General features: G+C 52.0%; 46 protein-coding genes and 2 pseudogenes. 30 read left to right on the top strand and 18 right to left on the bottom strand.

Features of this window, described 5'->3' with window-relative positions; all coding sequences use genetic code 11:
• A partial coding sequence (locus RTW80_RS31325; RefSeq protein ID WP_071528444.1) for an IS1 family transposase occupies window positions 1-60 on the top strand: 60 nt, incomplete at its 5' end.
• 122 nt (window positions 61-182) lie between these two features.
• Here RTW80_RS31325 and maeB read toward each other — a convergent pair.
• Entirely contained in the window at window positions 183-2,462 is a 2,280-nt protein-coding gene (gene maeB / locus RTW80_RS11090; RefSeq protein WP_000342644.1) for an NADP-dependent oxaloacetate-decarboxylating malate dehydrogenase, read from the bottom strand.
• A gap of 288 nt (window positions 2,463-2,750) precedes the next feature.
• On the opposite strand from maeB, the gene tal reads away from it, so the two are divergent.
• Together tal and tkt are read left to right on the top strand one after the other, a co-directional pair.
• Window positions 2,751-3,701: a transaldolase gene (tal, locus tag RTW80_RS11085; protein WP_001003709.1), complete on the top strand. Its 951-nt coding sequence runs from the start codon at window positions 2,751-2,753 to the stop codon at window positions 3,699-3,701.
• 19 nt (window positions 3,702-3,720) lie between these two features.
• On the top strand, window positions 3,721-5,724 hold the full coding sequence (gene tkt, locus RTW80_RS11080; RefSeq protein WP_000087286.1) for a transketolase: 2,004 nt from the start codon (window positions 3,721-3,723) through the stop codon (window positions 5,722-5,724).
• A 94-nt stretch (window positions 5,725-5,818) separates the two neighbouring features.
• On the opposite strand, the gene RTW80_RS11075 is transcribed toward tkt, so the two are convergent.
• The 3 genes from RTW80_RS11075 to aegA form a co-directional block, all read right to left on the bottom strand.
• Window positions 5,819-6,862 carry a DUF1176 domain-containing protein gene (locus RTW80_RS11075; protein ID WP_001270542.1) on the bottom strand — a complete coding sequence of 348 codons (1,044 nt, stop codon included), beginning with the start codon at window positions 6,860-6,862 and terminating at the stop codon, window positions 5,819-5,821.
• 125 nt (window positions 6,863-6,987) lie between these two features.
• Window positions 6,988-7,563 (bottom strand): GDP-mannose pyrophosphatase NudK, encoded by a 576-nt coding sequence (gene nudK / locus RTW80_RS11070; protein WP_001300814.1) that lies wholly within the window; start codon window positions 7,561-7,563, stop codon window positions 6,988-6,990.
• 67 nt (window positions 7,564-7,630) lie between these two features.
• The gene (gene aegA / locus RTW80_RS11065) at window positions 7,631-9,610 is read right to left on the bottom strand and encodes a formate-dependent uric acid utilization protein AegA (protein ID WP_001078880.1); all 1,980 of its coding nucleotides are present in this window, start codon (window positions 9,608-9,610) and stop codon (window positions 7,631-7,633) included.
• A 205-nt stretch (window positions 9,611-9,815) separates the two neighbouring features.
• Between aegA and narQ the strand changes: the two genes are divergently transcribed.
• Complete coding sequence (gene narQ, locus RTW80_RS11060; RefSeq protein ID WP_001300881.1) at window positions 9,816-11,516, top strand: nitrate/nitrite two-component system sensor histidine kinase NarQ; 1,701 nt, start codon at window positions 9,816-9,818, stop codon at window positions 11,514-11,516.
• Window positions 11,517-11,679: 163 nt separating this feature from the next.
• Complete coding sequence (gene acrD, locus RTW80_RS11055) at window positions 11,680-14,793, top strand: multidrug efflux RND transporter permease AcrD (RefSeq protein WP_063119214.1); 3,114 nt, start codon at window positions 11,680-11,682, stop codon at window positions 14,791-14,793.
• Window positions 14,794-14,891: 98 nt separating this feature from the next.
• Here the strand turns inward: acrD and ypfM are convergent, their stop codons facing one another.
• Window positions 14,892-14,951, bottom strand: coding sequence for a protein YpfM (gene ypfM, locus RTW80_RS11050; RefSeq protein ID WP_001386977.1), 60 nt, complete (start codon window positions 14,949-14,951; stop codon window positions 14,892-14,894).
• Between the two features lie 380 nt (window positions 14,952-15,331).
• Between ypfM and RTW80_RS11045 the strand changes: the two genes are divergently transcribed.
• The 3 genes from RTW80_RS11045 to RTW80_RS11035 are packed head-to-tail and all read left to right on the top strand — an operon-like array spanning window position 15,332 to window position 17,047.
• Window positions 15,332-15,688, top strand: a complete 357-nt coding sequence (locus tag RTW80_RS11045; RefSeq protein ID WP_000258247.1) for an ArsC family reductase — start codon at window positions 15,332-15,334, stop codon at window positions 15,686-15,688.
• Window positions 15,689-15,691: 3 nt separating this feature from the next.
• Complete coding sequence (gene dapE / locus RTW80_RS11040) at window positions 15,692-16,819, top strand: succinyl-diaminopimelate desuccinylase (RefSeq protein ID WP_001277801.1); 1,128 nt, start codon at window positions 15,692-15,694, stop codon at window positions 16,817-16,819.
• A 27-nt stretch (window positions 16,820-16,846) separates the two neighbouring features.
• On the top strand, window positions 16,847-17,047 hold the full coding sequence (locus RTW80_RS11035; protein ID WP_000383836.1) for a YpfN family protein: 201 nt from the start codon (window positions 16,847-16,849) through the stop codon (window positions 17,045-17,047).
• Window positions 17,048-17,156: 109 nt separating this feature from the next.
• On the opposite strand, the gene ypfH is transcribed toward RTW80_RS11035, so the two are convergent.
• From ypfH to dapA, 6 genes are all read right to left on the bottom strand, one after another.
• On the bottom strand, window positions 17,157-17,855 hold the full coding sequence (gene ypfH / locus RTW80_RS11030; protein WP_032247370.1) for an esterase: 699 nt from the start codon (window positions 17,853-17,855) through the stop codon (window positions 17,157-17,159).
• A 73-nt stretch (window positions 17,856-17,928) separates the two neighbouring features.
• Window positions 17,929-19,944, bottom strand: coding sequence for a tRNA cytosine(34) acetyltransferase TmcA (tmcA, locus tag RTW80_RS11025; RefSeq protein ID WP_000829334.1), 2,016 nt, complete (start codon window positions 19,942-19,944; stop codon window positions 17,929-17,931).
• 14 nt (window positions 19,945-19,958) lie between these two features.
• Window positions 19,959-20,822: a neutral zinc metallopeptidase gene (locus tag RTW80_RS11020; protein WP_001267498.1), complete on the bottom strand. Its 864-nt coding sequence runs from the start codon at window positions 20,820-20,822 to the stop codon at window positions 19,959-19,961.
• A gap of 167 nt (window positions 20,823-20,989) precedes the next feature.
• Window positions 20,990-21,703, bottom strand: a complete 714-nt coding sequence (gene purC, locus RTW80_RS11015; protein WP_001295467.1) for a phosphoribosylaminoimidazolesuccinocarboxamide synthase — start codon at window positions 21,701-21,703, stop codon at window positions 20,990-20,992.
• A gap of 212 nt (window positions 21,704-21,915) precedes the next feature.
• The gene (bamC, locus tag RTW80_RS11010) at window positions 21,916-22,950 is read right to left on the bottom strand and encodes an outer membrane protein assembly factor BamC (RefSeq protein WP_001297320.1); all 1,035 of its coding nucleotides are present in this window, start codon (window positions 22,948-22,950) and stop codon (window positions 21,916-21,918) included.
• A 16-nt stretch (window positions 22,951-22,966) separates the two neighbouring features.
• A complete protein-coding gene (dapA, locus tag RTW80_RS11005; RefSeq protein ID WP_001295469.1) occupies window positions 22,967-23,845 on the bottom strand; it encodes a 4-hydroxy-tetrahydrodipicolinate synthase in 879 nt (292 codons plus the stop codon).
• A 145-nt stretch (window positions 23,846-23,990) separates the two neighbouring features.
• On the opposite strand from dapA, the gene RTW80_RS11000 reads away from it, so the two are divergent.
• The 14 genes and pseudogenes from RTW80_RS11000 (at window position 23,991) to focB (ending at window position 38,859) form a co-directional block, all read left to right on the top strand.
• Window positions 23,991-24,563 (top strand): glycine cleavage system transcriptional repressor, encoded by a 573-nt coding sequence (locus RTW80_RS11000; protein WP_000176187.1) that lies wholly within the window; start codon window positions 23,991-23,993, stop codon window positions 24,561-24,563.
• Window positions 24,563-25,033 (top strand): thioredoxin-dependent thiol peroxidase, encoded by a 471-nt coding sequence (gene bcp / locus RTW80_RS10995; RefSeq protein ID WP_312719099.1) that lies wholly within the window; start codon window positions 24,563-24,565, stop codon window positions 25,031-25,033. The genes RTW80_RS11000 and bcp overlap by 1 nt, the downstream gene beginning before the upstream one ends.
• 252 nt (window positions 25,034-25,285) lie before the next feature.
• Window positions 25,286-25,903 (top strand): hydrogenase 4 subunit HyfA, encoded by a 618-nt coding sequence (gene hyfA, locus RTW80_RS10990; RefSeq protein WP_001295470.1) that lies wholly within the window; start codon window positions 25,286-25,288, stop codon window positions 25,901-25,903.
• Window positions 25,903-27,920, top strand: a pseudogene (gene hyfB, locus RTW80_RS10985) (hydrogenase 4 subunit B). The gene hyfA and the pseudogene hyfB overlap by 1 nt, the downstream one beginning before the upstream one ends.
• Before the next feature lie 10 nt (window positions 27,921-27,930).
• Window positions 27,931-28,878: a hydrogenase 4 subunit HyfC gene (gene hyfC, locus RTW80_RS10980; protein ID WP_001441047.1), complete on the top strand. Its 948-nt coding sequence runs from the start codon at window positions 27,931-27,933 to the stop codon at window positions 28,876-28,878.
• A 16-nt stretch (window positions 28,879-28,894) separates the two neighbouring features.
• Window positions 28,895-30,333, top strand: a pseudogene (hyfD, locus tag RTW80_RS10975) (hydrogenase 4 subunit HyfD).
• An 11-nt stretch (window positions 30,334-30,344) separates the two neighbouring features.
• Window positions 30,345-30,995: a hydrogenase 4 membrane subunit gene (gene hyfE, locus RTW80_RS10970; RefSeq protein ID WP_000147987.1), complete on the top strand. Its 651-nt coding sequence runs from the start codon at window positions 30,345-30,347 to the stop codon at window positions 30,993-30,995.
• A 4-nt stretch (window positions 30,996-30,999) separates the two neighbouring features.
• The gene (hyfF, locus tag RTW80_RS10965; RefSeq protein WP_000122574.1) at window positions 31,000-32,580 is read left to right on the top strand and encodes a hydrogenase 4 subunit F; all 1,581 of its coding nucleotides are present in this window, start codon (window positions 31,000-31,002) and stop codon (window positions 32,578-32,580) included.
• Complete coding sequence (gene hyfG, locus RTW80_RS10960) at window positions 32,570-34,237, top strand: hydrogenase 4 catalytic subunit HyfG (RefSeq protein WP_032247376.1); 1,668 nt, start codon at window positions 32,570-32,572, stop codon at window positions 34,235-34,237. Before hyfF ends, hyfG begins: the two co-directional genes overlap by 11 nt.
• Before the next feature lie 9 nt (window positions 34,238-34,246).
• Window positions 34,247-34,786 (top strand): hydrogenase 4 subunit H, encoded by a 540-nt coding sequence (gene hyfH, locus RTW80_RS10955; RefSeq protein ID WP_312719092.1) that lies wholly within the window; start codon window positions 34,247-34,249, stop codon window positions 34,784-34,786.
• Complete coding sequence (hyfI, locus tag RTW80_RS10950) at window positions 34,783-35,541, top strand: hydrogenase 4 catalytic subunit HyfI (protein ID WP_063119217.1); 759 nt, start codon at window positions 34,783-34,785, stop codon at window positions 35,539-35,541. Before hyfH ends, hyfI begins: the two co-directional genes overlap by 4 nt.
• On the top strand, window positions 35,534-35,947 hold the full coding sequence (gene hyfJ, locus RTW80_RS10945) for a hydrogenase 4 assembly chaperone HyfJ (RefSeq protein ID WP_001300799.1): 414 nt from the start codon (window positions 35,534-35,536) through the stop codon (window positions 35,945-35,947). The genes hyfI and hyfJ overlap by 8 nt, the downstream gene beginning before the upstream one ends.
• Window positions 35,948-35,976: 29 nt before the next feature.
• Complete coding sequence (gene hyfR, locus RTW80_RS10940) at window positions 35,977-37,989, top strand: DNA-binding transcriptional regulator HyfR (protein ID WP_001251538.1); 2,013 nt, start codon at window positions 35,977-35,979, stop codon at window positions 37,987-37,989.
• Window positions 37,990-38,010: 21 nt separating this feature from the next.
• Window positions 38,011-38,859 carry a formate transporter FocB gene (gene focB / locus RTW80_RS10935; protein WP_001244735.1) on the top strand — a complete coding sequence of 283 codons (849 nt, stop codon included), beginning with the start codon at window positions 38,011-38,013 and terminating at the stop codon, window positions 38,857-38,859.
• A 37-nt stretch (window positions 38,860-38,896) separates the two neighbouring features.
• Here focB and RTW80_RS10930 read toward each other — a convergent pair whose 3' ends face one another.
• Window positions 38,897-39,958: an AI-2E family transporter gene (locus RTW80_RS10930; protein ID WP_000892044.1), complete on the bottom strand. Its 1,062-nt coding sequence runs from the start codon at window positions 39,956-39,958 to the stop codon at window positions 38,897-38,899.
• 212 nt (window positions 39,959-40,170) lie between these two features.
• On the opposite strand from RTW80_RS10930, the gene bepA reads away from it, so the two are divergent.
• Window positions 40,171-41,634 (top strand): beta-barrel assembly-enhancing protease, encoded by a 1,464-nt coding sequence (bepA, locus tag RTW80_RS10925; RefSeq protein WP_000489667.1) that lies wholly within the window; start codon window positions 40,171-40,173, stop codon window positions 41,632-41,634.
• A 20-nt stretch (window positions 41,635-41,654) separates the two neighbouring features.
• Entirely contained in the window at window positions 41,655-42,014 is a 360-nt protein-coding gene (arsC, locus tag RTW80_RS10920) for an arsenate reductase (glutaredoxin) (RefSeq protein ID WP_000166449.1), read from the top strand.
• Between the two features lie 137 nt (window positions 42,015-42,151).
• Here arsC and RTW80_RS10915 read toward each other — a convergent pair whose 3' ends face one another.
• From RTW80_RS10915 to upp, 3 genes are all read right to left on the bottom strand, one after another.
• Entirely contained in the window at window positions 42,152-42,853 is a 702-nt protein-coding gene (locus tag RTW80_RS10915; protein WP_001307333.1) for a DnaA inactivator Hda, read from the bottom strand.
• A gap of 94 nt (window positions 42,854-42,947) precedes the next feature.
• The gene (gene uraA / locus RTW80_RS10910) at window positions 42,948-44,237 is read right to left on the bottom strand and encodes a uracil permease (protein WP_000198328.1); all 1,290 of its coding nucleotides are present in this window, start codon (window positions 44,235-44,237) and stop codon (window positions 42,948-42,950) included.
• A gap of 85 nt (window positions 44,238-44,322) precedes the next feature.
• Window positions 44,323-44,949, bottom strand: a complete 627-nt coding sequence (gene upp, locus RTW80_RS10905; RefSeq protein WP_001295473.1) for a uracil phosphoribosyltransferase — start codon at window positions 44,947-44,949, stop codon at window positions 44,323-44,325.
• A 324-nt stretch (window positions 44,950-45,273) separates the two neighbouring features.
• Here upp and purM point away from each other — a divergent pair, with 324 nt between their 5' ends.
• From purM to ppx, 4 genes are all read left to right on the top strand, one after another.
• Window positions 45,274-46,311, top strand: coding sequence for a phosphoribosylformylglycinamidine cyclo-ligase (gene purM, locus RTW80_RS10900; protein WP_001295474.1), 1,038 nt, complete (start codon window positions 45,274-45,276; stop codon window positions 46,309-46,311).
• On the top strand, window positions 46,311-46,949 hold the full coding sequence (gene purN / locus RTW80_RS10895; protein ID WP_001028630.1) for a phosphoribosylglycinamide formyltransferase: 639 nt from the start codon (window positions 46,311-46,313) through the stop codon (window positions 46,947-46,949). The genes purM and purN overlap by 1 nt, the downstream gene beginning before the upstream one ends.
• 169 nt (window positions 46,950-47,118) lie before the next feature.
• Window positions 47,119-49,185 (top strand): polyphosphate kinase 1, encoded by a 2,067-nt coding sequence (ppk1, locus tag RTW80_RS10890; protein ID WP_000529576.1) that lies wholly within the window; start codon window positions 47,119-47,121, stop codon window positions 49,183-49,185.
• Window positions 49,186-49,189: 4 nt separating this feature from the next.
• Window positions 49,190-50,731 (top strand): exopolyphosphatase, encoded by a 1,542-nt coding sequence (gene ppx, locus RTW80_RS10885; RefSeq protein ID WP_001121363.1) that lies wholly within the window; start codon window positions 49,190-49,192, stop codon window positions 50,729-50,731.
• A 38-nt stretch (window positions 50,732-50,769) separates the two neighbouring features.
• Here ppx and pdeF read toward each other — a convergent pair whose 3' ends face one another.
• Window positions 50,770-53,013, bottom strand: coding sequence for a cyclic-guanylate-specific phosphodiesterase PdeF (gene pdeF, locus RTW80_RS10880; protein ID WP_032247378.1), 2,244 nt, complete (start codon window positions 53,011-53,013; stop codon window positions 50,770-50,772).
• Window positions 53,014-53,194: 181 nt separating this feature from the next.
• Window positions 53,195-53,347, bottom strand: a complete 153-nt coding sequence (locus RTW80_RS10875) for a hypothetical protein (RefSeq protein WP_000017552.1) — start codon at window positions 53,345-53,347, stop codon at window positions 53,195-53,197.
• A 17-nt stretch (window positions 53,348-53,364) separates the two neighbouring features.
• Between RTW80_RS10875 and RTW80_RS10870 the strand changes: the two genes are divergently transcribed.
• Both RTW80_RS10870 and RTW80_RS10865 read left to right on the top strand, forming a co-directional pair.
• Complete coding sequence (locus RTW80_RS10870; protein ID WP_000076001.1) at window positions 53,365-53,556, top strand: YfgG family protein; 192 nt, start codon at window positions 53,365-53,367, stop codon at window positions 53,554-53,556.
• Window positions 53,557-53,866: 310 nt separating this feature from the next.
• Window positions 53,867-54,385 (top strand): glycine zipper 2TM domain-containing protein, encoded by a 519-nt coding sequence (locus RTW80_RS10865; RefSeq protein WP_001295476.1) that lies wholly within the window; start codon window positions 53,867-53,869, stop codon window positions 54,383-54,385.
• A gap of 57 nt (window positions 54,386-54,442) precedes the next feature.
• Here RTW80_RS10865 and RTW80_RS31320 read toward each other — a convergent pair whose 3' ends face one another.
• Entirely contained in the window at window positions 54,443-54,499 is a 57-nt protein-coding gene (locus RTW80_RS31320) for an IS1 family transposase (protein WP_003032489.1), read from the bottom strand.
• Window position 54,500: the final 1 nt, after the last annotated feature.

The raw sequence follows: 54,500 nt of genomic DNA, 5'->3' as shown, positions 1-54,500 counted from the left end.
TCGGTGGAGCTGCATGACAAAGTCATCGGGCATTATCTGAACATAAAACACTATCAATAAGTTGGAGTCATTACCGACTGCTTTTTTTTATTATTCGCAAACTCAGTAATAAGCTTTACTAATATATTGCAGCTAAACTGCTTACCCTGAATATTCAGGGTAAGCGTGAGAGTTAAAAAAAATTACAGCGGTTGGGTTTGCGCTTCTACCACGGCCAGCGCCACCATGTTGACGATACGACGCACCGATGCGATCGGCGTTAACACGTGAACCGGTTTCGCCACACCCATCAGCACCGGGCCGACAGTCACACCTTCCGAGCTGGAAACACGCAGTAAGTTGTAACTAATGCGGGCAGCTTCCATGTTCGGCATCACCAGAATATTGGCGGAACCTTTCAAAGAGCTGTCCGGCATACGGTCGTTGCGAATCGCTTCCACCAGCGCTGCATCGCCGTGCATTTCACCATCAATCATCAGTTCTGGTGCACGTTCCCTGACCAGTTCCAGCGCCTGACGCATTTTGCTCGACGACGGGCAGTCAGAAGAACCAAAGTTGGAGTGCGACAACAAAGCAACGCGCGGCTCAATACCAAAACGACGGACAGTTTCTGCCGCCATCAAGGTGATCTCCGCCAGCTCTTCTGCATCCGGTTCATCATTAACATATGTATCGGCAATAAAGGTGTTACCACTCGGCAGCAGCAGCGCGTTCATGGCACCTGCGGTGTGAACGCCATCGCGATAACCAAAGACATTTTTCACCACGCTAAAATGTTCATGATAATCACCCACCGTACCGCAAATCATTGCATCGGCTTCCCCACGCTGAACCATGATCGCGCCGATCACTGTCGGGTTACTGATCAGCGCCCGCTGCGCCTGTTCCTGAGTGACGCCGCGACGCTTCATGATCTGGAAGTATTCGGTCCAGTACTCTTTAAAGCGCGGATCGGATTCGTTATTGACGATCTCAAAATCAACGCCCGCTTTGATCTGCAAGCCCAGTTTCTGAATGCGCATTTCGATCACGTTCGGACGACCGATAAGGATCGGTTTCGCCAGTCCCAGCGTTACCAGTTCCTGAGTGGCATGCAGAACGCGCGCCTCTTCCCCTTCCGGCAGAACAACGCGCTTCGGCGCTTTGCGAGCCTGGGAGAAAATCGGCTTCATAAACAGGTTGGTTTTGTAAACGAACTCAGTCAGCTTGTCGATGTAGACGTCGAAATCAGCAATCGGACGAGTCGCCACGCCCGACTCCATCGCGGCTTTAGCGACCGCAGGAGCGATCTTAACGATCAAGCGCGGATCAAACGGTTTTGGAATGATGTATTCCGGACCAAAGCTCAGATCCTGATCGCCATACGCTGAAGCCACCACTTCGCTCTGTTCCGCATGGGCGAGTTCTGCAATCGCACGTACCGCCGCCAGTTTCATCTCTTCGTTGATGGCGGTTGCGCCAACGTCCAGCGCGCCACGGAAGATGAACGGGAAGCACAGGACGTTGTTCACCTGGTTCGGATAGTCAGAACGACCGGTGCAAATGATGGCATCCGGACGCACTTCTTTCGCCAGCGGCGGCAGAATTTCCGGTTCCGGGTTCGCCAGCGCCAGGATCATTGGCGCACGAGCCATTTTCTTCACCATTTCCTGGGTCAGCACTTTCGGGCCGGAACAGCCCAGGAAAATATCCGCGCCTTCAATCACATCATCGAGGGTACGTTTGCCGTCATCCACCACCGCATATGCGGCTTTGGTTTCCGCCATGTTTGGCTCACGGCCCTGATAGATAACGCCTTTTGAATCGCAAACCACGATGTTATGTTTTTGCAGACCCAGCGCTACCAGCAGGTTCATACAGGCGATTGCTGCGGCACCCGCGCCGGAAACCACCATCCGCACGTCGGAGATGTTTTTCTCCACCACGCGCAAGCCGTTGAGGATGGCGGCAGTGCTGATAATTGCCGTGCCGTGCTGATCGTCGTGGAATACCGGAATATTCATCCGCTCGCGCAGTTTCTGTTCAATATAGAAACATTCTGGCGCTTTAATGTCTTCGAGGTTGATGCCGCCGAAGGTTGGTTCGAGCGCGGCGACAACTTCAATAAATTTGTCCGGGTCGAGTTCGTCAACTTCAATGTCAAATACATCAATCCCGGCGAATTTCTTAAACAGAACGCCCTTGCCTTCCATCACCGGTTTGCCTGCCAGCGCGCCAATGTTGCCTAACCCCAGCACCGCCGTACCGTTAGAGATCACCGCCACCAGGTTACCGCGGGCGGTATATTTGTAGGCTTTTAACGGGTCTTTTTCGATTTCAAGACAAGGTGCGGCAACGCCTGGTGAGTAGGCCAGCGCCAGATCGCGCTGTGTTGCCAGAGGCTTGGTTGGAGAAACCTGGATTTTCCCTGGAACTGGAAATTCATGGAAATCAAGTGCACTTTGTTTTAACTGGTCATCCATTTGGTTGTTCCTTTCACGTAACGTTCACAAATAAAGTGTGTGGGCAACAGCCCCTGCCCACAACGTGGCGCACATTATTACCCTGCCGGAGTCTACAGACTTTGAGCAAGTCCAAACTCTCACCATTAATATAATGTTTTGGTAATAATCCTATAACACTGATGTTACCTGCTTAATCCAGCAATACCATGCCTGTCTGCTATGCTTTTTTGATGCGTTTAGCGAAATTTCTCAGAAGTGTGAATTAACGCACTCATCTAACACTTTACTTTTCAAGGAGTATTTCCTATGAACGAGTTAGACGGCATCAAACAGTTCACCACTGTCGTGGCAGACAGCGGCGATATTGAGTCCATTCGCCATTATCATCCCCAGGATGCCACCACCAATCCTTCGCTGTTACTCAAAGCTGCCGGATTATCACAATATGAGCATTTAATAGACGATGCTATCGCCTGGGGTAAAAAAAATGGCAAGACCCAGGAACAACAGGTGGTCGCAGCGTGTGACAAACTGGCGGTCAATTTCGGTGCTGAAATCCTCAAAATCGTACCCGGTCGCGTGTCAACAGAAGTTGATGCACGCCTCTCTTTTGATAAAGAAAAGAGTATTGAGAAGGCGCGCCATCTGGTGGACTTGTATCAGCAACAAGGCGTTGAGAAATCACGCATTCTGATCAAGCTGGCTTCGACCTGGGAAGGAATTCGCGCGGCAGAAGAGCTGGAAAAAGAAGGTATTAACTGCAACCTGACGCTGCTGTTTTCTTTTGCACAGGCACGGGCCTGTGCGGAAGCAGGCGTTTTTCTGATTTCGCCGTTTGTCGGGCGTATTTATGACTGGTATCAGGCACGCAAGCCGATGGACCCGTATGTGGTGGAAGAAGATCCGGGCGTTAAATCGGTGCGCAATATCTACGACTACTATAAGCAACACCACTATGAAACCATTGTGATGGGCGCGAGCTTCCGTCGCACCGAACAAATCCTCGCCTTAACCGGCTGCGATCGACTGACTATCGCACCGAATTTACTGAAGGAGCTGCAGGAAAAAGTTTCGCCAGTGGTACGTAAATTAATCCCACCTTCTCAGACGTTCCCACGCCCAGCTCCCATGAGCGAAGCGGAGTTCCGTTGGGAGCACAATCAGGATGCGATGGCGGTAGAAAAACTGTCTGAAGGCATTCGTCTGTTCGCCGTTGATCAACGCAAACTGGAAGATCTTCTTGCCGCCAAACTATAAACCAGCCACGGAGTGTTATATGTCCCGAAAAGACCTTGCCAATGCGATTCGCGCACTCAGTATGGATGCGGTACAAAAAGCCAACTCTGGTCATCCCGGCGCGCCGATGGGCATGGCTGATATTGCCGAAGTGCTGTGGAACGATTTTCTTAAACATAACCCTACCGACCCAACCTGGTATGATCGCGACCGCTTTATTCTTTCCAACGGTCACGCGTCGATGCTGCTCTACAGTTTGCTACATCTGACCGGTTACGACCTGCCGCTGGAAGAACTGAAGAACTTCCGTCAGTTGCATTCGAAAACCCCAGGCCACCCGGAGATTGGCTATACGCCAGGCGTTGAAACCACCACCGGCCCGCTTGGACAAGGTTTGGCGAACGCCGTCGGGCTGGCGATAGCAGAGCGTACACTGGCGGCGCAGTTTAACCAGCCAGACCATGAGATCGTCGATCACTTCACCTATGTGTTTATGGGCGACGGCTGCCTGATGGAAGGTATTTCCCACGAAGTCTGTTCGCTGGCAGGCACGCTGGGACTGGGCAAGCTGATTGGTTTTTACGATCACAACGGTATTTCCATCGACGGTGAAACAGAAGGCTGGTTTACCGACGATACGGCAAAACGTTTTGAAGCCTATCACTGGCATGTGATCCATGAAATCGACGGTCACGATCCGCAGGCGGTGAAGGAAGCGATCCTTGAAGCGCAAAGCGTGAAAGATAAGCCGTCGCTGATTATCTGCCGTACGGTGATTGGCTTTGGTTCGCCGAATAAAGCAGGTAAGGAAGAGGCGCACGGCGCACCACTGGGGGAAGAAGAAGTGGCGCTGGCACGGCAAAAACTGGGCTGGCACCATCCGCCATTTGAGATCCCTAAAGAGATTTATCACGCCTGGGATGCCCGTGAAAAAGGCGAAAAAGCGCAGCAGAGCTGGAATGAGAAGTTTGCCGCCTATAAAAAGGCTCATCCGCAACTGGCAGAAGAGTTTACCCGACGGATGAGCGGTGGTTTACCGAAGGACTGGGAGAAAACGACTCAGAAATATATCAATGAGTTACAGGCAAATCCGGCAAAAATCGCTACCCGTAAGGCTTCGCAAAATACGCTTAACGCTTACGGGCCGATGCTGCCTGAGTTGCTCGGCGGTTCGGCGGATCTGGCTCCCAGCAACCTGACCATCTGGAAAGGTTCTGTTTCGCTGAAGGAAGATCCAGCGGGCAACTACATTCACTACGGGGTGCGTGAATTTGGCATGACCGCTATCGCCAACGGCATCGAGCACCACGGCGGCTTTGTGCCGTATACCGCGACGTTCCTGATGTTTGTTGAATACGCCCGTAACGCCGCGCGGATGGCGGCACTGATGAAAGCGCGGCAGATTATGGTTTATACCCACGACTCAATTGGCCTGGGCGAAGATGGTCCGACGCACCAGGCTGTTGAGCAACTGGCCAGCCTACGCTTAACGCCAAATTTCAGCACCTGGCGACCGTGCGATCAGGTGGAAGCGGCGGTGGGCTGGAAGCTGGCGGTTGAGCGCCACAACGGACCGACGGCACTGATCCTCTCAAGGCAGAATCTGGCCCAGGTGGAACGTACGCCGGATCAGGTTAAAGAGATTGCTCGTGGCGGTTATGTGCTGAAAGACAGCGGCGGTAAGCCAGATATTATTCTGATTGCCACCGGTTCAGAGATGGAAATTACCCTGCAAGCGGCAGAGAAATTAGCAGGAGAAGGTCGCAATGTACGCGTAGTTTCCCTGCCCTCGACCGATATTTTCGACGCCCAGGATGAGGAATATCGGGAGTCGGTGTTGCCTTCTAACGTTGCGGCTCGCGTGGCGGTGGAAGCAGGTATTGCCGATTACTGGTACAAGTATGTTGGTCTGAAAGGGGCAATTGTCGGGATGACGGGTTACGGGGAATCTGCTCCGGCGGATAAGCTGTTCCCGTTCTTTGGCTTTACCGCCGAGAATATTGTGGCAAAAGCGCATAAGGTGCTGGGAGTGAAAGGTGCCTGATGGTGATTGCCGGATGCTGATTGCCGGATGCGACGCTGACGCGTCTTATCCGGCCTACAGCGTCTTATCCGGCCTACATGTCCCGCCATTTTGTTTAACGGGTGATCCACAACGTGGGCCAGGCGTCTGGCCCATGCCAGTTATCGCAGGTGGGTTCTGCGGCGTAACGCACCAGGCGAAAACGCTGACCGTCAAAGCGCCAGCGCGCCTGAATGCCACAATCGCTTAATCCGCGCCCTTTCGCTAAGGTCACCAGTTCACGCGATTTCTCATCAAATGTTGCGTTCATCAGTTCCAGTTCATTCGTCTCCTGACCGTTGTTGAACGGCAAACGCAACCGAACCGGGCGCGAAGCTAGTGGCTTTTTACGCGACACAATCCATGCCAAATCAATGGTGTTATAGGCCCCTGCCTCACAGCTAATCATCATCAGCGCTTTATCATCAGTCAGCGCAGTGACATTCACCTCACGACGCAATGGATCAAGCGAGCAGCGCAGACCATTCATCCGCCAGTTTCCATAATCCAGCAAATCGTTGCGTTCTTCGAGTGAGAGTGGCGTCGGCGTTGGGTTAACCACCGCGACCTCTTTCAGCGCAGGCGCGGGCGGTACGCTGAGCGGCGGTTCGTCCCCTTTCTTGATCCACGCGGTTTCACTGCCAACGCGCTTTTGCTGAGCATCAATAAACAACAACGCTGCTTTTAAGCCACTCAGAGAAATGGTCTGATCGCCATCGCGTAAGGTGATTGCCTTCCCTTCCTGAATCATCTGCAAAAACGCGGTGATGGTTGCCGTATCATCGGTTACTAATAACCATGGTGAAATCCGCCACTTGTCACCACTTAACGCCAACGGCTCGCCATCTAACAGCAGCCGTGGCGCTATCTCCCCTTCTGACGCCTCCGGCGACTTCAATCCGCCGCGCTCAATACGTAAAACGGCATCGGTATGCGCCCCGGCGCTGCGGCTCAGGGTCATCACCAGTCCATTATGATCGCCCGTATTACGCGCCACGCAGAAATTTTGGTTATTACAGGTGACCTGCCAGTCGGAAAACGCCCGTTGCGCTGGTGCCGCCCACACCAAAGACGTCGGCAACAAAGCGAAAAAAAAGAGAAGGAAAATGCGATAGCGCATGGACGGTACGACCCCAGAAGTTCAAACAAACAGCACAAGTCGTATCTTCGTTGCGCAGGTAGCGCGGCTCAATCGGATTTGTCGGATTGAGCCAATAATAAACAACGAAATATTATTGTTATTTTTCAGTCCATTAAATGTGACGTTTGCAAATAGTTAAGCAATAACACCGTCTTACCGTCACGTATCTCGCCGGTTTTGATCATCTCCAGCGCCTGGCTGAACGGCAGCTCGAGCACTTCAATATCTTCATCTTCGACACCGCCACCGGCGTTAGCGCGCTGATTGTCACTGTATTCGGCGATAAAAAAGTGGATTAGCTCAGTCACACCGCCTGGCGACATATACAGTTCAAATAATTTGCGCACTTCACCCACTTCATAGCCCGTCTCTTCAATCGCTTCTTTGCGAATACACACTTCCGGTTCGTCGTTATCCAGCAGCCCGGCGCAGCTTTCAATCAGCTGCCCGCTTTCATTGCCATTAACCCAGGTAGCGACACGGAACTGACGAATCAGAACCACGGTCTTTTTCTTCGTGTTGTACAGGAGGATCGTCGCACCATTGCCGCGATCGTACACTTCACGTTTATGGCGGATAACTTCGCCGTCTTTGCGCGTGAGATCGTAAGTAATGTTGTGCAGGGTGAAATAGTTATCGGAGAGAATTTTGTCTTTAATGAGGGTGATTTGTTGCGTCATACCGACTCCACAGCGCGAAATGAACAATTATCTTACGCTGTGAAGTCGGGTTTGTCTGCGCAGGCTATCAGTGAGATTTGACTGATTTTACCCCCAGCCAGTCAATAATCCCCTGTGCCGCATGACGTCCTTCTGCCATTGCGGTAACCACCAGATCCGCACCACGCACGGCGTCACCACCAGCGAAGATTTTCGGATTGGTGGTCTGGTAACGGTACTGGCTTTCCACATCCGCGATGATGCGGCCCCATTTGTCTACCGTTACACCGTGCGACTCCAGCCACGGCATCCCGTGCGGATTGAAGCCAAACGCCATAATCACCGCGTCGGCTGGCATGACAAATTCACTGCCTTCCACCGGCACTGGACGCCGACGCCCCTGGGCATCCGGCTCGCCAAGACGCGTGCGCAGGAAACGAATCCCGCAGACGTGACCTTGTTCATTCAGCTCAAGCGCCACCGGCTGGACGTTAAATTCGAAGTTGGCCCCCTCTTCGCGGGCGTTCTTCACTTCTTTCTTCGAGCCTGGCATGTTAGCTTCATCACGACGATAAGCGCAGGTGACGTTACTCGCGCCGTGGCGCAGTGCGGTACGCACACAGTCCATCGCGGTGTCGCCGCCGCCCAGTACCACGACGTTAAGTCCGGCGGTATTGATAAACGGCTCTTCCGGTAGCTCTTCGAGCCCCATCACCTGTTTAGTGTTGGCAATGAGGAACGGCAGCGCGTCATAAACGCCCGGCGCATCTTCATTGGGTAAACCCGCTTTCATGGAACGGTAAGTGCCTACGCCAACGAAGACCGCGTCGTATTGTTCCAAAAGCGAATCCAAAGAGACATCTTTACCCACTTCACAATTGAGTTCGAAGTGAATCCCCATCGCGCTGAAGATTTCCCGACGGCGTGCCAGCAGGGATTTATCCAGTTTGAAAGAAGGAATGCCGAAAGTGAGCAAGCCACCGATTTCTGGATGGCGATCGTACACCGTCACCCCCACGCCATTGCGGGTCAGAACATCCGCACAGGCCAGCCCTGCCGGACCTGCACCGATAATCGCCACCCGCTTGTCCACTTTGGTGACATGGCTTAAGTCAGGACGCCAACCTTTCGCCAACGCCTGATCTGAAATGTAGCGTTCAATGTTGCCGATAGTTACCGCGCCGTGCTCATCGCGAATAGTACAGGCACCTTCACACAAACGGTCTTGCGGACAAACGCGTCCGGTAATTTCCGGCAGGGTGTTGGTCTGGTGAGAAAGCTCGACGGCGGCGTCGATGTTTCCGGCTTTCACCAGTTCAATCCACTGCGGTATATGGTTATGCAGCGGGCAGGTCCATTCACAAACGCTGTGCTCGCCGCACTTAAGGCAGCGCGAGGCTTCCCGTTGTGCCTGGTCGGCGCGAAATGGCAGATAAATTTCATCAAAACCGGTTTTGCGCGCTTCAATCGCCAGTTTATCCGGCTCGCCACGCGCGGGCGTTGCCTGCATTTGTTCGACTTTACTCATTACCGGCATTTCTTGCGCCGCGGTACTGGCATGCCACGGTTGATGTTCCTGACGCGCGGTGCGCAAGCGGCGGGATTTCGCCATGCCGGAGAGTGCGACGTCAGTGACCAGTTGCAGCGCGTCCGCCGGGCAATTCTCAACACAGGCAGGACCGTTTTCGCGCCCCGCACAAAGGTCGCATTTATGCGCCGTGGCTTTTACTTTTCCTGCCGCGACGGGTGTCAGGACGATTTGCATCGTACCAAAAGGACAGGCCACCACGCAGGATTTACAGCCAATACACTTTTGCTGATTGACCTGAATGCTGTCATCAACGTGGCTGATTGCGCCATTAGGGCAGCTACGGGCGCAGGGCGCATCTTCACAATGGTGACAGGTCACTGCACTACGTTGCTGTTGATGTTTGATAACCGTAATTCGGGGATGAAAATGGTGTTGGCTCAGGACATGTTGCTCATCATTGTGAGCCATGACACAGGCGATTTCACAAGCATGACAACCCAGACATTGCTGACTGTTGGCCATAATAAAACGATTCATAACGACCTTCTTTTTTGGTTGTAAAAACCTTATTCTTTATATGAGTGTTGTTATTACCCGACTTACAGGGGAATCGGCAATGTTCATGTGCCCAGAATAAGTAACTATTTCGCTATAAACTGTGGCAGATCAAATAATCCCATCACTGACTAAATTGCGTTTCAGCGAACTGGAACATTAATGATTTTTTGTGGAGAAGACGCGTGTGATTGTTAAACGACCCGTCTCGGCCAGTCTGGCCCGGGCCTTTTTTTACATTGTGCTGCTGTCGATTCTTTCCACGGGTATCGCTCTGCTAACTCTGGCGAGCAGTTTGCGCGACGCTGAGGCTATCAATATTGCCGGATCGCTGCGTATGCAGAGTTACCGCCTGGGCTACGACTTGCAAAGTGGCAGTCCACAACTCAATGCACATCGCCAGTTATTTCAGCAGGCACTGCATTCACCGGTATTAACCAACCTCAACGTCTGGTATGTGCCAGAAGCAGTAAAAACTCGCTATGCGCATCTGAATGCCAACTGGCTGGAGATGAATAATCGGCTCAGCAAGGGCGATTTGCCGTGGTATCAGGCCAATATTAATAATTATGTTAATCAGATAGACCTGTTCGTACTGGCTTTACAGCACTACGCTGAACGCAAAATGCTGCTGGTGGTGGCGATTTCCCTGGCTGGCGGCATCGGTATTTTCACGCTGGTCTTTTTTACTTTGCGCCGCATACGCCATCAGGTGGTTGCCCCGCTGAATCAGCTGGTTACCGCCAGTCAGCGTATTGAACACGGGCAGTTCGACTCGCCGCCGCTGGATACCAACCTGCCGAATGAGCTTGGTCTGCTTGCAAAAACCTTTAACCAGATGTCGAGCGAGCTGCATAAATTGTACCGTTCGCTGGAAGCGTCAGTAGAAGAAAAGACCCGCGATCTCCACGAGGCCAAGCGTCGTCTGGAGGTGTTGTATCAGTGTTCGCAGGCGCTGAACACTAGCCAGATTGATGTGCATTGTTTCCGCCATATTTTGCAGATTGTTCGCGACAATGAAGCGGCTGAATATCTGGAGTTAAATGTCGGTGAAAACTGGCGGATTAGCGAAGGGCAACCAAACCCGGAATTGCCGATGCAGATTTTACCGGTGACAATGCAAGAGACGGTTTACGGCGAACTGCACTGGCAAAATAGTCACGTTTCATCATCAGAACCGCTGCTTAACAGCGTTTCGTCGATGCTGGGACGCGGTTTGTACTTTAATCAGGCGCAGAAGCATTTTCAGCAATTATTGTTGATGGAAGAACGTGCGACCATCGCCCGCGAATTGCACGACTCGCTGGCTCAGGTACTTTCTTACTTACGTATCCAGTTGACGTTACTGAAGCGTTCGATACCGGAAGATAACGCCACCGCACAAAGTATCATGGCCGATTTTTCCCAGGCGTTGAATGATGCTTATCGGCAGTTACGCGAGCTGTTGACTACTTTCCGCCTGACGCTGCAGCAGGCGGATCTCCCCTCCGCGTTGAGGGAAATGCTGGATACGTTACAAAATCAAACCAGCGCCAAACTGACCCTCGACTGCCGTCTGCCAACCCTGGCGCTGGATGCGCAAATGCAGGTGCATTTGTTGCAAATTATTCGCGAAGCGGTGCTGAATGCGATGAAGCACGCCAACGCCAGCGAAATCGCCGTCAGTTGCGTCACCGCGCCGGACGGCAATCACACGGTTTATATCCGTGATAACGGGATTGGTATCGGTGAACCGAAAGAACCCGAAGGTCATTATGGTCTGAATATCATGCGCGAACGCGCGGAACGGCTGGGTGGGACGCTGACTTTTTCACAACCTTCCGGCGGCGGCACGTTAGTGAGTATTAGCTTTCGCTCTGCGGAGGGTGAGGAAAGTCAGTTGATGTAAAGCCTCCTACTGACCAAAGAATACTTGCACTTAAGGTTCAGTATAAAAGGGCATGATAATTTACATTAACTCCTTTTTTTCTCCACGATTGGCTCGTACCTTGCCGCTACAGTGAAGCAAGTCAAGCCTACAACGATACGCAGAAACACGAGGTCCTCTTTTAATGGCGAATTTCTTTATTGATCGCCCCATTTTTGCCTGGGTGCTGGCAATCCTGTTGTGTCTGACAGGTACCCTGGCGATTTTCTCATTGCCCGTTGAACAATACCCCGATCTCGCGCCACCGAATGTGCGAGTGACCGCTAACTATCCCGGCGCATCGGCCCAGACGCTGGAAAACACCGTGACCCAGGTTATCGAGCAAAATATGACCGGCCTCGATAATCTCATGTATATGTCATCTCAGAGCAGTGGCACCGGTCAGGCATCTGTCACTTTAAGTTTTAAAGCAGGCACCGATCCGGACGAAGCCGTGCAGCAAGTACAAAACCAGCTGCAATCAGCCATGCGAAAGTTACCGCAGGCGGTGCAAAATCAGGGCGTGACGGTGCGTAAAACCGGCGATACCAACATTCTGACCATTGCCTTCGTCTCTACCGATGGTTCGATGGATAAACAGGATATTGCTGATTATATTGCCAGTAATATTCAGGACCCGTTAAGCCGCGTGAATGGCGTCGGGGATATCGATGCCTATGGTTCGCAATATTCCATGCGTATCTGGCTGGACCCGGCGAAACTCAACAGTTTCCAGATGACGGCTAAAGATGTCACTGATGCCATTGAGTCACAGAACGCGCAGATTGCGGTTGGGCAACTTGGTGGTACACCTTCCGTCGATAAGCAGGCGCTCAACGCCACCATTAACGCCCAGTCACTGCTGCAAACACCAGAACAGTTCCGCGATATCACCTTGCGGGTCAATCAGGACGGCTCAGAGGTAAGGCTGGGCGATGTCGCCACCGTCGAAATGGGGGCGGAGAAATACGATTATCTTAGCCGCTTCAATGGTAAGCCAGCCTCCGGGCTGGGGGTAAAACTGGCCTCCGGCGCTAACGAAATGGCGACAGCGGAGCTGGTGCTCAATCGTCTCGACGAGCTGGCGCAGTATTTCCCGCATGGACTGGAATACAAGGTGGCGTATGAAACCACCTCGTTTGTTAAAGCCTCCATTGAAGACGTGGTGAAAACGCTGCTGGAAGCTATCGCTCTGGTTTTCCTCGTTATGTATCTGTTCCTGCAAAACTTCCGCGCCACGCTGATACCCACTATCGCCGTGCCGGTGGTGTTGATGGGAACCTTCTCCGTACTTTACGCCTTCGGTTACAGCGTCAACACCTTAACCATGTTCGCGATGGTGCTGGCGATCGGTCTGCTGGTGGATGACGCCATCGTGGTGGTGGAAAACGTCGAACGTATTATGAGTGAGGAAGGACTCACTCCTCGCGAAGCCACACGTAAATCGATGGGGCAGATCCAGGGGGCACTGGTCGGGATTGCGATGGTGCTTTCGGCGGTATTTGTACCAATGGCCTTCTTCGGCGGCACCACCGGTGCCATCTATCGCCAGTTCTCTATTACCATTGTTGCGGCGATGGTGCTGTCAGTACTGGTAGCGATGATCCTCACTCCGGCTCTGTGTGCCACACTACTTAAGCCACTGAAAAAAGGTGAGCATCACGGGCAAAAAGGCTTTTTTGCCTGGTTTAACCAGATGTTTAACCGCAACGCCGAACGCTACGAAAAAGGGGTGGCGAAAATTCTCCACCGCAGCCTGCGCTGGATTGTGATTTATGTCCTGCTGCTTGGCGGCATGGTGTTCCTGTTCCTGCGTTTGCCGACGTCGTTCTTACCGCTGGAAGACCGTGGCATGTTTACTACCTCGGTACAATTGCCCAGCGGTTCAACCCAACAACAGACCCTGAAAGTCGTTGAGCAAATCGAGAAATATTACTTCACCCATGAAAAAGACAACATCATGTCGGTGTTTGCCACTGTTGGTTCTGGCCCTGGGGGTAACGGGCAAAACGTGGCGCGAATGTTTATCCGCCTGAAAGACTGGAGCGAACGCGACAGTAAGACCGGCACCTCGTTTGCCATTATCGAGCGTGCAACAAAGGCGTTTAACCAAATTAAAGAAGCTCGCGTTATCGCCAGCAGCCCGCCAGCAATTAGCGGTCTTGGTAGTTCTGCAGGTTTTGATATGGAGTTGCAGGACCACGCTGGAGCAGGTCACGATGCGCTGATGGCAGCACGTAACCAGTTGCTGGCGCTGGCGGCGGAAAACCCGGAGCTAACCCGTGTGCGCCATAACGGCCTCGATGACAGTCCGCAGTTGCAGATTGATATCGACCAGCGTAAAGCTCAGGCGCTGGGCGTTGCTATCGACGATATTAACGACACACTGCAAACCGCCTGGGGTTCGAGCTATGTGAATGACTTTATGGATCGCGGTCGCGTGAAGAAAGTCTATGTGCAGGCAGCTGCGCCGTATCGCATGCTGCCAGATGACATCAATCTCTGGTATGTCCGAAATAAAGATGGCGGCATGGTGCCCTTCTCTGCTTTCGCGACCTCACGCTGGGAGACAGGCTCACCGCGTCTGGAACGCTATAACGGTTATTCTGCGGTTGAGATTGTTGGGGAAGCCGCACCGGGGGTCAGTACCGGTACGACGATGGATATTATGGAATCGTTAGTGAAGCAGTTGCCAAACGGCTTTGGTCTGGAGTGGACGGCGATGTCGTATCAGGAGCGGCTTTCCGGCGCGCAGGCTCCGGCGCTGTACGCTATTTCCTTGCTGGTGGTATTCCTGTGTCTGGCTGCATTGTATGAAAGCTGGTCGGTACCGTTCTCGGTAATGCTGGTCGTGCCGCTGGGGGTTATCGGCGCGCTGCTGGCAACCTGGATGCGGGGGCTGGAAAACGACGTTTACTTCCAGGTGGGCCTGTTAACGGTCATTGGTTTATCGGCGAAAAACGCCATCCTGATCGTCGAGTTTGCTAACGAGATGAACCAAAAAGGCCACGACCTGTTTGAAGCGACGCTCCACGCCTGCCGTCAGCGTTTACGCCCGATTCTGATGACCTCGCTGGCATTTATCTTCGGCGTATTGCCAATGGCAACCAGCACGGGTGCCGGTTCCGGTGGTCAGCATGCGGTGGGTACTGGCGTAATGGGCGGGATGATTTCGGCTACTATTCTGGCTATTTACTTCGTGCCGCTGTTCTTTGTGCTGGTGCGCCGCCGCTTCCCGCTGAAGCCGCGCCCGGAATAAGCAATAAAAAAGGCGACATGCCAATGTGTCGCCTTTTTCAACTTTCCGATTAAGAACTTGCTCAGCAGGTTCTTGCTGTTTGTACTTTGTCTCAGGAATTACTTACGAAGCATAACTTCAATAAAGTCTTTCCAGTTCCCCAGTTCACGTTCAATCATAACAACCTCTCTTATAATTATGGGTATTCTACGGAAACAATATACCGTGGTGAAGCTAATTTACTCGATTGCTGCGATAACTACCTCCGGGGGACAAACCTTATGTAAATACTATGGTCCTGCGGTGATGATTTGTATGTGATACACAGCAACATTTCGAGATATTCATACGGCATCTAATACTGATTTAATTCTGGTTAAAATACAGACAGATAACAAGATGAATATTCTTAATGTTTACGTTAAAAATGTTTAATATTATTTAATAGTTGTTAATTTGAATACTTCGATAATGTTATATTTCCTGATAATCATTTGCAGGCAAAATGTTTTCACTCTTAAATGAGTATTTATTCTCATAAATCGAAAAAGGATTCATTATGGTTACACTTTACGGCATCAAAAATTGTGACACCATTAAAAAGGCTCGCCGTTGGCTGGAAGCCAATAACATCGACTATCGTTTTCATGATTACCGCGTCGATGGGCTGGACAGCGAATTATTGAACGGTTTTATCAACGAATTAGGCTGGGAAGCGTTACTCAACACCCGTGGTACAACCTGGCGTAAACTGGACGAAACCACCCGCAATAAAATCACCGATGCGGCCTCTGCGGCGGCATTAATGACTGAAATGCCTGCAATTATCAAACGTCCATTGCTCTGCGCGCCTGGTAAGCCTATGCTGCTGGGTTTCAGTGATTCCAGTTATCAGCAATTTTTCCATGAGGTGTAGTCTATGTCGTGCCCGGTTATTGAGCTGACACAACAGCTTATTCGCCGCCCTTCCCTGAGTCCTGATGACGCAGGATGTCAGGCTTTGTTGATTGAACGTTTGCAGGCGATCGGTTTTACCGTTGAACGCATGGATTTTGCCGATACGCAGAATTTTTGGGCATGGCGTGGGCAAGGTGAAACGTTAGCCTTTGCCGGGCATACCGACGTGGTGCCGCCTGGCGACGCCGATCGTTGGATCAATCCGCCGTTTGAACCCACCATTCGTGATGGCATGTTATTCGGGCGCGGTGCGGCAGATATGAAAGGCTCGCTGGCGGCGATGGTGGTAGCGGCAGAACGCTTTGTCGCACAACATCCCAACCATACGGGGCGACTGGCATTTCTGATCACCTCTGATGAAGAAGCCAGTGCCCACAACGGTACGGTAAAAGTCGTCGAAGCGTTGATGGCACGTAATGAGCGTCTCGATTACTGCCTGGTCGGCGAACCGTCGAGTATCGAAGTGGTTGGTGATGTGGTGAAAAATGGTCGTCGCGGATCGTTAACCTGCAACCTTACCATTCATGGCGTTCAGGGGCATGTGGCCTACCCGCATCTGGCTGACAATCCAGTACATCGCGCAGCACCTTTCCTTAATGAATTAGTGGCTATTGAGTGGGATCAGGGCAATGAATTTTTCCCGGCGACCAGTATGCAGATTGCTAATATTCAGGCGGGAACGGGCAGTAACAATGTTATTCCGGGTGAACTGTTTGTGCAGTTTAACTTCCGCTTCAGCACCGAACTGACTGATGAGATGATCAAAGCGCAGGTGCTTGCCCTGCTTGAAAAACATCAACTGCGCTATACGGTGGATTGGTGGCTTTCCGGGCAGCCATTTTTGACCGCGCGCGGTAAACTGGTGGATGCGGTCGTTAACGCGGTTGAGCACTATAATGAAATTAAACCGCAGCTACTGACCACAGGCGGAACGTCCGACGGGCGCTTTATTGCTCGCATGGGGGCGCAGGTGGTGGAACTCGGGCCGGTCAATGCCACTATTCATAAAATTAATGAATGTGTGAACGCTGCCGACCTGCAGCTACTTGCCCGTATGTATCAACGTATCATGGAACAGCTCGTCGCCTGATGAGTGGTTCTGCAAGAGGAAATAAGCATGGACTGGCTGGCTAAATATTGGTGGATTCTGGTGATTGTCTTTTTGGTAGGCGTCCTGCTGAACGTGATTAAAGATCTCAAGCGCGTCGACCATAAGAAATTTCTCGCCAACAAGCCGGAGCTTCCCCCGCATCGTGATTTCAACGATAAGTGGGACGATGACGACGACTGGCCGAAAAAGGATCAACCGAAGAAGTAAGCTGAGTGCTCAACCGTAGGCCGGATAAGGCGTTAACGCCGCATCCGGCAATGGTGAACGATGCCTGATGCGACGCTCACGCGTCTTATCAGGCCAGGTAATCTGTCTTTTACATCATTTCAATCACATCATCATCGCCAGGCTTACCGCCACTTAGCGCTTCGTCGAAATAATGTTTCGGAATGGTATAACGCAAGTGATCCAGGGCAAATTGCATACTGCGATTGTCGATCGCATGGCCTAAATCCTCCACGATATCCAGCGTCACGTCACCACCGGCACTGATTAACGCTTCCTGCGCCGCAGCTGCATGCGCCAGATCGATAACCGGATCTTCACCACCATGAATCAAGTGAATTGTCGTGGCTGTAGACGCGGTTTCCGGCAGGCTCGCATAGCGTCCGTTAAAAGCAATGACGCGTGAAGCAAGGCCCGGTTCGGCTTTAATGCTCTCCAGCGCCATAATCGCGCCTTGAGAGAAACCGATTAGCGCCGTGGCGTTAGCCCCTACTCCGCTCTGTTTCTGCCAGTAGCGCACCGTTTCAATAAACGTCGGCATGATGGCATCCACACGCGCCTGGCGATTATCTTCCGTAATACCCTGCACCGAAAACCACTGACGCCCCGCCGGATTACCGCTCGGCTCCGCGCCTCCGACACTCACCACCAGCGCATCAGGAAATAGCGGCGCAAACCAGCTGCCTATTTCCCCCATTGCCACCGGGTTATCCCCGACACCGTGGAAAAGCAGTAACAACTGTTGCGCAGGTTTATCCGGGCTTTGAACAACAAAATGGTCATGTTTCATGGCGAACTCCTTAACTGATGTCATTAATTTTACGCCGCTGACTCACAATGACCATGGGAGAAAATTGAAGGAGTCAGTGAAAAAATTGCCATTGCGTTATGCGATCGCGCAAACGCTCAGTGCGAACATTATTAAGTGCGAACAGCGCCTGCGCGGCCTCTTCCCGCTGGCGAACCAGTAACATCTTACGGCCTGAAAGTTTAAGTGTGGTACATAACTGCGCGTCACTGGCGTTTTTCTGTAAACGCCCACGCAGCGCCGGTAATGCCAGTTCACTGGTTTGTAGCAGACGCAATAAGCAACCTAACGATGTTAATAGCGGACGATGAGCGAAAGCAAAACCGGCCAGTTCAAGCCAGTCGTCGTCAGAAAGGATGGCATCGTTTAGTGGATCAACAGGAAGCGTTTCGCCATTCCACTGCGCGAGAGCTTGCGCATCGCGACGTAAACGGTAATGCTCACGTTCAGCCAGCTGTTTACCCGCATCACTCATCGGTAACAGCGCCATCGCCGTATAGCAACCGCTGCTGGCTTCCCGATGATTACCCATCCGCACCAGCACAAAACCGCAGCGGTGCCAGAAACGCCATAACTCCCCGGTGTAACCAAAACTCACCGAAAGATAGTCGAGGTCACGCGTATATTGCAAAGCACCAGCAATAAGTTGCTGCCCTGTGCCTTCCCGCTGACGAGCCGGATGAACTGCTATCCGGCTGACCCGCCGTCCACGCAATGTCGCTGCCAGTGGATTGCTACCGTGCGCCGCCAGCGACTGGGCCACCAGATTACCCCGCGGGCGACGAAAACCTGCCCATACCGCCTGACTGAGTTGTTGAGATAATCCCCCCTCATCCACCAGCCACAGCGCTCCGGCAATCTCGTTTTCGCCAGCCGCCTGTAAAAAATATTGCCCTGGTGCATCCATCATCCGGCGTAAATCCAGCGGCGAAGTCCGGTAGTGCGCACCAGACAATAACTGATAAACCTTTAACGGCGTTTCTGGCTCGCTTCGCCATAACGTTTGTTCAAATGCGGAAATGACGATATTGCCTTGTGGTGTATGGGTGAAGTTTTCATCGTCAAAAACCAGTGCCTCACTAACCATTTTTTCCAGCGGGCATCCCTGTGCCCAGCGGATCGGCTGTTGCAGTTCAAAACGGTGTAAATGCGGAAAGCGAGCGCAAAATTTCAGCAAAAAACCACGTCCGGTGCCTTCGTAGCCCTGCACCGTAGTGGTTAACAACGTTCGAGGAAAACGCGATACCAGTTGATGCAACAACGGCGCAGGTATGGCTGCGGCTTCGTCGACCACCAGCCAGTCGGCTTGCTCATCGCTGGCTAACAAGGCATCCGGCGCAATAAAGCGAAACTTCTCGCCCGCAAATTGTGCCAGTACATCCGTTGCCGCTTTTGCGGGCGCGGTGACAATCGCACTGCCCGCAATACGAGAAATGAGTTGCCCTGCCAGCGCCGACTTACCGCGCCCACGCGCAGCCGTTACCGCTGCCACGCCCGGCGGCATGGTCAGTAGCTGCTGTAAGAGTTGCTGTTGTTCTGGTTGTGGTGCGCCGGTCGCGGGGTGCCAGTCAGTACGGGGAGTAAAATGCGCCAACGAGAACGGCTGGTTTTGCCGCCAGAGGATAGCGTCGTTATCCGCCGTAAGTACGCGTTTGAGATGCTGGACAAAATGCGGCGTCGCAATAGGGTCAGGGCAATCACTCCAGCGCAGCGAGTCGGCATCAGGTTGGTTTTCCCACTCTTCCCATACAGGGAGTAACAAAACCAGCCAGCTTCCCGCTTTCAACGTTCCGCTAAGTGCTGCAAAGGCAGCGGCATCAAAGCCGTGGCGGGCGTCGAATACCGCATGCCGGAACTCGCGCCCAAGTAAAGTTTGTAGTGCCGAGGGAGAACAGTGGTTTTCAGCATCTGGCTGCGGCGAAATCCACAGCCAGTCGCCAGGTAAGGCATCACGTAACTTAAGCGCATGATCAAAACACCAACCCTCTTCCCCGCTCAACACCAGCAAGCGGCGGATCCCTTCACGTTTCATTTGCGCTGTTAATGTGTGAAGCGCAGTCAGTTCAGCCATCCCTGCCCCGGAAGTTAAATGCTTTTACCAAAAGTATTGCATTGTGCCGGATCGCCGCTGTCGAAACCACGTTTAAACCAGCTGTAGCGTTGCTGAGAAGTGCCATGAGTGAAACTGTCTGGTACTACTCGCCCCTGACTTTGCTGTTGTAAACGGTCATCGCCGATGGCCTGCGCCGCGTTCAGCGCCTCTTCCAGATCGCCGGTTTCCAGAACGCCTTGCTGCTGCATACTATGCCCCCAGACACCGGCAAAACAGTCGGCCTGGAGTTCCATACGCACAGATAAGCGGTTCACTTCCGCCTGCGTCGCGTTTTGTTGCAGTTGACGAACTTTCGGCTCGATGCCTAACAGTTTCTGCACATGATGACCGACTTCATGGGCGATAACGTACCCCTGGGCAAAATCGCCATCCGCGCCAAGTTTGTCTTTCATGTCATCATAGAAGGAGAGATCGATATAAACCGTGCCATCCGCCGGGCAATAGAATGGCCCCATTATGGACTGGCCCGCCCCGCAGCCGGTACGCGTCATTCCACGGTACATGACCAGCTTCGGTTGCTGATAGGTTTTACCCATCTTCTCGAACTGCTGTCCCCAGGTGTCTTCCGTAGTTGCCAGAATCACCGAGGTGAATTTTGCGGCTTCGTCTTCATTTGGGCTAATTGACCGCGTTGATTGCTGTTGGGAAACCGGCTGTCCGGTCATCAACCCGGTTAAATCAACGCCATAGTAGCCTGCAACCAGCACGACTATCAGTAAAATCAGCCCGCCTTTACCGCTCGGCAGGCGAAAACCGGGACCGCCCATAGACGGACCACCAGAGCTGTTGCGCCTGTCTTCAACATTGTCACTTTCACGTCGCCCTTGCCAACGCATAGATACCTCAACAATATATTCATTATAGAAATGATCGTAGGTGGTTCAGAGGAAGATTACCACAGGAAAGCGGGATGAAATGGCGGAGGAATGAGCGTTCAATGCACATCTTACGAGAATGGTTGTCTTGCCGTGCCAGCAGCACGGCAAGATGATGAACAGAAAAATCAGTCCAGCTGTACACCCAGGCGGCGGGCGACGGCTTCATAGGCCTCGATCAGGCCACCGAGGCTCTGGCGGAAACGGTCTTTGTCCATTTTCTCCAGCGTTTCTTTGTCCCACAGGCGGCTGCCGTCCGGGGAGAACTCATCACCCAGTACCACTTCGCCTTTGTACAGACCAAATTCCAGCTTGAAGTCGACCAGAATCAGACCAGCATCATCGAACAGTTTTTTCAGCACGTCGTTCGCTTTGTAGGTCAGCTCTTTCATACGCGCCAGGTTCTCTTTGCTCACCCAGCCAAAGGTTTCGCAGTAAGATTCGTTGACCATCGGATCGTGCATGGCGTCGTTTTTCAGGAACAGATCGAACAGCGGCGGGTTCAGCTCAATACCTTCTTCGATTCCAAGACGTTTCACCAGAGAGCCAGCAGCACGGTTACGCACGACACACTCAACCGGCACCATATCCAGCTTTTTCACCAGACATTCGGTATCGGAGAGCAGACGCTCCATTTGAGTCGGGATACCCGCTTCAGCCAGTTTGCTCATAATGAAGTAGTTGAACTTGTTGTTCACCATACCTTTGCGATCAAACTGCTCAATGCGCGCGCCATCCCCTGCTGACGTATCATTGCGGAATTCGAGCACCAACAGGTCCGGGTTTTCCGTGCTGTATACGGTTTTCGCTTTACCACGATACAACTCAGCTTGCTTTTGCATCTTTATCACTCCTGGGTGTGAATTAACGTTTTAAAATCTTTTGCTGTCTGGTGTGCCGGATGTTTTGTCGGATGCGGCGTGAACGCCTTATCCGAACTACGTCCGACAAACAAATTTCGTGCGAATTACCGCTAAAATCGCGTTTTCCTGCAGACGCACACGTTTGCGTATCATATCAGAAAAAAGGGCCGGATGATTCCAGCCCTGTATTTTTACTTGCTAAACGCAGCCTGGAAGACAGCTACCAGCGCGTCGTTCTGACTCTGAGTCAGAGTATGACCTTTCGGATCGATGAACTGTAGGCTGCTGCGGTTATCTAAATCGCCAACCTGCAGTTTATAGTCACCGGATGCCAGGCCTGGATCGCTCGCGCCCAGTTCCTGCCAGTCGCTGTCAGACAGCGGCTTATAAGTTACGGCCATGTTGCCCTGCGAACGGGTGCTGTCGGTCACTTTCATGCCCACTTTTTCCAGCGCCGCTGGCAGACGTTGCCAAACCACATTGAACGGCCCGCGTACGACCAGCATTGGTAAACCGGTGTCATCAGCTGCACTTTGTACGTCCATAGTGGTGGAGGCACGATTTTGCGCAGCGTTCGCGGCGTCAGTGGCAGATTTATCCAGACCGGCGGAAATAACGTTCATCATCTCCGTGCTGTAACGCTGCATGGAAGCCGCGTCTGCAACCGGTTTGCCCGCCTGTTCCAGGTTCAGCAGTTTAACCGTAACCGCCTGCTGATAACCCTGCGGCTTAACAGAGATTTGATAACGACCACGATACTGCTCGTCTTCGTCCAGACGGTTCCATTGTACCCAATCGGTGGTCAGTGTCTGACCAGCATCATCACGTTGGGTGATGGTGTAGTTTTTCGCCTGCAGCACGCTAACCACCTGCGGCCACAGAGTATTGCCACGACCATTTTCCACCAGCAATGAAGCGGTATCGCCCGTGAACTGGGTACGCGCGCCAGAAACCAGTGCCAGCGGCTGGGCTGGTGGACGAATGTCCAGCGCCTTACCGACAGCACCACTACCGTTGGTCACCGGGATTGCATAATCACCGGAGGTCACCGGCAAAATCATTCCAGCCGGGGCATGAAGCTCCGCAAGCGGTGCCGCTTCCAGGTAGGCTTCATCACCACTGACCTGACGCTTATAGCGTGAGTCAGAACTACAGGCAGCGAGTAATAAAACAAGCGAAACACCCGCAACCTTTGCCAGGCGCGACTTTTGAACAGAGTAAGCCATCAAATCTCCCTAAACTTTACAGCAAACCGGCATGCTTAAGCGCCGCTCTGACCGTCTCACGACCACTGTCGGTGATTGGTGTCATTGGCAGGCGCAGCGTATCGGTCGCCACAAGACCCAGTTCCTTACATGCCCATTTCACCGGGATTGGATTGGGTTCGACAAATAGTTTGTTGTGTAATGGCATCAGACGCTGATTAATAACGCGTGCCTCGGCAAAATGCCCTTCTGCTGCCAGTTTGCACATCTGGGCCATATCACGCGCTGCGACGTTAGCCGTAACGGAAATAACCCCATGACCGCCCAATTGCATGAAGTCCAGCGCGCTCGCATCATCGCCGCTCAGCAGAACAAAATCATCTGAAACCAGCTCTTTGATCTGGTTTACACGCGTTAAGTTCCCTGTTGCCTCTTTGATTCCGATAATATTTTTTACTTTCGCCAGACGGCCCACCGTTTCCGGGAGCAGATCGCAGCCAGTACGGGACGGCACATTATACAGAATTTGCGGCAGGTCAGTATGCTCAGCGATGGCTTTGAAATGCTGATACAAACCTTCTTGCGACGGACGATTGTAGTAAGGGGTTACCGTCAGGCAGCCGACGATACCACTGTCATTGAAGCGCTGCGTCAGGCTAATGGCTTCCGCAGTAGCGTTAGCGCCGGTCCCGGCAATTACCGGAATGCGCCCATCAGCCAGCTCCAGCGTCATCATCACCACATCAGCATGTTCGTCATGATTTAAGGTAGCGGACTCGCCAGTGGTGCCAACAGAAACGATCGCCGAAGTACCGCTGGCGACATGATAATCAATCAGTTTTTTCAAGCTAGCCCGACAGACATTACCTTTTTCATCCATCGGAGTAACAATCGCGACAATACTTCCCGTGAACATGGGCCATCCTCTGTGCAAACAAGTGTCTCAATGGTACGTTTGGTATGGCATTAAAAGCAAGCAGACAGAACCGTTCTGATTGTTGTATGCATGTTTTTTTTATGCTTTCCTTAAGAACAACTCACCCCTTAAAGGAATAACCAGTTTGACACTGTCATCGCAACATTATCTGGTGATCACTGCGTTGGGTGCCGATCGCCCTGGAATTGTGAACACCATCACCCGTCATGTCAGTAGTTGCGGCTGTAATATTGAAGACAGTCGCCTGGCGATGCTGGGAGAAGAGTTCACGTTTATTATGCTGCTTTCCGGTTCATGGAATGCCATTACTCTGATTGAATCAACGTTACCGTTGAAAGGTGCCGAACTGGATCTTTTAATCGTGATGAAGCGCACGACGGCGCGTCCGCGTCCGCCAATGCCAGCATCTGTCTGGGTTCAGGTCGATGTGGCAGACTCCCCGCATTTAATTGAACGCTTCACAGCACTTTTCGACGCGCATCATATGAACATTGCGGAGCTGGTGTCGCGCACGCAACCTGCTGAAAATGAACGGGCTGCGCAGTTGCATATTCAGATAACCGCCCACAGCCCCGCATCTGCGGACGCAGCAAATATTGAGCAAGCGTTCAAAGCCCTATGTACAGAACTCAATGCACAAGGCAGTATTAACGTCGTCAATTATTCCCAACATGATGAACAGGATGGAGTTAAGTAATGAATCCACTGAAAGCCGGTGATATCGCACCGAAATTTAGCTTGCCGGATCAAGACGGAGAACAAGTTAATTTGACCGACTTCCAGGGACAGCGTGTTCTGGTTTATTTCTACCCGAAAGCCATGACCCCCGGCTGTACCGTACAGGCCTGCGGCTTACGCGATAACATGGATGAGTTGAAAAAAGCGGGCGTTGATGTGCTGGGTATCAGCACCGATAAACCCGAAAAACTCTCCCGTTTTGCGGAAAAAGAGCTGCTTAACTTTACGCTCCTGTCTGATGAGGACCACCAGGTGTGCGAACAATTCGGCGTCTGGGGTGAAAAGTCCTTCATGGGCAAAACCTACGATGGCGTTCATCGCATCAGCTTCCTGATTGACGCTGATGGCAAAATCGAACATGTCTTTGACGATTTCAAAACCAGCAATCACCACGACGTTGTGCTGAACTGGCTGAAAGAACACGCCTGATTACTTTGCTCCATTCCGTGCTGGCTGCGCTTGCGGCCAGCATACCTCACTTCTCGTGATCAAGATCACATTCTCGCTTTCCCCTGCGACACGGGTGTCGAATCCATTTTTTGCTGAACGTTAATGACCATCATTTTTGTACCGTTCAGAATCCAGTCAATACATAACTTATTGAATATATTGAGTTAATCAGAATGGCATCCTTTATGCAATATGAAATGCAATGTTTCATATCATTTTCAAGGAGCCGACATGAACCGCTTTGTGGTGGCCGAACCACTGTGGTGTACAGGATGTAATACCTGTCTCGCTGCCTGTTCGGACGTGCATAAAACGCAAGGTTTACAGCAACACCCGCGCCTGGCCCTGGCGAAGACGTCAACAATCACTGCCCCTGTCGTGTGTCATCACTGTGAGGAAGCCCCTTGCCTGCAGGTCTGCCCGGTCAATGCCATCTCTCAGAGGGATGATGCGATCCAACTCAACGAAAGCCTCTGTATTGGCTGCAAGCTTTGCGCCGTGGTCTGCCCATTTGGCGCAATCAGCGCTTCAGGAAGCCGTCCGGTGAATGCCCATGCGCAATATGTTTTTCAGGCTGAAGGCTCACTCAAAGACGGCGAAGAAAACGTGCTGCCCCAACATGCGTTGCTGCGCTGGGAACCGGGTGTCCAGACCGTCGCGGTGAAATGCGACCTGTGTGATTTCTTGCCAGAAGGTCCGGCCTGCGTTCGCGCTTGCCCGAATCAGGCGTTACGGCTGATCACCGACGATAGCCTGCAACGTCAGATGAAAGAAAAACAGCGCCTTGCCGCAAGCTGGTTTGCCAATGGCGGGGAGGATCCCCTTTCCCTCACTCAGGAGCAACACTAATGGATGCCCTGCAATTATTAACCTGGTCGCTGATCCTCTATCTGTTTGCCAGTCTGGCTTCGCTGTTTTTACTCGGTCTGGACAGACTGGCTATTAAGCTTTCCGGCATCACATCGCTGGTGGGCGGCGTGATTGGCATCATCAGCGGAATTACGCAATTACATGCTGGTGTAACTTTAGTCGCCCATTTTGCCACCCCTTTTGACTTTGCCGATTTAACCCTGCGAATGGATAGCCTCTCGGCATTTATGGTGCTGGTTATCTCCTTGCTGGTGGTGGTTTGTTCGCTCTATTCATTGACTTATATGCGCGAATACGAGGGCAAAGGCGCGGCGGCGATGGGCTTCTTTATGAATCTTTTCATCGCATCGATGGTTGCCCTGCTGGTGATGGACAACGCTTTTTGGTTCATCGTGCTGTTTGAAATGATGTCGCTGTCTTCCTGGTTTCTGGTCATTGCCAGGCAGGATAAAACGTCGATCAACGCTGGCATGCTCTACTTTTTTATCGCCCACGCCGGATCGGTGCTGATTATGATCGCCTTCTTGCTGATGGGGCGCGAAAGCGGCAGCCTCGATTTTGCCAGTTTCGCACGCTTTCACTTTCTCCGGGGCTGGCGTCGGCGGTGTTTCTGCTGGCCTTTTTCGGTTTTGGCGCGAAAGCCGGGATGATGCCGTTGCACAGCTGGTTGCCGCGCGCTCACCCTGCCGCACCATCGCACGCTTCGGCGTTGATGTCTGGCGTAATGGTCAAAATCGGTATTTTCGGCATCCTGAAAGTAGCGATGGATCTGCTGGCGCAAACGGGTTTGCCGCTGTGGTGGGGCATTCTGGTGATGGCGATCGGCGCAATCTCCGCGCTCCTGGGCGTGCTGTATGCGCTGGCGGAACAGGATATCAAACGGCTGCTGGCCTGGAGTACCGTCGAAAACGTCGGCATTATTTTGCTGGCAGTCGGTGTGGCGATGGTCGGTCTGTCACTGCACGACCCGCTGCTCACCGTGGTTGGACTGCTCGGCGCACTGTTTCATCTGCTCAACCATGCGCTGTTCAAAGGGCTGCTATTTCTCGGCGCGGGCGCGATTATTTCGCTTTTGCATACCCACGACATGGAAAAAATGGGGGCACTGGCGAAACGGATGCCGTGGACAGCCGCAGCATGCCTGATTGGTTGCCTCGCGATATCAGCCCTTCCTCCGCTGAATGGTTTTATCAGCGAATGGTACACCTGGCAGTCGCTGTTCTCACTAAGTCGTGTGGAAGCCGTAGCGCTACAACTTGCGGGTCCTATTGCTATGGTGATGCTGGCAGTCACTGGTGGGCTGGCAGTAATGTGCTTCGTCAAAATGTACGGTATTACTTTCTGTGGTGCGCCGCGCAGTACACACGCTGAAGAGGCACAGGAAGTGCCAAATACGATGATCGTCGCCATGCTACTGCTCGCGGCACTCTGCGTATTAATTGCGCTTAGTGCCAGTTGGCTGGCACCGAAGATAATGCATATTGCCCATGCCTTTACCGATACCCCTCCCGTCACTGTCGCCAGCGGAATAGCACTTGTACCCGGCACGTTTCATACACGGGTCACTCCCTCATTACTGTTGCTGTTACTACTGGCGATGCCTTTGCTGCCTGGCCTTTACTGGCTGTGGTGTCGTTCGCGCCGCGCAGCGTTTCGTCGCACAGGAGATGCCTGGGCATGCGGCTACGGCTGGGAAAATGCGATGGCCCCGTCAGGCAATGGCGTGATGCAGCCGCTGCGTGTGGTCTTTTCTGCGCTATTTCGTCTACGACAACAGCTCGACCCTACGCTGAGGCTAAATAAAGGTCTTGCGCACGTCACCGCCAGGGCTCAGAGCACAGAACCCTTCTGGGATGAGCGGGTGATCCGCCCCATCGTGAGCGCCACCCAACGGCTGGCCAAAGAAATACAGCATCTGCAAAGCGGCGACTTTCGTCTCTATTGCCTGTATGTGGTTGCCGCACTGGTTGTGCTGCTAATCGCTATTGCCGTCTAAGGAAATCACCATGAGACAAACTCTTTGCGACGGATATCTGGTCATTTTTGCGTTAGCACAGGCCGTGATTCTGCTGATGCTAACCCCACTTTTTACGGGTATTTCCCGGCAGATACGCGCGCGAATGCACTCCCGCCGCGGACCGGGGATCTGGCAGGATTATCGCGATATCCACAAACTGTTTAAACGCCAGGAAGTTGCGCCGACATCTTCAGGTCTGATGTTCCGCCTGATGCCGTGGGTATTAATCAGCAGCATGCTGGTGCTGGCGATGGCCCTACCACTATTTATTACCGTTTCCCCTTTTGCGGGCGGCGGCGATCTGATCACCCTTATCTATCTTCTTGCCCTGTTTCGTTTTTTCTTTGCTCTTTCCGGGCTGGATACCGGAAGCCCGTTTGCGGGAGTCGGTGCCAGTCGCGAGTTGACGCTCGGTATTCTGGTCGAACCCATGCTCATTCTCTCACTGCTGGTATTGGCGCTGATAGCAGGTTCCACGCATATCGAGATGATCAGCAATACGCTGGCAACGGGCTGGAACTCGCCGCTAACCACCGTACTGGCGTTACTGGCCTGTGGTTTTGCCTGCTTCATTGAGATGGGAAAAATTCCCTTTGATGTTGCTGAAGCAGAACAGGAATTACAGGAAGGCCCGCTGACCGAATATTCCGGTGCCGGGCTGGCGCTAGCGAAATGGGGGCTGGGGCTGAAACAGGTCGTGATGGCAGCACTGTTTGTGGCCCTGTTTCTGCCCTTTGGGCGCGCGCAAGAACTTTCTCTCGCCTGCCTGCTGACTTCACTTGTCGTTACGCTGCTCAAGGTTTTGCTGATTTTTGTACTGGCCTCAATCGCAGAAAACACGCTGGCACGCGGGCGTTTTTTACTCATTCACCATGTGACCTGGCTTGGCTTCAGCCTTGCTGCGCTTGCATGGGTCTTCTGGTTAACCGGTCTGTAAGGAGCACTGACGGAATATGGAAAATCTTGCTCTGACGACGTTAATGCTGCCTTTTATCGGCGCACTGGTCGTTTCGTTTTCGCCACAACGTCGGGCCGCCGAATGGGGGTTTTGTTCGCCGCACTGACCACGCTGTGCATGTTGTCGCTGATCTCCACGTTTTATCAGGCCGATAAAGTTGCCGTCACGTTGACGTTGGTCAACGTGGGGGATGTGGCATTGTTTGGCCTGGTCATTGATCGCGTGAGTACGCTGATTCTGTTTGTGGTGGTGTTTCTCGGTTTGCTGGTCACGATCTACTCCACGGGTTATCTGACGGATAAAAATCGCGAACACCCGCATAACGGCACGAATCGTTATTACGCATTTTTGCTGGTGTTTATCGGCGCGATGGCGGGACTGGTACTCTCCTCGACGCTGCTCGGTCAGTTGTTGTTTTTTGAAATTACGGGCGGCTGCTCCTGGGCGTTGATCAGTTATTACCAGAGCGATAAAGCGCAGCGTTCGGCACTAAAAGCGTTGCTTATCACTCATATCGGCTCGTTGGGGTTGTATCTTGCCGCCGCCACGCTGTTTTTGCAGACCGGAACGTTTGCGCTTAGCGCATTGAGCGAGTTACACGGCGACGCACGTTATCTGGTTTATGGCGGCATCCTGTTTGCCGCGTGGGGGAAATCGGCCCAGCTACCGATGCAAGCGTGGCTACCGGACGCAATGGAAGCGCCAACACCGATCAGCGCCTATCTCCACGCCGCATCGATGGTGAAAGTGGGCGTTTACATTTTTGCCCGCGCCATTATCGACGGCGGCAATATCCCGCATGTGATTGGCGGCGTTGGCATGGTCATGGCCCTGGTCACCATTCTTTATGGATTTCTGATGTATTTGCCACAGCAGGATATGAAGCGGTTGCTGGCCTGGTCGACCATCACTCAACTTGGCTGGATGTTCTTCGGCTTGTCGCTCTCCATCTTCGGCTCGCGGCTGGCGCTGGAGGGTAGCATCGCCTACATCGTCAACCACGCGTTCGCTAAAAGCCTGTTTTTCCTTGTAGCAGGTGCGCTGAGTTACAGCTGCGGCACGCGCTTGTTGCCGCGTCTGCGTGGCGTATTGCACACCCTGCCGTTGCCTGGCGTGGGTTTCTGCGTGGCAGCGCTGGCAATTACCGGCGTGCCGCCGTTCAACGGCTTCTTCAGTAAATTCCCGCTGTTTGCTGCCGGTTTTGCGTTGTCAGTGGAGTACTGGATCCTGCTGCCCGCCATGATTCTGCTGATGAATGAATCGGTCGCCAGTTTCGCCTGGTTTATTCGCTGGTTTGGTCGCGTCGTGCCTGGCAAACCGAGCGAGGCCGTCGCCGATGCCGCACCGCTGCCAGGGTCAATGCGCCTGGTGTTGATTGTACTGATTGTGATGTCGCTGATTTCCAGCGTAATCGCCGCGACCTGGTTGCAGTAAGGAGATGATGAATGACCGGTTCTATGATCGTAAATAATCTGGCGGGACTGATGATGCTGACATCACTGTTTGTGATTAGCGTCAAAAGCTATCGCCTGTCATGCGGATTTTACGCCTGCCAGTCACTGGTGCTGGTGTCTATTTTCGCCACCCTCTCGTGCCTGTTCGCCGCAGAGCAACTGCTGATCTGGTCCGCCAGCGCCTTTATCACCAAAGTGCTGCTGGTACCGTTAATCATGACTTACGCTGCACGAAATATTCCCCAGAACATCCCGGAAAAAGCGTTATTCGGTCCGGCAATGATGGCACTGCTCGCGGCGTTAATTGTCCTGCTTTGCGCATTTGTCGTTCAGCCCGTGAAGCTACCGATGGCTACCGGGCTGAAACCGGCGCTGGCGGTAGCGTTAGGTCATTTTCTGCTTGGCCTGCTGTGCATTGTCAGCCAGCGCAATATCCTGCGGCAAATTTTTGGTTACTGCCTGATGGAAAACGGCTCCCATCTGGTGCTGGCGCTTCTTGCCTGGCGAGCACCGGAACTGGTGGAAATAGGTATCGCTACCGACGCCATCTTCGCCGTCATTGTGATGGTGTTACTGGCAAGAAAAATATGGCGTACCCACGGCACGCTGGACGTGAACAACTTGACCGCGCTGAAGGGATAATGAGATGAGTTATTCTGTGATGTTCGCTTTACTCCTGCTCACGCCGCTGCTTTTTTCGCTGCTCTGTTTTGCCTGCCGGAAACGGAGACTTTCTGCGACTCGCACGGTGACCGTATTACATAGCTTAGGGATCACACTGCTGCTGATTCTGGCACTCTGGGTGGTCCAAACTGCCGCTGATGCAGGAGAAATATTCGCTGCGGGACTGTGGCTTCATATTGATGGTCTGGGCGGTTTGTTCCTCGCCATTCTTGGTGTGATTGGCTTTCTCACCGGTATTTACTCGATTGGCTACATGCGTCATGAAGTGGCACACGGCGAGCTTTCACCCGTTACGCTGTGCGATTACTACGGTTTCTTCCATCTGTTTTTGTTCACCATGCTGCTGGTTGTTACCAGCAATAACCTGATTGTGATGTGGGCGGCGATCGAAGCCACCACCTTAAGCTCGGCGTTTCTGGTAGGCATTTACGGTCAGCGTTCATCGCTGGAAGCTGCATGGAAGTACATCATTATTTGTACTGTTGGTGTCGCTTTTGGTCTGTTCGGTACCGTGCTGGTATACGCCAACGCCGCCAGCGTTATGCCGCAGGCAGAAATGGCGATATTCTGGAGCGAGGTTCTTAAGCAATCGTCCTTGCTTGACCCAACATTAATGCTGTTGGCCTTTGTGTTTTTGCTAATTGGCTTTGGTACCAAAACCGGGCTATTTCCCATGCACGCCTGGCTGCCGGATGCTCACAGTGAAGCGCCGAGTCCGGTCAGCGCCCTGCTCTCCGCCGTATTGCTGAACTGCGCGCTGTTGGTGCTGATTCGCTATTACATCATTATTTGCCAAGCCATCGGCAGCGATTTCCCCAACCGGTTGTTGCTCATCTTCGGCATGTTGTCGGTTGCCGTGGCGGCATTTTTCATTCTGGTACAGCGGGACATTAAGCGTCTGCTGGCGTACTCCAGCGTGGAGAACATGGGGCTGGTCGCGGTGGCGCTAGGCATTGGCGGGCCGCTGGGAATTTTTGCCGCGCTGCTGCACATCTTAAACCACAGTCTGGCAAAAACGCTGCTGTTCTGCGGTTCCGGCAATGTACTGCTCAAGTACGGCACGCGCGATCTCAACGTCGTCTGTGGGATGCTCAAAATCATGCCATTTACCGCCGTGCTGTTTGGCGGCGGTGCGCTGGCGCTGGCAGGGATGCCGCCCTTCAACATTTTTCTTAGCGAATTTATGACCATTACCGCCGGACTGGCACGTAATCACCTGCTGATTATCGTCCTGCTGTTATTGCTGTTAACGCTGGTGCTGGCGGGCCTGGTACGGATGGCTGCGCGGGTGTTAATGGCGAAACCGCCGCAGGCCGTTAACCGGGGTGATCTCGGCTGGTTGACCACCTCGCCAATGGTGATTCTGCTGGTCATGATGCTGGCGATGGGAACGCATATTCCACAACCTGTCATCAGGATCCTGGCGGGCGCTTCCACTATAGTCCTCTCAGGGACGCACGATCTGCCTGCACAACGTAGCACCTGGCATGATTTTTTGCCTTCAGGCACCGCATCTGTTTCGGAGAAACACAGTGAACGTTAATTCATCGTCAAATCGTGGCGAAGCGATTCTCGCCGCCCTGAAAACGCAGTTCCCCGGCGCGGTGCTGGATGAAGAGCGACAAACGCCTGAACAGGTCACCATTACGGTGAAAATCAATCTGCTGCCTGACGTTGTACAGTATCTTTATTATCAACATGATGGCTGGCTTCCGGTCCTGTTTGGCAACGACGAGCGGACACTTAACGGTCATTACGCGGTTTATTATGCCCTTTCAATGGAAGGGGCCGAAAAATGCTGGATTGCGGTGAAGGCGCTGGTCGATGCCGACAGTCGGGAGTTTCCGTCAGTCACACCGCGCGTCCCTGCCGCGGTCTGGGGCGAGCGAGAAATTCGCGATATGTACGGGCTGATTCCGGTTGGCCTGCCGGATCAGCGTCGCCTGGTGTTGCCCGATGACTGGCCGGAAGATATGCATCCGCTGCGCAAAGATGCGATGGATTATCGACTGCGCCCTGAACCGACGACTGATTCCGAAACGTATCCGTTTATCAATGAGGGCAACAGCGATGCGCGGGTGATCCCTGTCGGCCCGCTGCATATCACCTCCGATGAACCGGGTCACTTCCGCTTGTTTGTGGATGGCGAGCAAATTGTCGATGCTGATTACCGCCTGTTTTATGTCCATCGCGGCATGGAGAAACTGGCAGAAACGCGGATGGGCTACAACGAAGTGACCTTCTTATCGGACCGCGTGTGTGGGATTTGCGGTTTTGCCCACAGTGTGGCCTATACCAATTCGGTTGAAAATGCACTGGGGATTGAGGTGCCGCAACGAGCACATACTATTCGCTCGATTCTGCTGGAAGTCGAACGGCTACACAGTCATTTGCTTAACCTTGGCCTCTCCTGCCATTTCGTTGGTTTTGATACCGGCTTTATGCAATTTTTCCGCGTGCGGGAAAAGTCGATGACGATGGCGGAATTGCTGATCGGGTCGCGTAAAACCTACGGTCTGAATCTGATTGGTGGTGTTCGCCGCGATATTCTCAAAGAGCAACGTCTGCAAACGCTGAAACTGGTGCGCGAGATGCGCGCCGACGTGTCGGAGCTGGTAGAGATGCTGCTTGCTACGCCGAATATGGAACAACGCACTCAGGGCATTGGCATTCTCGACCGACAAATCGCCCGTGATTTGCGCTTTGATCACCCCTACGCCGACTACGGCAATATTCCAAAAACACTGTTTACCTTTACCGGCGGCGATGTTTTCTCCCGCGTGATGGTCCGTGTCAAAGAGACGTTTGATTCGCTGGCAATGCTGGAATTTGCCCTCGACAACATGCCGGATACCCCACTGCTGACCGAAGGCTTTAGCTATAAACCTCACGCATTCGCGCTGGGCTTTGTTGAAGCGCCACGCGGTGAAGACGTGCACTGGAGCATGCTCGGTGATAACCAAAAATTGTTCCGCTGGCGCTGCCGTGCCGCCACCTACGCCAACTGGCCGGTGTTGCGTTACATGCTGCGCGGCAATACCGTTTCTGACGCACCGCTGATTATCGGTAGCCTTGATCCCTGCTACTCCTGTACCGACCGTGTGACGCTGGTAGATGTGCGCAAGCGCCAGTCAAAAACCGTGCCGTATAAAGAGATCGAACGCTACGGCATTGATCGTAACCGTTCGCCGCTGAAGTAAGGACAGAAGATGCTGAAGTTACTGAAAACTATTATGCGCGCCGGAACCGCGACGGTGAAATATCCCTTCGCGCCACTGGAGGTCAGCCCAGGCTTTCGCGGGAAACCGGACCTGATGCCCAGCCAATGTATTGCCTGCGGCGCCTGTGCTTGTCCGGCAAATGCGCTGACTATCCAGACCGACGACCAGCAAAATTCGCGCACCTGGCAGCTCTATCTGAGGCGTTGTATTTACTGCGGACGTTGTGAAGAAGTGTGCCCGACCAGAGCCATCCAGCTTACCAATAACTTTGAACTGACCGTCACCAATAAAGCCGATCTCTATACCCGCGCGACGTTCCATCTACAACGTTGCAGCCGTTGCGAACGCCCGTTTCCCCAGCAAAAAACCGTCGCACTGGCTACTGAATTGTTGGCACAGCAACAAAATGCGCCACAAAACCGCGAAATGTTATGGGCGCAAGCGAGCGTCTGCCCGGAGTGCAAACAACGCGCGACGCTGCTCAACGACGATACAGATGTACCGCTGGTGGCTAAGGAGCAGCTATGAGCCCAGTGCTTACACAACATGTCAGCCAGCCCATCACGCTGGACGAGCAAACGCAAAAGATGAAGCAGCATTTGCTACAGGATATCCGTCGCTCGGCTTACGTTTATCGCGTCGATTGCGGCGGCTGCAACGCCTGTGAAATCGAAATTTTTGCCGCCATCACACCAGTATTCGACGCAGAACGTTTTGGCATTAAGGTTATTTCATCACCGCGTCACGCCGATATTTTGTTATTTACAGGCGCAGTCACCCGGGCGATGCGTATGCCTGCACTTCGGGCGTATGAGTCTGCCCTCGATCATAAAATCTGTGTTTCCTACGGCGCGTGCGGTGTCGGCGGCGGTATTTTCCACGATCTCTACAGCGTCTGGGGCGGCAGCGACACCATTGTCCCCATTGATGTTTGGATCCCCGGCTGCCCGCCAACACCGGCCGCCACCATTCACGGTTTCGCCGTGGCGCTCGGTTTGCTGCAACAGAAGATTCACGCGGTGGATTATCGCGATCCCACCGGGGTGACTATGCAACCGTTGTGGCCGCAGATCCCGCCATCACAGCGTATCGCCATTGAGCGAGAAGCGCGGCGGCTGGCGGGCTATCGTCAGGGGCGAGAAATTTGCGATCGGCTCCTGCGCCATTTAAGCGACGATCCTACAGGAAATCGGGTTAACACCTGGTTGCGCGATGCCGACGATCCACGTCTCAATAGTATCGTTCAGCAACTCTTTCGCGTACTCCGGGGGTTACATGACTGAAGAGTGCGGGGAAATTGTTTTCTGGACGCTGCGAAAAAAGTTTGTCGCCAGTAGCGACGAGATGCCGGAACACAGCTCTCAGGTAATGTATTACTCGCTGGCTATCGGTCATCACGTTGGCGTGATTGATTGTCTGAATGTCGCCTTCCGCTGCCCACTGACGGAATACGAAGATTGGCTTGCACTGGTCGAAGAGGAGCAAGCCCGACGTAAGATGCTGGGGGTGATGACCTTTGGTGAGATTGTTATTGACGCCAGCCACACCGCCCTGTTGACCCGGGCATTCGCGCCACTGGCGGATGACGCGACGTCTGTGTGGCAGGCGCGTAGCATTCAATTCATTCATCTGTTGGATGAAATTGTGCAGGAACCGGCCATCTATCTGATGGCCAGAAAAATTACGTGAGAAGGATTTCTCATTAATAAGGACTGTTGATGGCTATGTCAGACGAGGCGATGTTTGCCCCGCCGCAAGGAATAACAATTGAAGCGGTAAACGGAATGCTCGCGGAGCGGTTAGCGCAGAAACACGGTAAGGCGTCTTTATTACGCGCCTTCATCCCGCTGCCGCCGCCGTTCAGCCCGGTACAACTTATTGAACTGCATGTTCTCAAAAGCAACTTCTATTACCGCTACCATGATGATGGCAGCGATGTGACGGCAACAACAGAGTATCAGGGCGAGATGGTCGATTATTCGCGTCACGCCGTCCTTCTCGGCAGTAGTGGAATGGCGGAGCTACGCTTTATTCGCACCCACGGCAGTCGTTTTACTCCCCAGGATTGCACACTGTTTAACTGGCTGGCGCGGATAATCACCCCGGTTCTGCAATCATGGCTCAATGATGAAGAACAGCAGGTGGCGCTGCGTTTGCTGGAGAAAGATCGCGATCATCATCGGGTACTGGTTGATATTACTAATGCAGTGCTGTCACATCTTGATCTCGACGATCTGATCGCTGACGTCGCTCGTGAGATCCATCATTTTTTCGGTCTGGCTTCAGTCAGTATGGTACTGGGCGATCATCGAAAGAACGAGAAGTTTAGCCTGTGGTGCAGCGATCTTTCTGCCTCACATTGTGCGTGTCTGCCACGCAATATGCCTGGCGACAGTGTATTGCTGACACAAACGCTACAAACCCGACAACCGACCTTGACGCACCGTGCAGACGATCTGTTTCTCTGGCAACGCGACCCGTTATTACTCTTACTTGCATCTAACGGCTGCGAATCTGCGCTCCTTATACCGCTTACCTTTGGCAACCATACACCGGGTGCATTGTTGCTGGCGCATACCTCTTCCACTCTCTTTAGTGAGGAAAACTGCCAGCTACTACAACACATAGCCGATCGCATCGCTATTGCCGTTGGCAATGCCGATGCCTGGCGTAGCATGACCGATTTGCAGGAAAGTTTGCAGCAAGAAAACCACCAGCTTAGCGAGCAGCTCCTTTCGAATCTGGGCATCGGTGACATTATCTATCAAAGCCAGGCAATGGAAGACCTACTCCAGCAGGTAGATATTGTGGCGAAGAGCGACAGTACGGTGTTGATTTGCGGTGAAACCGGAACCGGCAAAGAGGTGATCGCCAGAGCGATCCATCAACTTAGCCCGCGACGCGACAAGCCGCTGGTCAAAATCAACTGCGCTGCCATCCCCGCCAGTCTTCTGGAAAGTGAGTTATTCGGTCATGACAAAGGGGCGTTTACTGGTGCGATTAATACCCATCGTGGTCGTTTTGAAATTGCCGATGGCGGCACGTTGTTTCTCGATGAAATTGGCGATCTGCCGTTAGAACTTCAGCCTAAACTGCTGCGCGTATTGCAGGAACGGGAGATTGAGCGTCTCGGCGGGAGTAGAACGATCCCGGTAAATGTCAGAGTCATTGCCGCCACCAACCGTGATTTGTGGCAAATGGTTGAAGATCGCCAGTTTCGCAGCGATCTCTTTTATCGCCTGAATGTCTTCCCACTGGAATTGCCGCCGCTGCGCGACCGTCCGGAAGATATCCCTCTTTTAGCAAAGCATTTCACGCAAAAAATGGCGCGCCATATGAATCGCGCAATTGACGCCATCCCGACCGAGGCACTACGCCAGTTGATGTCGTGGGATTGGCCGGGCAACGTGCGCGAGCTGGAAAACGTGATTGAGCGGGCGGTACTGTTGACTCGTGGTAACAGTCTGAATTTACATCTAAATGTCCGACAAAGCCGTTTACTGCCGACGCTAAATGAAGATTCAGCGCTTCGCAGTTCAATGGCGCAGTTGCTGCACCCGACGACGCCAGAGAATGACGAAGAAGAACGTCAGCGCATTGTTCAGGTATTGCGAGAAACCAATGGCATTGTTGCCGGGCCCCGTGGCGCGGCGACACGATTAGGGATGAAGCGCACCACGCTGCTGTCACGAATGCAGCGTCTGGGGATCTCGGTTCGCGAGGTGTTGTAATCTGCTTTTGCAGGAGTATGCATGAGAAACAAACTCTCTTTCGACTTGCAGTTGAGCGCCAGAAAAGCGGCAATCGCTGAACGGATTGCCGCCCATAAAATTGCCCGCAGTAAAGTGTCGGTCTTTTTAATGGCGATGTCCGCTGGCGTGTTTATGGCGATCGGATTTACTTTTTACCTTTCCGTTATCGCCGATGCCCCGTCTTCACAGGCATTAACCCATCTGGTGGGCGGCCTTTGCTTTACACTCGGCTTTATTTTGCTGGCGGTTTGCGGCACCAGCCTGTTCACCTCGTCGGTAATGACGGTGATGGCAAAAAGTCGGGGCGTTATTAGTTGGCGAACTTGGCTGATTAACGCACTTCTGGTGGCCTGCGGTAATCTGGCAGGTATTGCCTGTTTCAGTTTGTTAATCTGGTTTTCCGGGCTGGTGATGAGTGAAAACGCGATGTGGGGAGTCGCGGTTTTACACTGCGCCGAGGGCAAAATGCATCATACATTTACTGAATCTGTCAGCCTCGGCATTATGTGCAATCTGATGGTTTGCCTGGCGCTTTGGATGAGTTATTGCGGGCGTTCGTTATGCGACAAAATCGTCGCCATGATTTTGCCCATCACCCTGTTTGTCGCCAGTGGCTTTGAGCACTGTATCGCCAATTTGTTTGTGATTCCGTTCGCCATTGCCATTCGCCATTTCGCCCCTCCCCCCTTCTGGCAACTGGCGCACAGTAGCGCAGACAATTTTCCGGCACTGACGGTAAGCCATTTTATTACCGCCAATCTGCTCCCGGTGATGCTGGGTAATATTATCGGCGGTGCAGTGCTGGTGAGTATGTGTTATCGGGCTATCTATTTACGTCAGGAATCCTGAAAAATCAGCCCGGCGAAACAGTTCGTCGGGCTGAAGATTATTCTTGCGCTATTTGCCCATCGGGCCAGGCGTGGATCACGGCTTTGATCAGGGTCGCCAATGGAATGGCGAAGAATACGCCCCAGAATCCCCACAAACCACCGAAGATCACCACCGATAAAATAATCACCAGCGGATGCAGGTTAACCGCTTCGGAGAACAACACCGGTACTAACAGGTTGCCGTCCAGCGCCTGAATAATCAGATACACTGCGAAGCAGCTCCAGAATTCCGTGCCTGCACCAAACTGGAATAGCGCCACGCCAACCACCGGAATGGTCACCACAAATGCGCCAATGTACGGAATAAGTACCGAGAAGCCGACCAGCACCGCCAGCAGCAGCGAATAGTTCAGCCCAAAGAGCAAGAACCCCAGCCAGGTGGCGATCCCCACCACGATCATCTCCAGCACTTTGCCGCGGATATAGTTGGTGATTTGTTGATTCATCTCCTTCCACACCTGTCCTGCCAGTCCACGGTTGCGCGGCAGCACCCGACGAACGGCGTTCAGCATCTGCTCTTTGTCTTTCAGCAGGAAGAAGACCATCAATGGCACCAGCACCAGATAGACGGCTATGGTCAGCAAACCGACCAGCGAGGCGAGGGAAATTTTCACCACCGAATCGCCCATGGTCAGCATCCGACTGCGCATATTTTCGGCCATTGCATCAATAATGCCCGCATCCATTAACGCCGGATAGCGGCGCGGCAACGTGGCGGCAAAGTCAGAAAGCTTATTGAGCATCCCCGGCATATCGCGAATTAAGTAGATGCCCTGTTGCCAGGCGATAGGCAGTACCACGAACGCCATCAGTAGCAATATACCGACAAAAACCACCAATACAATCGACGTCGCCCAGCGGCGGGAGCAGCCAATAGATTGCAGGCGCACAGTTGGCCATTCCAGCAAATAGGCCAGCACAATAGCCACCAGCAACGGAGCAAGCAGGCCACTAAAGAAAAAGATAATGCCAAATCCGGCAACTAAAATAACCAGCAAGGCAATCGCTTCCGGGTCGCTAAAACGGCGGCGATACCATTGCATCAACATTTCGAGCATAAAGACCTTCCCTGAACCTCAAGAGCGGGATTGCGATCCGCAATTGTATCGAAATGTCACAAAAAAGACTTCGCTTTTTATGACGGATTCAGGAAACTGAAAAGTCATTTGAGTGGGCTAATCTTCGCCGTTACACTCAAATGCGGCGCGGTGGGAACGATATTTCACAGTATCGGTCAAATGACTATCTTCAGAAATACAGGATAGAGGTTATGTTCAGGCAGTTGAAAAAAAACCTGGTTGCAACCCTCATTGCTGCTATGACCATTGGTCAGGTAGCCCCGGCGTTTGCCGACAGCGCAGACACCTTGCCGGATATGGGAACCTCCGCAGGAAGCACGCTTTCCATTGGTCAGGAAATGCAGATGGGCGACTATTATGTCCGCCAGCTACGCGGCAGCGCGCCGTTAATTAATGACCCGCTGTTAACGCAATATATTAATTCGCTGGGGATGCGTCTGGTTTCGCATGCCAATTCGGTTAAGACACCGTTTCATTTTTTTCTGATCAACAACGACGAAATTAACGCCTTTGCTTTCTTTGGCGGCAACGTGGTGCTGCACTCTGCCCTGTTCCGTTATTCCGATAACGAAAGTCAACTGGCTTCAGTTATGGCGCACGAAATCTCCCACGTCACCCAACGTCACCTGGCGCGAGCGATGGAAGATCAACAACGCAGCGCGCCGCTGACCTGGGTCGGCGCGTTAGGTTCTATTTTACTGGCGATGGCCAGTCCGCAGGCGGGGATGGCGGCGCTGACCGGTACACTGGCGGGAACACGTCAGGGGATGATCAGTTTCACCCAGCAAAATGAACAGGAAGCGGACCGCATTGGTATTCAGGTGCTGCAACGCTCGGGATTCGATCCGCAGGCGATGCCAACCTTCCTCGAAAAATTACTCGATCAGGCGCGTTACTCCTCGCGCCCGCCGGAAATTTTATTGACTCACCCGTTGCCGGAAAGTCGTCTGGCAGATGCCCGCAACCGTGCTAATCAGATGCGACCGATGGTGGTGCAGTCGTCGGAAGATTTCTATCTGGCGAAAGCGCGCACACTGGGGATGTATAATTCCGGACGTAACCAGCTCACCAGTGATTTGCTGGATGAATGGGCGAAAGGAAACGTTCGTCAGCAACGAGCGGCGCAATATGGTCGTGCTTTACAGGCGATGGAAGCCAATAAATACGACGAGGCGCGTAAAACGCTGCAACCGTTACTGGCGGCAGAACCTGGCAACGCATGGTATCTCGATCTGGCTACCGATATCGATCTTGGGCAAAACAAAGCCAATGAGGCAATCAATCGCCTGAAAAATGCCCGTGATTTGCGCACCAATCCGGTGTTGCAGCTCAACCTGGCAAACGCTTATCTGCAAGGCGGTCAACCACAAGAAGCGGCCAATATTCTCAATCGCTACACCTTTAATAATAAAGATGACAGCAACGGCTGGGATTTACTGGCACAGGCGGAAGCCGCGCTAAATAACCGCGATCAGGAGCTGGCTGCGCGAGCAGAAGGTTATGCGCTCGCCGGACGACTCGATCAGGCCATTTCGCTGTTGAGTAGCGCCAGTTCGCAGGTGAAATTAGGCAGCCTGCAACAAGCGCGTTACGATGCGCGCATCGACCAGTTGCGCCAGCTGCAGGAACGCTTTAAGCCTTATACCAAGATGTAATTCGCATTAAAGGAAGAACAATGACCAAACAGGTAAAAATCTACCATAACCCACGCTGTTCAAAGAGCCGGGAAACGCTGAACCTGCTGAAAGAAAACGGCGTGGAGCCAGAAGTGGTACTCTACCTTGAGACACCCGCCGATGCGGCAACGCTGCGCGATTTGCTGAAAATGCTGGGGATGAATAGCGCCCGTGAATTGATGCGCCAGAAAGAGGATCTTTATAAAGAACTGAACCTGGCTGACAGTTCGCTTAGCGAAGAGGCGCTGATTCAGGCAATGGTGGATAATCCGAAGCTAATGGAGCGCCCGATTGTGGTCGCGAATGGCAAAGCGCGGATTGGTCGTCCACCGGAGCAGGTACTGGAAATCGTGGGTTAAGATGTGCTCCATCGCTAGTTGAAGCACATTGCCGGATGCGACGCTTGCCACGTCTTATCCGGCCTACGAATACTATGGATTAACTTCGCGTAGTTCGGATAAGGCGTTCGCGCCGCATCCGACAATAAACACCTTATCTACAACTTCAGAATTTCTTTCACAAACGGAATGGTCAGCTTACGTTGCGCGGTAATCGACGCACGATCCAACTGATCCAACGTCATAAATAGCGTGCGCATTTCTCTGTCGAGCCGCTTCAGCAAGAAACGCCCCACATCTTCCGGCAGTTCAAAACCACGCAAACGCGCGCGTAACTGTAGCGCCTGCAACTTATCTTCATCAGAAAGTGGCTGCAATTTGTAGATCTGCCCCCAGTCGAGTCGCGACGCGAGATCCGGTAATCCCAGATTCAACTGCCGCGGTGGACGATCGCCGGTGATCAACAATCGTGTTTTGCCCGATTCCAGAATTCGATTGTAGAGATCGAAAATCGCCATCTCCCACAACTCATCGCCTGCAATACACTCAATGTTGTCGATACAGACCAGCGACAAATGCTCCATACCGTCGAGCACTTCCGGAACAAACCAGGTGCGTTTATCCAGCGGGACATAGCCCACCGCATCGCCACGCTGCGACAATTCCGCGCAAGCCGCGTGCAGCAGATGGCTGCGCCCCGCGCCTTCGCGTGCCCAGAGATAGATGTAACCGCTATGTTCCTGACGCAGCACGTTTTGCAGCGCGGCCAGTAAAGAGGAGTTATCCCCCGGCCAGAAACTTGCAAAGGTTTCGTCGTCAGGAAGATAAAGTGGCAAAGAGAGCTGTGCCGGTGTGTTCAGAGATACCTCAACCAGGATTTCACAAAATCGCGAGAAGTTTACCACAGAATCCCATGATGTTTGAACCGGGCAGCAACACTGCCCGGTCGGTACATTATTTGTCTGTTATATCCGCGTCTTCTGCGTCCAGCACCACTTCTTCAGGGCGCAGCACACTGATCAGTTTGAAGATCAAACTTAAGCCGATACCGACGATGGTCGCCAGCGCCATACCTTTCAACTCCGCCGCGCCGATGTTTACCTTCGCGCCACTGACGCCGATGATCAAAATCACGGAAGTCAGGATCAGGTTCTGTGCTTTGTTGTAATCCACTTTCGATTCGATCAAAACACGAATACCGGAAGCACCGATGACACCATAAAGCAGCAGCGAAACGCCGCCCATCACCGGCAATGGGATCATCTGGATAGCGGCAGCCAGTTTACCGACGCAGGAAAGCAGGATAGCGAAAATCGCCGCCCCGCCGATAACCCAAGTACTGTAAACACGGGTGATCGCCATCACGCCAATGTTTTCTCCGTAAGTAGTATTTGGCGTAGAGCCAAAGAAGCCGGAGATCACAGTCGACAGGCCGTTAGCAAACATCGAACGGTGCAGACCTGGATCGCGCAGCAGATCTTTTTTGACGATATTAGCCGTTACTACCAGGTGCCCTACGTGTTCGGCAATAACCACTAACGCCGCTGGCAGAATAGTCAGAATGGCAAACCACTCGAAGCGCGGCGTATAGAGGGTTGGCAGCGCAAACCAGTGAGCATTAATAATCGGCGTGGTATCGACAATTCCCATTGCGAAAGAGAGCGCGTACCCCACCAGCACGCCAATTAAAATCGGGATAATTGCCAGGAAACCACGGAACAGCACGGAACCTAAAACCGTGACCGCCAGGGTGGTAATAGAGATGATGATGGTTTTGGAGTCTGGCGTTTGCCCTTCAGCCGGGAGTAAACCCGCCATACCGGCAGCTACGCCCGCCAGCTCCAGACCGATGACGGCAACGATTGCGCCCATTGCCGCAGGTGGAAACAGCACGTCCAGCCAGCCGGTCCCCGCTTTCTTCACGATAAAAGAAACCAGGCAGAACAGCACGCCGCACATAATAAAGCCGCCCAGCGCGACTTCATACCCTAACGGCAACAGTAACAATACCGGTGAAATAAAGGCAAAGCTGGAACCAAGATAAGCCGGAATTTTCCCTTTACAGATGAAGAGATACAGCAGCGTTCCAATACCGTTAAATAACAGTACAGTCGCCGGGTTAATATGAAATAAGACGGGCACCAGGACGGTTGCACCAAACATGGCGAACAAATGTTGCAAACTAAGCGGGATTGTCTGTAAAAGTGGCGGTCTTTCACTCACCCCGATAGCACGGCGCGTCATAGTATTATCCTCTGTATTATGTGTTATAGGCGCTTTACTCAAAAAAAAGCCGACTCTTAAAGTCGGCTTTAATTATTTTTATTCTTTATTTCGTACCAAAGATTTTGTCACCGGCATCGCCGAGGCCCGGAATAATGTATCCGTGCTCGTTCAGTCCCTGATCAATCGATGCGGTATACAGTTCGACGTCCGGGTGCGCTTTTTCCAGCGCAGCGATACCTTCTGGCGCAGCGACCAGCACCAGAACTTTGATGCTGCTGCAGCCCGCTTTTTTCAGCAGGTCGATGGTCGCGATAACGGAACCACCGGTTGCCAGCATTGGGTCAACGATCAGCGCCATACGCTCATCGATGTTAGAAACCAGTTTCTGGAAGTACGGTACCGGCTCCAGCGTTTCTTCATTACGGTACATACCGACAACGCTGATGCGCGCGCTCGGAACGTTTTCCAGCACACCGTCCATCATACCAAGACCCGCACGCAGAATTGGCACAACGGTAATTTTCTTACCTTTGATCTGGTCGATTTCTACCGGGCCGTTCCAGCCTTCGATAGTTACTTTTTCCGTTTCGAGGTCGGCGGTCGCTTCGTAAGTCAGCAGGCTACCCACTTCGGAAGCGAGTTCGCGAAAGCGCTTGGTGCTGATATCTTGCTCACGCATCAGTCCCAGCTTGTGTTTGACGAGTGGGTGTTTGACTTCCACGATCTTCATACTCTTTCTCCTTTGAGGGGCAGCCACAAAAAAAATCGACGGATTATACCTCCTTTCTTCAAGGCGGCAATATTCTTTTCGTTGACTTTAGTCAAAATGATAACGGTTTGAGATAAAGTTATTTTATATTCAAATGGTTATGAAAGAAGATTATTCCATCCGAAAACTAACCTTTACCCTGGTACAAGTCTTCTTTCGCCGCGCGCCTGGGCAAAAGACGTGCAAAAAGGTTGTGTAAAGCAGTCTCGCAAACGTTTGCTTTCCCTGTTAGAATTGCGCCGAATTTTATTTTTCTACCGCAAGTAACGCGTGGGGACCCAAGCAGTGACCGATAAAACCTCTCTTAGCTACAAAGATGCCGGTGTTGATATTGACGCGGGTAATGCTCTGGTTGGAAGAATCAAAGGCGTAGTGAAGAAAACGCGTCGCCCGGAAGTGATGGGCGGTCTGGGCGGCTTCGGTGCGCTGTGTGCATTGCCGCAAAAATATCGTGAACCCGTGCTGGTTTCCGGCACTGACGGCGTAGGTACCAAGCTGCGTCTGGCAATGGACTTAAAACGTCACGACACCATTGGTATTGATCTGGTCGCCATGTGCGTTAATGACCTGGTGGTGCAAGGTGCAGAGCCGCTGTTTTTCCTCGACTATTACGCAACCGGAAAACTGGATGTTGATACCGCTTCAGCGGTGATCAGCGGTATCGCGGAAGGATGTCTGCAATCGGGCTGTTCACTGGTGGGTGGCGAAACGGCAGAAATGCCGGGGATGTATCACGGTGAGGATTACGATGTCGCGGGTTTCTGCGTTGGCGTGGTAGAAAAATCAGAAATCATCGACGGCTCTAAAGTCAGCGACGGCGATGTGCTGATTGCACTCGGTTCCAGCGGTCCGCACTCGAACGGCTATTCGCTGGTGCGCAAAATTCTTGAAGTCAGCGGTTGTGATCCGCAAACCACCGAACTTGATGGTAAGCCATTAGCCGATCATCTGCTGGCACCGACCCGCATTTACGTGAAGTCAGTGCTGGAGTTGATTGAAAAGGTCGATGTGCATGCCATTGCGCACCTGACCGGCGGCGGCTTCTGGGAAAACATTCCACGCGTATTGCCAGATAATACTCAGGCAGTGATTGATGAATCTTCCTGGCAGTGGCCGGAAGTGTTCAACTGGCTGCAAACGGCAGGTAACGTTGAGCGCCATGAAATGTATCGCACCTTCAACTGCGGCGTCGGGATGATTATCGCCCTGCCTGCTCCGGAAGTGGACAAAGCCCTCGCCCTGCTAAACGCCAACGGTGAAAACGCGTGGAAAATCGGTATCATCAAAGCCTCTGATTCCGAACAACGCGTGGTTATCGAATAATGAATATTGTGGTGCTTATTTCCGGCAACGGAAGTAATTTACAGGCAATTATTGACGCCTGTAAAACTAACAAAGTTAAAGGCACCGTACGGGCAGTTTTCAGCAATAAGGCCGACGCGTTCGGCCTTGAACGCGCCCGCCAGGCGGGTATTGCAACGCATACGCTCATCGCCAGCGCGTTTGACAGTCGTGAAGCCTATGACCGGGAGTTGATTCATGAAATCGACATGTACGCACCCGATGTGGTCGTGCTGGCTGGTTTTATGCGCATTCTCAGCCCGGCGTTTGTCTCCCACTATGCCGGGCGTTTGCTGAACATTCACCCTTCTCTGCTGCCGAAATATCCCGGATTACACACCCATCGTCAGGCGCTGGAAAATGGTGATGAAGAGCACGGTACATCGGTGCATTTCGTCACCGATGAACTGGACGGTGGCCCGGTTATTTTACAGGCGAAAGTCCCGGTATTTGCTGGTGATACGGAAGATGACATCACCGCCCGCGTGCAAACCCAGGAACACGCTATTTATCCACTGGTGATTAGCTGGTTTGCCGATGGTCGTCTGAAAATGCACGAAAACGCCGCGTGGCTGGATGGTCAACGTCTGCCGCCGCAGGGCTACGCTGCCGACGAGTAATGCCCCGTAGTTAAAGCGCCAGCTCTGCCGCTGGCGTTTTTCAATTCACCTGTAAATCGCAAGCTCCAGCAGTTTTTTTCCCCTTTTCTGGCATAGTTGGACATCTGCCAATATTGCTCGCCATAATATCCAGGCAGTGTCCCGTGAATAAAACGGAGTAAAAGTGGTAATGGGTCAGGAAAAGCTATACATCGAAAAAGAGCTCAGTTGGTTATCGTTCAATGAACGCGTGCTTCAGGAAGCGGCGGACAAATCTAACCCGCTGATTGAAAGGATGCGTTTCCTGGGGATCTATTCCAATAACCTTGATGAGTTCTATAAAGTCCGCTTCGCTGAACTGAAGCGACGCATCATTATTAGCGAAGAACAAGGCTCCAACTCTCATTCCCGCCATTTACTGGGCAAAATTCAGTCCCGGGTGCTGAAAGCCGATCAGGAATTCGACGGCCTCTACAACGAGCTGCTGCTGGAGATGGCGCGTAACCAGATCTTCCTGATAAATGAACGCCAGCTCTCCGTCAATCAACAAAACTGGCTTCGTCATTATTTTAAGCAGTATCTGCGTCAGCACATTACGCCGATTTTAATCAATCCTGACACTGACTTAGTGCAGTTCCTGAAGGATGATTACACCTATCTGGCGGTGGAAATTATCCGTGGTGATACCATCCGTTACGCGCTGCTGGAGATCCCATCAGATAAAGTGCCGCGCTTTGTGAATTTACCGCCAGAAGCGCCGCGTCGACGCAAACCGATGATTCTTCTGGATAACATTCTGCGTTACTGCCTTGATGATATTTTCAAAGGCTTCTTTGATTATGACGCGCTGAATGCCTATTCAATGAAGATGACCCGCGATGCCGAATACGATTTAGTGCATGAGATGGAAGCCAGCCTGATGGAGTTGATGTCTTCCAGTCTCAAGCAGCGTTTAACTGCTGAGCCGGTGCGTTTTGTTTATCAGCGCGATATGCCCAATGCGCTGGTTGAAGTGTTACGCGAAAAACTGACTATTTCCCGCTACGACTCCATCGTCCCCGGCGGTCGTTATCATAATTTTAAAGACTTTATTAATTTCCCCAATGTCGGCAAAGCCAATCTGGTGAACAAACCACTGCCGCGTTTACGCCACATTTGGTTTGATAAAGCCCAGTTCCGCAATGGTTTTGATGCCATTCGCGAACGCGATGTGTTGCTCTATTATCCTTATCACACCTTTGAGCATGTGCTGGAACTGCTGCGTCAGGCTTCGTTCGACCCGAGCGTACTGGCGATTAAAATTAACATTTACCGCGTGGCGAAAGATTCACGCATCATCGACTCGATGATCCACGCCGCACATAACGGTAAGAAAGTCACTGTGGTGGTTGAGTTACAGGCGCGTTTCGACGAAGAAGCCAACATTCACTGGGCGAAGCGCCTGACCGAAGCAGGCGTGCACGTTATCTTCTCTGCGCCGGGGCTGAAAATTCACGCCAAACTGTTCCTGATTTCACGTAAAGAAAACGGTGAAGTGGTCCGTTACGCACACATCGGGACCGGGAACTTTAACGAAAAAACCGCGCGTCTTTATACTGACTATTCGTTGCTGACCGCAGATGCGCGTATCACCAACGAAGTACGGCGGGTATTTAACTTTATTGAAAACCCATACCGCCCAGTGACATTTGATTATTTAATGGTGTCACCGCAAAACTCTCGCCGTCTGTTATATGAAATGGTAGACCGCGAAATCGCCAACGCGCAGCAAGGGCTGCCCAGTGGTATCACCCTGAAGCTAAATAACCTTGTCGATAAAGGCCTGGTTGATCGTCTGTATGCGGCCTCCAGCTCCGGCGTACCGGTTAATCTGCTGGTTCGCGGAATGTGTTCGCTGATCCCCAATCTGGAAGGCATTAGCGACAACATTCGTGCCATCAGTATTGTTGACCGTTACCTTGAACATGACCGGGTTTATATTTTTGAAAATGGCGGCGATAAAAAGGTCTACCTTTCTTCCGCCGACTGGATGACGCGCAATATTGATTATCGTATTGAAGTGGCGACACCGCTGCTCGATCCGCGCCTGAAGCAGCGGGTGCTGGACATCATCGACATATTGTTCAGCGATACGGTCAAAGCACGTTATATCGATAAAGAACTCAGTAATCGCTACGTTCCCCGCGGCAATCGCCGCAAAGTACGGGCGCAGTTGGCGATTTACGACTACATCAAATCACTCGAACAACCTGAATAACCCTATGCCAATACACGATAAATCCCCTCGTCCGCAGGAGTTTGCTGCGGTCGATCTTGGTTCAAACAGTTTTCACATGGTCATAGCCCGTGTGGTAGATGGTGCCATGCAGATTATTGGCCGCCTGAAACAGCGGGTGCATCTGGCGGACGGCCTGGGGCCAGATAATATGTTGAGTGAAGAGGCAATGACGCGCGGTTTGAACTGTCTGTCGCTGTTTGCCGAACGGCTACAAGGGTTTTCTCCTGCCAGCGTCTGTATAGTCGGCACCCATACGCTGCGTCAGGCGCTGAACGCCACTGACTTTCTGAAACGCGCGGAAAAGGTCATTCCCTACCCGATTGAAATTATTTCCGGTAATGAAGAAGCCCGTCTGATTTTTATGGGCGTGGAACATACCCAACCGGAGAAAGGTCGCAAACTGGTTATTGATATTGGCGGCGGATCTACGGAACTGGTGATTGGTGAAAATTTCGAACCGATTCTCGTTGAAAGCCGCCGGATGGGTTGTGTCAGCTTTGCCCAGCTTTACTTCCCTGGCGGGGTCATCAATAAAGAGAATTTTCAGCGCGCTCGTATGGCGGCAGCACAAAAACTGGAAACTTTAACCTGGCAATTCCGTATTCAGGGCTGGAACGTGGCAATGGGCGCTTCCGGTACCATAAAAGCCGCCCATGAAGTGTTAATGGAAATGGGCGAGAAAGACGGGATAATTACCCCGGAACGTCTGGAAAAACTGGTAAAAGAAGTTTTACGTCACCGTAATTTCGCATCGCTGAGTTTACCGGGTCTTTCCGAAGAGCGGAAAACAGTCTTCGTTCCTGGACTGGCGATTTTATGCGGTGTGTTTGATGCTTTAGCCATCCGTGAACTGCGCCTTTCTGACGGGGCGTTACGCGAAGGCGTACTGTATGAAATGGAAGGACGTTTCCGTCATCAGGATGTGCGTAGTCGCACCGCCAGCAGCCTCGCCAACCAGTATCACATCGACAGCGAGCAGGCCCGACGGGTGCTGGATACCACTATGCAAATGTACGAACAGTGGCGGGAACAGCAACCGAAGCTGGCGCATCCGCAACTGGAGGCGCTACTGCGATGGGCCGCCATGCTGCATGAGGTCGGGTTGAATATCAACCACAGCGGTTTGCATCGCCACTCCGCTTATATTCTGCAAAACAGTGACTTGCCGGGTTTTAATCAGGAACAGCAGCTGATGATGGCGACACTGGTGCGCTATCACCGTAAAGCGATTAAGCTCGACGATCTGCCGCGCTTTACCTTGTTTAAGAAGAAACAGTTCCTGCCACTGATACAGCTATTGCGCCTTGGCGTATTACTAAACAATCAACGTCAGGCAACCACCACACCGCCAACATTGACACTGATTACTGATGACAGTCACTGGACACTGCGTTTCCCGCATGACTGGTTTAGTCAGAATGCGCTGGTACTGCTTGATCTGGAAAAGGAGCAAGAATACTGGGAAGGCGTGGCTGGCTGGCGGTTGAAAATTGAAGAAGAAAGTACACCTGAAATCGCCGCTTAATGCTTTGCGGGCCGACGAGAAATGTCGGCCCGCATTATTCAGGCACTTTCGCGAATGGGTTCGATTTCATTCAGCGTATCAATTAACGGCTGCGGCTTACCAATAAGATAACCCTGCATATAATCGATCCCCAAAGAGAGCACCGCCTCGCGGATCTCTTCGTTTTCAACGTACTCTGCCACTACCCGCATTTTCTTCATTCGCGCCAGGTGGCAAATCGACGCCACTATCTGATAATCCAGACTATTTGACACAATATTGCGGATAAAGCTGCCGTCAATTTTAAGCAGATCGGCATTCACATTTTTAAGCCGTGCATAGCTGGCGTAGCCGGTGCCGAAATCATCAATCGCAATCTGGCAGCCTAATTCCTGAAGATGCCGCAAGGTGATTTGCGCCTGCTTAACATTGGTCAGAGCATTACTTTCGGTGACTTCAAAAATAAGTTGCCACGCTTCAATCTGATATTTAGCCAGCAACTGACTGACTTCAACAGGAAAACGAGCCTGACATACCGAGGTTGGAGACAGATTAATAGCAAAACGGTGAGCGGGCATCTTCGCTCTGTTTTCAGCCATAAATTGCAGCGTATGCTCAATGACCCACATGTCGATACTCGACGATAAACCAAATTCGTGCGCGACCGGCAAGAAGCTATCGGGGCTGATCAGTTCATCATTCTCACCTTTCATGCGCAGAAGAATTTCATGGTAAACATCACCACGCATACCGGTAATCGGCTGGGCCATCAGGAAAAAATGGTTGTGTTCCAGCGCCTGCTGTAGTCGATTCATCATCGCGACTTTATCTTTCAATTCGCGTTGCAAATACATTGCCCCGCGACGCTGCATATTTTCCGGGGCGTTGGTCACGATGGAAAGTTCGGCGACCGTATTTAGCTCTCCCAGCAGCAGGTAGATATGATTCACTGGCGAGCGCACATAGCAGTAACTGACGCCAATCTGCGGTTGCATCGGCATGCCATCCCAAAAGAAACGAAATTGCTTGAGATGGCTATCCAGTGCGGTAATGCGCTCCTGGTGCGATTCTGTATTCAGTCGCAGCGCGAGATCGTTACCCGAAAGCTGATAAACATCTTCACCCGGTTCCAGCAAGGGTGACAGCCAGTGAGAAAGTTTTTGCTTGTATTGAATCCGCAGCATGATGCCATAGTTCTTAACCAGCATTTCCATGCCAGGGATGCGTAAATAACAAAGCGCAGACCAGGGGGCATCACGCAACGCGCGATTCAGGGCGCGAACATTTGGCAGATGAACCACCGGGTCCACATACGCAAGCCGCTGAATGCGTCTGACTACCGCTCTCTGACGGGTTGCCAGTACAGCCATATAATTGACAATAAAAGAGAATACCAGATAACTGGAGGAGGTTATGGTCAGCTGCGTGGTATAGCCAGGATAAATGGGAATGTAATTTTGATAGCTGTGGATGCTGATCATCAACACGACCGCCCAGAGCAGCGAAATCAGCTTATAACCATAGCGCATCGCTCCCCACATCATCAGGGGCAGCAATAATGACAAGGTATAATTGGTGCTAAAAATTGTGCTTTTTTCATTTAACGGCATGCATAACAGCAACAATAAAGCACCTAATGCCAGTAGCCAGAGCGCGAACTCTTTTTTGGTGACTTTGGCATCAACCTGCTGTTTTAATTGCGAATAATAGCTACGTAAATAAAATGGATTTCGCACTACCCGAATGATGAAGTAGCACAGCGGGACACCGATCAGATTACCCACCAGTAAGGCCTGATAATTGATTAAAGTCCCGAGGTTAAAAGGCATGACACCGACCAGATTTTCTCTGCTCGCCAGTAATCCTACAAATGCAGCAAACTGGAAAAGTATCAGAAACAGCGTTGCAGGAAACACAATCTGCCAGAATATACGCTGGGAAATTAAACGGGTATCACCATGTGAAACGTTGTTACGCCGGGGAGTAAAGACCCTGTAACCGCCCCAACAGAGAATGATAATGATAATAAAATTAGCCGTTAATGATAGCGTTTCGTAAAAACCCAGCTCTGCATATTTGCGGACAAAAATCCCTAAGGCGATCCCTGGCAATGCCGCCCAGCTGAAAAACATCATCATGCTGATCATCAGTGCCAGAGGCAGATAAAAGAGAAAAACCTCACCGGAAGAAATATGCGCGAAAGTATTAATGTGGGCGAAAATGGGCAAGATTAAAGAAGGCAGGAACAGCGGAAGCCCCCACCATTTATCACGTATTTTTATATAAGTTGCATTCAGTTTCATAGATGCTCAGCAGAATCCTCCACATCCTGAAGGAGGTGTATTCAGACAGGCATCCCACCTGACTTCGAATGATGATTATTCATCACTATAGAGAGCATTGATTCTAAGTGTCATATGAAAGTACCAATTGATATATATCAAACAAAATAACCCTGATTAATGAATTATTACGTTTATCATGTTAATTCATCATTATTACATCATCATTGTAAATAATTAAATTAACTTCCATAACATTAAAATATGTATCCACTGACGCTTTTTTACATAACGAAGAATTGACCATTTTGTCCTGTTGTGCCTTAATGTAAGTACCGTCCACAGCGTGGGACATACTTCAAGGAACCTTTTGTGAGTCAGGCAACCAGTATGCGAAAACGACACCGATTTAACAGTCGCATGACCCGTATCGTACTGCTCATCAGCTTTATCTTCTTCTTTGGCCGTTTTATCTACTCGTCCGTCGGTGCCTGGCAGCACCATCAGAGCAAAAAAGAAGCTCAGCAATCCACACTCTCCGTCGAATCACCGGTACAACGTTAGCGGTTACCTTCTCCACTTTCACAGAACATAACGGCACTTCGCTGTCGGATGCTTTTGCTGTTTGGGATTATCAAAGCGGCAGATATTCTTTCATCTTAAATTTTACGTCTTTATCCTGACTGATGTTTATCCTGTTTGGCTGCGAAATAAATATAAAATTAATATATATGTTGTAATGATATATTTTTATAAATTATCCCCTGCGTGAATTTTAATAAATTTAATCTATCCCTTTATACGCAATACATTTACTTTCCTCTTTTGATGATCTTAAATGTCTTATTTTTCGTAATGTGTATAACAAGGAATAGTGATGAAATTTAAAAAATGTCTTCTGCCTGTGGCAATGTTAGCGTCATTCACTCTGGCAGGATGCCAGTCAAATGCTGACGATCATGCTGCCGATGTTTATCAAACCGATCAACTGAATACCAAACAAGAAACTAAAACCGTTAATATTATTTCCATTCTTCCCGCAAAAGTTGCCGTAGACAACTCCCAAAATAAACGGAACGCACAAGCCTTCGGCGCGCTTATTGGCGCAGTCGCTGGCGGTGTTATCGGCCACAACGTCGGGTCTGGCAGCAATTCCGGAACGACGGCAGGTGCAGTTGGCGGCGGAGCTGTAGGCGCGGCAGCGGGTTCTATGGTGAATGATAAAACCTTAGTGGAAGGTGTTTCTTTAACCTATAAGGAAGGCACCAAAGTGTATACCTCTACCCAGGTGGGTAAAGAGTGCCAGTTTACGACAGGTTTAGCCGTTGTTATTACCACGACGTATAACGAAACGCGTATTCAGCCAAATACCAAATGTCCTGAAAAGAGCTAATAATCAGGAGGAGTCATGAAGAAAGTTTTTCTTTGCGCCATCGGTAATGACTCCAACTTATTGATAGTGTTTTATGTTCAGATAATGCCCGATGACTTTGTCATGCAGCTCCACC

The organism is Escherichia sp. AM3 (assembly GCF_032029835.1).
GTDB lineage: Bacteria > Pseudomonadota > Gammaproteobacteria > Enterobacterales > Enterobacteriaceae > Escherichia > Escherichia coli.
This window is presented reverse-complemented; position numbering and strand designations above follow the sequence as displayed.

What these genes read in the sequence shown, in the direction of transcription:
- maeB (WP_000342644.1), bottom strand. Translation starts at nt 2,462, where the DNA reads ATGGATGACCAGTTAAAACAAAGTGCACTTGATTTCCATGAATTTCCA.
- hyfI (WP_063119217.1), top strand. Translation starts at nt 34,783, where the DNA reads ATGAGCCCAGTGCTTACACAACATGTCAGCCAGCCCATCACGCTGGAC.
- aegA (WP_001078880.1), bottom strand. Translation starts at nt 9,610, where the DNA reads ATGAATCGTTTTATTATGGCCAACAGTCAGCAATGTCTGGGTTGTCAT.
- hyfJ (WP_001300799.1), top strand. Translation starts at nt 35,534, where the DNA reads ATGACTGAAGAGTGCGGGGAAATTGTTTTCTGGACGCTGCGAAAAAAG.
- RTW80_RS11045 (WP_000258247.1), top strand. Translation starts at nt 15,332, where the DNA reads ATGGTTACACTTTACGGCATCAAAAATTGTGACACCATTAAAAAGGCT.
- RTW80_RS11035 (WP_000383836.1), top strand. Translation starts at nt 16,847, where the DNA reads ATGGACTGGCTGGCTAAATATTGGTGGATTCTGGTGATTGTCTTTTTG.
- purC (WP_001295467.1), bottom strand. Translation starts at nt 21,703, where the DNA reads ATGCAAAAGCAAGCTGAGTTGTATCGTGGTAAAGCGAAAACCGTATAC.
- tal (WP_001003709.1), top strand. Translation starts at nt 2,751, where the DNA reads ATGAACGAGTTAGACGGCATCAAACAGTTCACCACTGTCGTGGCAGAC.
- pdeF (WP_032247378.1), bottom strand. Translation starts at nt 53,013, where the DNA reads ATGAAACTGAATGCAACTTATATAAAAATACGTGATAAATGGTGGGGG.
- dapE (WP_001277801.1), top strand. Translation starts at nt 15,692, where the DNA reads ATGTCGTGCCCGGTTATTGAGCTGACACAACAGCTTATTCGCCGCCCT.
- hyfH (WP_312719092.1), top strand. Translation starts at nt 34,247, where the DNA reads ATGCTGAAGTTACTGAAAACTATTATGCGCGCCGGAACCGCGACGGTG.
- hyfA (WP_001295470.1), top strand. Translation starts at nt 25,286, where the DNA reads ATGAACCGCTTTGTGGTGGCCGAACCACTGTGGTGTACAGGATGTAAT.
- tkt (WP_000087286.1), top strand. Translation starts at nt 3,721, where the DNA reads ATGTCCCGAAAAGACCTTGCCAATGCGATTCGCGCACTCAGTATGGAT.
- nudK (WP_001300814.1), bottom strand. Translation starts at nt 7,563, where the DNA reads ATGACGCAACAAATCACCCTCATTAAAGACAAAATTCTCTCCGATAAC.
- hyfR (WP_001251538.1), top strand. Translation starts at nt 35,977, where the DNA reads ATGGCTATGTCAGACGAGGCGATGTTTGCCCCGCCGCAAGGAATAACA.
- uraA (WP_000198328.1), bottom strand. Translation starts at nt 44,237, where the DNA reads ATGACGCGCCGTGCTATCGGGGTGAGTGAAAGACCGCCACTTTTACAG.
- hyfF (WP_000122574.1), top strand. Translation starts at nt 31,000, where the DNA reads ATGAGTTATTCTGTGATGTTCGCTTTACTCCTGCTCACGCCGCTGCTT.
- purN (WP_001028630.1), top strand. Translation starts at nt 46,311, where the DNA reads ATGAATATTGTGGTGCTTATTTCCGGCAACGGAAGTAATTTACAGGCA.
- ypfH (WP_032247370.1), bottom strand. Translation starts at nt 17,855, where the DNA reads ATGAAACATGACCATTTTGTTGTTCAAAGCCCGGATAAACCTGCGCAA.
- bcp (WP_312719099.1), top strand. Translation starts at nt 24,563, where the DNA reads ATGAATCCACTGAAAGCCGGTGATATCGCACCGAAATTTAGCTTGCCG.
- RTW80_RS10930 (WP_000892044.1), bottom strand. Translation starts at nt 39,958, where the DNA reads ATGCTCGAAATGTTGATGCAATGGTATCGCCGCCGTTTTAGCGACCCG.
- bepA (WP_000489667.1), top strand. Translation starts at nt 40,171, where the DNA reads ATGTTCAGGCAGTTGAAAAAAAACCTGGTTGCAACCCTCATTGCTGCT.
- hyfC (WP_001441047.1), top strand. Translation starts at nt 27,931, where the DNA reads ATGAGACAAACTCTTTGCGACGGATATCTGGTCATTTTTGCGTTAGCA.
- tmcA (WP_000829334.1), bottom strand. Translation starts at nt 19,944, where the DNA reads ATGGCTGAACTGACTGCGCTTCACACATTAACAGCGCAAATGAAACGT.
- ppk1 (WP_000529576.1), top strand. Translation starts at nt 47,119, where the DNA reads ATGGGTCAGGAAAAGCTATACATCGAAAAAGAGCTCAGTTGGTTATCG.
- RTW80_RS10875 (WP_000017552.1), bottom strand. Translation starts at nt 53,347, where the DNA reads ATGTCCCACGCTGTGGACGGTACTTACATTAAGGCACAACAGGACAAA.
- ppx (WP_001121363.1), top strand. Translation starts at nt 49,190, where the DNA reads ATGCCAATACACGATAAATCCCCTCGTCCGCAGGAGTTTGCTGCGGTC.
- dapA (WP_001295469.1), bottom strand. Translation starts at nt 23,845, where the DNA reads ATGTTCACGGGAAGTATTGTCGCGATTGTTACTCCGATGGATGAAAAA.
- hyfE (WP_000147987.1), top strand. Translation starts at nt 30,345, where the DNA reads ATGACCGGTTCTATGATCGTAAATAATCTGGCGGGACTGATGATGCTG.
- RTW80_RS11020 (WP_001267498.1), bottom strand. Translation starts at nt 20,822, where the DNA reads ATGCGTTGGCAAGGGCGACGTGAAAGTGACAATGTTGAAGACAGGCGC.
- arsC (WP_000166449.1), top strand. Translation starts at nt 41,655, where the DNA reads ATGACCAAACAGGTAAAAATCTACCATAACCCACGCTGTTCAAAGAGC.
- RTW80_RS11075 (WP_001270542.1), bottom strand. Translation starts at nt 6,862, where the DNA reads ATGCGCTATCGCATTTTCCTTCTCTTTTTTTTCGCTTTGTTGCCGACG.
- acrD (WP_063119214.1), top strand. Translation starts at nt 11,680, where the DNA reads ATGGCGAATTTCTTTATTGATCGCCCCATTTTTGCCTGGGTGCTGGCA.
- bamC (WP_001297320.1), bottom strand. Translation starts at nt 22,950, where the DNA reads ATGGCTTACTCTGTTCAAAAGTCGCGCCTGGCAAAGGTTGCGGGTGTT.
- upp (WP_001295473.1), bottom strand. Translation starts at nt 44,949, where the DNA reads ATGAAGATCGTGGAAGTCAAACACCCACTCGTCAAACACAAGCTGGGA.
- focB (WP_001244735.1), top strand. Translation starts at nt 38,011, where the DNA reads ATGAGAAACAAACTCTCTTTCGACTTGCAGTTGAGCGCCAGAAAAGCG.